Annotated in this window: 52 protein-coding genes and 1 riboswitch (2 of these 53 cut by a window edge); of the genes, 26 read left to right on the forward strand and 26 right to left on the reverse strand. The window is 37.3% G+C overall.

Annotated features, from left to right (window positions below):
- The 3 genes from HNP81_RS02665 to HNP81_RS02675 form a co-directional block, all read right to left on the reverse strand.
- Positions 1-37: the 5' end (the start) of a metallophosphoesterase family protein gene (locus tag HNP81_RS02665; protein WP_182501454.1), read on the reverse strand. The gene continues 1172 nt to the left of window position 1, outside the view; 37 of the gene's 1209 nt are visible here — the first part of the coding sequence; the start codon lies at positions 35-37; its stop codon lies beyond the left edge, outside the window.
- A 258-nt stretch (positions 38-295) separates the two neighbouring features.
- A complete protein-coding gene (locus HNP81_RS02670) occupies positions 296-1549 on the reverse strand; it encodes an ABC transporter permease (RefSeq protein ID WP_182501455.1) in 1254 nt (417 codons plus the stop codon).
- Positions 1542-2441 carry an ABC transporter ATP-binding protein gene (locus tag HNP81_RS02675; protein WP_182501456.1) on the reverse strand — a complete coding sequence of 300 codons (900 nt, stop codon included), beginning with the start codon at positions 2439-2441 and terminating at the stop codon, positions 1542-1544. Before HNP81_RS02675 ends, HNP81_RS02670 begins: the two co-directional genes overlap by 8 nt.
- A gap of 261 nt (positions 2442-2702) precedes the next feature.
- Here HNP81_RS02675 and HNP81_RS02680 point away from each other — a divergent pair, with 261 nt between their 5' ends.
- Both HNP81_RS02680 and HNP81_RS02685 read left to right on the forward strand, forming a co-directional pair.
- Positions 2703-2891, forward strand: a complete 189-nt coding sequence (locus tag HNP81_RS02680; RefSeq protein ID WP_182501457.1) for a YhzD family protein — start codon at positions 2703-2705, stop codon at positions 2889-2891.
- A gap of 166 nt (positions 2892-3057) precedes the next feature.
- Positions 3058-3906: a dimethylarginine dimethylaminohydrolase family protein gene (locus tag HNP81_RS02685; RefSeq protein ID WP_182501458.1), complete on the forward strand. Its 849-nt coding sequence runs from the start codon at positions 3058-3060 to the stop codon at positions 3904-3906.
- Between the two features lie 350 nt (positions 3907-4256).
- On the opposite strand, the gene HNP81_RS02690 is transcribed toward HNP81_RS02685, so the two are convergent.
- Positions 4257-5765: a coproporphyrinogen III oxidase gene (locus tag HNP81_RS02690; protein WP_182501459.1), complete on the reverse strand. Its 1509-nt coding sequence runs from the start codon at positions 5763-5765 to the stop codon at positions 4257-4259.
- Between the two features lie 315 nt (positions 5766-6080).
- Here HNP81_RS02690 and HNP81_RS02695 point away from each other — a divergent pair, with 315 nt between their 5' ends.
- Positions 6081-7763, forward strand: a complete 1683-nt coding sequence (locus HNP81_RS02695; protein WP_182501460.1) for a hypothetical protein — start codon at positions 6081-6083, stop codon at positions 7761-7763.
- A gap of 433 nt (positions 7764-8196) precedes the next feature.
- On the opposite strand, the gene hbs is transcribed toward HNP81_RS02695, so the two are convergent.
- From hbs to HNP81_RS02715, 4 genes are all read right to left on the reverse strand, one after another.
- Complete coding sequence (gene hbs / locus HNP81_RS02700) at positions 8197-8469, reverse strand: non-specific DNA-binding protein Hbs (RefSeq protein ID WP_028393229.1); 273 nt, start codon at positions 8467-8469, stop codon at positions 8197-8199.
- A gap of 238 nt (positions 8470-8707) precedes the next feature.
- Complete coding sequence (locus tag HNP81_RS02705) at positions 8708-9118, reverse strand: VOC family protein (RefSeq protein ID WP_028393230.1); 411 nt, start codon at positions 9116-9118, stop codon at positions 8708-8710.
- Between the two features lie 369 nt (positions 9119-9487).
- Positions 9488-9706: a hypothetical protein gene (locus HNP81_RS02710; protein WP_034302133.1), complete on the reverse strand. Its 219-nt coding sequence runs from the start codon at positions 9704-9706 to the stop codon at positions 9488-9490.
- 112 nt (positions 9707-9818) lie between these two features.
- Positions 9819-10685, reverse strand: coding sequence for a Cof-type HAD-IIB family hydrolase (locus HNP81_RS02715; protein ID WP_182501461.1), 867 nt, complete (start codon positions 10683-10685; stop codon positions 9819-9821).
- Positions 10686-11410: 725 nt separating this feature from the next.
- Between HNP81_RS02715 and HNP81_RS24525 the strand changes: the two genes are divergently transcribed.
- Positions 11411-11614, forward strand: coding sequence for a TIGR03943 family putative permease subunit (locus tag HNP81_RS24525; protein WP_376766709.1), 204 nt, complete (start codon positions 11411-11413; stop codon positions 11612-11614).
- A 121-nt stretch (positions 11615-11735) separates the two neighbouring features.
- Here HNP81_RS24525 and HNP81_RS02720 read toward each other — a convergent pair whose 3' ends face one another.
- Positions 11736-12086 carry a YlbF/YmcA family competence regulator gene (locus HNP81_RS02720; RefSeq protein ID WP_028393234.1) on the reverse strand — a complete coding sequence of 117 codons (351 nt, stop codon included), beginning with the start codon at positions 12084-12086 and terminating at the stop codon, positions 11736-11738.
- Between the two features lie 57 nt (positions 12087-12143).
- The gene (locus tag HNP81_RS02725; RefSeq protein WP_182501462.1) at positions 12144-13277 is read right to left on the reverse strand and encodes a DUF445 domain-containing protein; all 1134 of its coding nucleotides are present in this window, start codon (positions 13275-13277) and stop codon (positions 12144-12146) included.
- Between the two features lie 194 nt (positions 13278-13471).
- Here HNP81_RS02725 and HNP81_RS02730 point away from each other — a divergent pair, with 194 nt between their 5' ends.
- From HNP81_RS02730 to HNP81_RS02765, 8 genes are all read left to right on the forward strand, one after another.
- Positions 13472-14836 (forward strand): YheC/YheD family endospore coat-associated protein, encoded by a 1365-nt coding sequence (locus tag HNP81_RS02730; RefSeq protein ID WP_182501463.1) that lies wholly within the window; start codon positions 13472-13474, stop codon positions 14834-14836.
- A 38-nt stretch (positions 14837-14874) separates the two neighbouring features.
- Complete coding sequence (locus HNP81_RS02735; RefSeq protein ID WP_182501464.1) at positions 14875-15972, forward strand: YheC/YheD family endospore coat-associated protein; 1098 nt, start codon at positions 14875-14877, stop codon at positions 15970-15972.
- Positions 15950-17326 (forward strand): YheC/YheD family endospore coat-associated protein, encoded by a 1377-nt coding sequence (locus tag HNP81_RS02740; RefSeq protein WP_028393237.1) that lies wholly within the window; start codon positions 15950-15952, stop codon positions 17324-17326. The genes HNP81_RS02735 and HNP81_RS02740 overlap by 23 nt, the downstream gene beginning before the upstream one ends.
- A complete protein-coding gene (locus HNP81_RS02745; protein ID WP_182501465.1) occupies positions 17323-18522 on the forward strand; it encodes a YheC/YheD family endospore coat-associated protein in 1200 nt (399 codons plus the stop codon). Before HNP81_RS02740 ends, HNP81_RS02745 begins: the two co-directional genes overlap by 4 nt.
- 57 nt (positions 18523-18579) lie before the next feature.
- A complete protein-coding gene (locus HNP81_RS02750) occupies positions 18580-18789 on the forward strand; it encodes a YheE family protein (protein WP_182501466.1) in 210 nt (69 codons plus the stop codon).
- A gap of 126 nt (positions 18790-18915) precedes the next feature.
- Positions 18916-19101, forward strand: coding sequence for a hypothetical protein (locus HNP81_RS02755; protein WP_028393240.1), 186 nt, complete (start codon positions 18916-18918; stop codon positions 19099-19101).
- Between the two features lie 615 nt (positions 19102-19716).
- Complete coding sequence (locus HNP81_RS02760; RefSeq protein WP_182501467.1) at positions 19717-20610, forward strand: PucR family transcriptional regulator; 894 nt, start codon at positions 19717-19719, stop codon at positions 20608-20610.
- Positions 20611-20726: 116 nt separating this feature from the next.
- Entirely contained in the window at positions 20727-21836 is a 1110-nt protein-coding gene (locus HNP81_RS02765; protein WP_028393241.1) for an oligosaccharide ABC transporter ATP-binding protein MsmX, read from the forward strand.
- A 300-nt stretch (positions 21837-22136) separates the two neighbouring features.
- Here the strand turns inward: HNP81_RS02765 and HNP81_RS02770 are convergent, their stop codons facing one another.
- The 3 genes from HNP81_RS02770 to HNP81_RS24895 all read right to left on the reverse strand — a co-directional run bounded on the left by HNP81_RS02770 (position 22137) and on the right by HNP81_RS24895 (position 24105).
- Complete coding sequence (locus tag HNP81_RS02770) at positions 22137-22601, reverse strand: hypothetical protein (RefSeq protein ID WP_182501468.1); 465 nt, start codon at positions 22599-22601, stop codon at positions 22137-22139.
- Between the two features lie 57 nt (positions 22602-22658).
- On the reverse strand, positions 22659-23690 hold the full coding sequence (locus HNP81_RS02775) for an IS1595 family transposase (protein WP_182501469.1): 1032 nt from the start codon (positions 23688-23690) through the stop codon (positions 22659-22661).
- Between the two features lie 250 nt (positions 23691-23940).
- On the reverse strand, positions 23941-24105 hold the full coding sequence (locus HNP81_RS24895; RefSeq protein ID WP_512698945.1) for a hypothetical protein: 165 nt from the start codon (positions 24103-24105) through the stop codon (positions 23941-23943).
- 394 nt (positions 24106-24499) lie between these two features.
- Here HNP81_RS24895 and HNP81_RS02780 point away from each other — a divergent pair, with 394 nt between their 5' ends.
- Positions 24500-25384 carry a DMT family transporter gene (locus tag HNP81_RS02780; RefSeq protein WP_182501470.1) on the forward strand — a complete coding sequence of 295 codons (885 nt, stop codon included), beginning with the start codon at positions 24500-24502 and terminating at the stop codon, positions 25382-25384.
- 288 nt (positions 25385-25672) lie between these two features.
- Here HNP81_RS02780 and HNP81_RS02785 read toward each other — a convergent pair whose 3' ends face one another.
- From HNP81_RS02785 to HNP81_RS02805, 5 genes are all read right to left on the reverse strand, one after another.
- Entirely contained in the window at positions 25673-27418 is a 1746-nt protein-coding gene (locus tag HNP81_RS02785; protein ID WP_182501471.1) for a CocE/NonD family hydrolase, read from the reverse strand.
- Between the two features lie 256 nt (positions 27419-27674).
- Positions 27675-28358: an ABC transporter permease gene (locus HNP81_RS02790; protein ID WP_028393244.1), complete on the reverse strand. Its 684-nt coding sequence runs from the start codon at positions 28356-28358 to the stop codon at positions 27675-27677.
- A gap of 17 nt (positions 28359-28375) precedes the next feature.
- The gene (locus tag HNP81_RS02795) at positions 28376-29290 is read right to left on the reverse strand and encodes an osmoprotectant ABC transporter substrate-binding protein (protein WP_051405065.1); all 915 of its coding nucleotides are present in this window, start codon (positions 29288-29290) and stop codon (positions 28376-28378) included.
- A gap of 18 nt (positions 29291-29308) precedes the next feature.
- Positions 29309-29962, reverse strand: a complete 654-nt coding sequence (locus HNP81_RS02800; protein WP_182501472.1) for an ABC transporter permease — start codon at positions 29960-29962, stop codon at positions 29309-29311.
- Positions 29963-29981: 19 nt separating this feature from the next.
- A complete protein-coding gene (locus HNP81_RS02805; RefSeq protein WP_182501473.1) occupies positions 29982-31115 on the reverse strand; it encodes a betaine/proline/choline family ABC transporter ATP-binding protein in 1134 nt (377 codons plus the stop codon).
- 262 nt (positions 31116-31377) lie between these two features.
- Between HNP81_RS02805 and HNP81_RS02810 the strand changes: the two genes are divergently transcribed.
- From HNP81_RS02810 to HNP81_RS02825, 4 genes are all read left to right on the forward strand, one after another.
- Positions 31378-31944 carry a GbsR/MarR family transcriptional regulator gene (locus HNP81_RS02810; RefSeq protein WP_051405066.1) on the forward strand — a complete coding sequence of 189 codons (567 nt, stop codon included), beginning with the start codon at positions 31378-31380 and terminating at the stop codon, positions 31942-31944.
- A 421-nt stretch (positions 31945-32365) separates the two neighbouring features.
- The gene (locus HNP81_RS02815) at positions 32366-33259 is read left to right on the forward strand and encodes a beta-keto acid cleavage family enzyme (protein ID WP_182501474.1); all 894 of its coding nucleotides are present in this window, start codon (positions 32366-32368) and stop codon (positions 33257-33259) included.
- Position 33260: 1 nt separating this feature from the next.
- The gene (locus HNP81_RS02820; RefSeq protein ID WP_182501475.1) at positions 33261-34223 is read left to right on the forward strand and encodes an L-carnitine dehydrogenase; all 963 of its coding nucleotides are present in this window, start codon (positions 33261-33263) and stop codon (positions 34221-34223) included.
- 115 nt (positions 34224-34338) lie between these two features.
- On the forward strand, positions 34339-34815 hold the full coding sequence (locus HNP81_RS02825) for a thioesterase family protein (RefSeq protein WP_182501476.1): 477 nt from the start codon (positions 34339-34341) through the stop codon (positions 34813-34815).
- Between the two features lie 451 nt (positions 34816-35266).
- On the opposite strand, the gene HNP81_RS02830 is transcribed toward HNP81_RS02825, so the two are convergent.
- Positions 35267-36157 (reverse strand): glycerophosphodiester phosphodiesterase, encoded by an 891-nt coding sequence (locus tag HNP81_RS02830; RefSeq protein WP_182501477.1) that lies wholly within the window; start codon positions 36155-36157, stop codon positions 35267-35269.
- Positions 36158-36322: 165 nt separating this feature from the next.
- Here HNP81_RS02830 and HNP81_RS02835 point away from each other — a divergent pair, with 165 nt between their 5' ends.
- The 7 genes from HNP81_RS02835 (at position 36323) to HNP81_RS02865 (ending at position 45473) form a co-directional block, all read left to right on the forward strand.
- Positions 36323-37456 carry an ABC transporter ATP-binding protein gene (locus HNP81_RS02835; protein WP_182501478.1) on the forward strand — a complete coding sequence of 378 codons (1134 nt, stop codon included), beginning with the start codon at positions 36323-36325 and terminating at the stop codon, positions 37454-37456.
- Positions 37453-38385 (forward strand): carbohydrate ABC transporter permease, encoded by a 933-nt coding sequence (locus HNP81_RS02840; RefSeq protein ID WP_182501479.1) that lies wholly within the window; start codon positions 37453-37455, stop codon positions 38383-38385. The genes HNP81_RS02835 and HNP81_RS02840 overlap by 4 nt, the downstream gene beginning before the upstream one ends.
- Positions 38382-39194: a carbohydrate ABC transporter permease gene (locus HNP81_RS02845; RefSeq protein ID WP_028393254.1), complete on the forward strand. Its 813-nt coding sequence runs from the start codon at positions 38382-38384 to the stop codon at positions 39192-39194. The genes HNP81_RS02840 and HNP81_RS02845 overlap by 4 nt, the downstream gene beginning before the upstream one ends.
- 108 nt (positions 39195-39302) lie before the next feature.
- A complete protein-coding gene (locus HNP81_RS02850; protein WP_182501480.1) occupies positions 39303-40688 on the forward strand; it encodes an ABC transporter substrate-binding protein in 1386 nt (461 codons plus the stop codon).
- A gap of 1586 nt (positions 40689-42274) precedes the next feature.
- Complete coding sequence (locus HNP81_RS02855) at positions 42275-44008, forward strand: ABC transporter ATP-binding protein (RefSeq protein ID WP_182501481.1); 1734 nt, start codon at positions 42275-42277, stop codon at positions 44006-44008.
- A 488-nt stretch (positions 44009-44496) separates the two neighbouring features.
- Positions 44497-44988: a GNAT family N-acetyltransferase gene (locus HNP81_RS02860; RefSeq protein ID WP_182501482.1), complete on the forward strand. Its 492-nt coding sequence runs from the start codon at positions 44497-44499 to the stop codon at positions 44986-44988.
- A gap of 212 nt (positions 44989-45200) precedes the next feature.
- Positions 45201-45473 (forward strand): alpha/beta-type small acid-soluble spore protein, encoded by a 273-nt coding sequence (locus tag HNP81_RS02865; protein ID WP_028393259.1) that lies wholly within the window; start codon positions 45201-45203, stop codon positions 45471-45473.
- Between the two features lie 94 nt (positions 45474-45567).
- On the opposite strand, the gene HNP81_RS02870 is transcribed toward HNP81_RS02865, so the two are convergent.
- Positions 45568-45810 carry a hypothetical protein gene (locus tag HNP81_RS02870; RefSeq protein WP_182501483.1) on the reverse strand — a complete coding sequence of 81 codons (243 nt, stop codon included), beginning with the start codon at positions 45808-45810 and terminating at the stop codon, positions 45568-45570.
- Between the two features lie 178 nt (positions 45811-45988).
- The gene (gene fumC / locus HNP81_RS02875) at positions 45989-47371 is read right to left on the reverse strand and encodes a class II fumarate hydratase (protein ID WP_028393261.1); all 1383 of its coding nucleotides are present in this window, start codon (positions 47369-47371) and stop codon (positions 45989-45991) included.
- 244 nt (positions 47372-47615) lie between these two features.
- Positions 47616-47728: riboswitch (SAM riboswitch) on the forward strand.
- 80 nt (positions 47729-47808) lie between these two features.
- Here fumC and HNP81_RS02880 point away from each other — a divergent pair.
- Together HNP81_RS02880 and metC are read left to right on the forward strand one after the other, a co-directional pair.
- Positions 47809-48921 carry a methionine biosynthesis PLP-dependent protein gene (locus HNP81_RS02880; RefSeq protein ID WP_182501551.1) on the forward strand — a complete coding sequence of 371 codons (1113 nt, stop codon included), beginning with the start codon at positions 47809-47811 and terminating at the stop codon, positions 48919-48921.
- Entirely contained in the window at positions 48918-50090 is a 1173-nt protein-coding gene (metC, locus tag HNP81_RS02885) for a cystathionine beta-lyase (RefSeq protein ID WP_182501484.1), read from the forward strand. The genes HNP81_RS02880 and metC overlap by 4 nt, the downstream gene beginning before the upstream one ends.
- A 131-nt stretch (positions 50091-50221) precedes the next feature.
- Here the strand turns inward: metC and HNP81_RS02890 are convergent, their stop codons facing one another.
- The 5 genes from HNP81_RS02890 to HNP81_RS02910 all read right to left on the reverse strand — a co-directional run.
- Entirely contained in the window at positions 50222-52075 is a 1854-nt protein-coding gene (locus tag HNP81_RS02890) for an LTA synthase family protein (RefSeq protein WP_246399214.1), read from the reverse strand.
- A gap of 6 nt (positions 52076-52081) precedes the next feature.
- The gene (locus HNP81_RS23700; protein ID WP_182501485.1) at positions 52082-53674 is read right to left on the reverse strand and encodes an aminotransferase class V-fold PLP-dependent enzyme; all 1593 of its coding nucleotides are present in this window, start codon (positions 53672-53674) and stop codon (positions 52082-52084) included.
- 5 nt (positions 53675-53679) lie between these two features.
- Positions 53680-54264, reverse strand: coding sequence for a glycerol-3-phosphate acyltransferase (locus HNP81_RS02900; protein ID WP_182501486.1), 585 nt, complete (start codon positions 54262-54264; stop codon positions 53680-53682).
- Positions 54265-54655: 391 nt separating this feature from the next.
- A complete protein-coding gene (locus HNP81_RS02905) occupies positions 54656-56674 on the reverse strand; it encodes an ABC transporter ATP-binding protein (protein WP_182501487.1) in 2019 nt (672 codons plus the stop codon).
- On the reverse strand, positions 56671-57671 hold the 3' portion of the coding sequence (locus HNP81_RS02910) for an ABC transporter ATP-binding protein (protein WP_182501488.1). It continues 751 nt past the right edge of the window; the window shows 1001 of its 1752 coding nt (coding positions 752-1752); the start codon falls outside the window, past its right edge; it ends in the stop codon at positions 56671-56673. The genes HNP81_RS02905 and HNP81_RS02910 overlap by 4 nt, the downstream gene beginning before the upstream one ends.

The following is a 57671-nucleotide window of genomic DNA, read 5'->3' on the forward strand; positions in this document are numbered from 1 at the left end:
GTAAATCTGCCGCATGTAAAAAAACAACCGGTCTCATATTCATTCCTCAATTCCATATTTGATTCTCTTGTCAAATAGTTTACCCTAATTGTAGCATAAGCAGAACACACTTTCCCATTTTTTCACTCATGGAAAAGTCAAACCCCACATCTACTATCTATTGTTTATATGACGAACCAACATAATAAACAGTGGATAAATTGTGAGGTCAGAAAAAAAAGGGGCAGCACCCCCTATCTACTATTTATTGTTTATATGACAAGAAGACGCTATAAACAGTATATAGAGTATGAGGTCAGACCCTTTTCTTTGATAATTGCAAAGCGTTTTTGATACTTTTTAAAGATTTCGAGCTTCCATACATTAGAACGCCACCGCGATAGATTTTTGCCCCTATCATACCTAGCAAGATAATCGTCACGATTAGTAAACCGATACTTATGGCGATTTCCCAGAAAGGAACATTAAGCATACCAACTCGTAAAAACATAATCATTGGACTGAAAAATGGAATAAATGATGTGATCGTAATATAACTAGCTGAAGGATTGCCCAGTCCAAACATCGCAATTAGGAAGGCAATGACAACAAGCATCGTCATCGGTGAGATCATTTGCTGTACATCTTCTATTTTGCTTACTACAGAGCCAAGACAAGCAGCAAGTGTCGCATACAAAAGATAACCAAGCATAGCAAATATGATCGCGTAAATAATGGTGGAAATATTCGTGTTACCAAAACCAAAAAACGCAAAAAATCCTTCATTCATTTCAGCCAAATTCCGTTTAACCGAGACATAACCTACTCCGAAAAATAAAATCATTTGGGTAAGGCTGAGCAAGGCAACACCTAATATTTTCGCAAACATTTGGGTAATCGGTGGAACACTTGATATTAAGATTTCCATCACTCTTGACGTTTTTTCTGTAGCCACTTCCATCGCAATCATGGTTGCATACATTAACACACCGAAATAAATGACAAACAAAAGCACATAGACAAGCCCCCGAGCTTGATTCAGATCTTCCTCTGATTTTGCATTTTCTACAAGAGCGATTGATTCATAAGCTGGTGGTGTATTCAATTGTACGATTTGTTGGTCCGTTAAGTTTAATTCACTCGCAGTATGCTTGCTTTTCAATTGAGAAAGCGCGTGTAATAAATCATTGCTTATCATCGAATCTGATATTTGATTGGCTTTATACGTTCCTTTTAAGCCATAGGTCACGTCTTTTTCAAGAAGTAAATAGCCGCTAATTTCTTCATCCGTTACCATTTCCTTTGCAGCTGCTTCATCTTTGGAAGCGATCATCGTAATGTCATCGTTAACAGCTTTTACTTCAGCTTTAAAGTCCTCAAATAAATGGTCTCCAGTTTGATCGATGATAGCAACTTTGTCTTGGTCATCACTTCCAAATGCCTTCAAAATATTCGTCATGTTAGAAAGAATAAGAACTAACGCCATCATAATAATTGTAGTTATAATGAAAGATTTCGTTTTTAATTTTGATAAATAGGTATGGGAAAGCACAATCCAAAATTTATTCATAGGCTGCACCTACTTTTTCAATAAAGATATCGGTCAATGACGGTTCTTCCAATTCGAATTTCCGAACAAATCCCCTTGGAACAAGTTCACGAATGATTTTCTCTGCAACATCCTCACCCGTAACCTGTAGAATTCTACCTTCCATCGTTGTCTTGACTTTCGTTACACCAGGATAAGAATCCAAGAAGGATAAATCAAAATCAGCTCGAATCGACACATTCTTTTTTCCAAATGAACGCTTAATTTCTTTAAGATTACCTTCAACTACAGGTGATCCCTTATGCATAATGCAAAGATGTTCACACATTTCTTCAACATGCTCCATTCGATGGCTCGAGAAAACGATCGTCGTACCGCTATCTCGCAAATCGATGACCGCTTCCTTGAGCATCTCTACATTCACTGGATCTAGACCACTAAATGGTTCATCAAGTATAAGCAATTCCGGTTTATGAATCATGGAAGCGATCAACTGAATTTTTTGCTGATTTCCTTTAGAAAGCTCTTCAACACGCTTATCAATATATTCTGGAACCTTAAAACGGCCAAGCCAATACTCAAGTTCCTTTAAAGCATCTGCTTTGTTCATTCCTCTTAATCTTGCTAGATAAACAATTTGTTCCCGCACTTTTAACTTCGGGTATAGTCCACGTTCTTCAGGCAGATAGCCAATTAAAGAGCTGCTCGCATAATCGATCTTCTTCCCATTCCAAACAATTTCTCCTTCTGTTGGATCAAGCAGACCAAGTATCATCCGAAATGTTGTTGTTTTACCAGCCCCATTGCCGCCTAAAAAACCAAACATTTCTTTCTCAGGGATTATGAAATTAAGATTATTGACAGCAGTAAATTCTCCAAACTTTTTTGTTACTCCTTTAATTTGTAAAGCCAACTAATTACCCCCTTTACGTGATACTTCTAGCGGTGGGAATTTATTAAATTCACGACACCTTTTTTCGATTCTTACCCAGAATAATTTAGATGTGTTACATACATTAAGATGGGATAAAACACCATTCCACTATCATCTTAACGAAATTCCTATCCATGTACAATACGTATGCCCTAAAATAAAGTGGTATAAGTGGTATAATATTATGAAAATTGCAAATTAATCACAAATAATTTTCAAGAATATAAAGGAGTGTTTTATATGAGCAATATTTATAAATTGACAGTCTTTGAATCATCAGGGGAAAAATTGTTAGATGAGGCTTTTACAGCTGAAAATGATGACATGGCAAAAGAAATAGGTCAGCGATTATTAATTGAAAAAAACTATGAACAGAAAACACACCGTTGTACTTCATCCGCAGGTAAACTTCTTCTCTTTCACCCTTAAATAAAGGATCATAACAGACCCCTACAACAACTAAATACAGTAATAGATACGTGTATGAAAAACGACATATCCTTCATAGTAAGAGGTGGTGTGTTAACGCCATATTAGTTTACCGTGAAGGAAAAAGGGAAAGAATACAAGAAAAAGTTAAATTAGGAGGAGAAATATGTTCGTAGATCATAACACTGTTAACTACTGTATGAATGAATACAATATTTTAAAAAAAGTAATTGTCTGTGAGCCACAATATATGGAAATCCGTGAAGTGATTAATGAAACTCAAAAGCAATATAAAAATGAAAACATTGATCGAGAGTTGGCTATGCAGCAACATAAGCAATTTATTGAACAATTAGAGGATTTAGATGTAAAAGTATATCAACTTCCCGCCCGTGCAAAGTTTCCTGAACAAGTTTTTACACGTGACATTGGTTTTACTATTGGAAAAACAGTATTTGTAGCAGAAATGGCAAATCATTTGCGACAAGGTGAGGACAAAGTATTAAAATCCTGGCTTGAGGAAGCGGAGGTTCCATTTTACGATTTAACAATGGCGCATATTGAAGGTGGCGATGTATTAATTGATCGAAAATCTATCTACATTGGCGTTAGTTCTCGAACCGATGAAAAGTCTATCGTACAGCTACAAAATCTTCTACCGCATTTTGAAATCATCGCTTTACCGTTTAATAATAAATTTCTACACTTAGATTGTGTATTCAATATCATCTCTGAAACTGAAGCACTATTTTTTCCAGAAGCATTTGCAAAAGAAGAAATTGATTTGCTTCACTCACGGTATGACCTGATTGAAATTAATGATTGTGAACAATTCACTTTAGGGACAAACGTTCTTTCAATTGGCAGAAAAAAAATCATCAGTCTTACCGGCAATAAGGGCGTGAATAATCAACTTCGCACAAGGGGATATGAGGTAATTGAAGTAGATATGTCTGAAATCATTAAATCAGGCGGGTCATTTCGATGCTGTACAATGCCACTTGTACGAGAATAAGTATTTTCCCGATTTGATACATAAATCCTGGAAGCAACGCATATTACATTTTAAGTAAAGGCTGTTTTCACATACTTTGTTGCTTTTCAATCATTTTTACACTAATAACCCGGGTTGATTTCCGTTGCAGGTACTCGCTTTCCGCGGGCGGTCTCAGAAGCCTCCTCAGTGCTTTGCACTTGCGGGGTCTCCCTCAACACGCTTTTCCCGCAGGAGTCTCGCACCTTCCACTACAATCAACATCTGTTCGAATTGGTTTCTTGCTAAAAACAACAATCTTTACGAAAAGAGCCTAAGTAAAAAAAGAACCCTCAGCACCATTTCTGTTATGGTCTAGGGTTCTGCTTCTGTTATTTTTGTACAACCCCAAACAGTTCTTCAAGAATCTCTATTTTCTTCTCCGTATAGTGTTCAAAATTGTCGTTGTATGACTTAGGATCCTTTGGATTTGCAAAATGAGTAATCTTCCCTGTAACTGGGTCAAGGAACTTACTCGCTGCCCCACAGCCAAGCCCAATAATGGTTTGCTGTTCTTCCATGATCATGATATTATACAAACTTTCTTGACCAGGGAAAGAATAACCGACATTTTCAAGGTTGCCGAGAATATTTTTCTGGCGATACAAGTAATATGGCGTGTAACCATGCTTTTCAGCCCAACTCTCGGCCGTTCGCATCATTTTCTCAGCTTCTTTACGTGAAGCTACTTTATATTTTTGCTTATTGCGTGTCATTTCTGAAGCACGTTTGAACGATAACGTATGAACAGTTAGTGATTCTGGCAACAGCTTTTCCGTCTCATCCAAAGTAACCTGAAACTCAGGAAGCTCCTCTCCAGGAAGCCCAATAATTAAATCCATATTAATATTGTTCATGCCCATCTTTCTTGAAAGATGGAATTTCGTAATCGTTTCTTCAACCGTATGATGGCGCCCGATTGCCTTCAGCGTCTCCTGAATATATGATTGCGGATTCACACTAATTCGGTCGATATTCCACTTTTTCAATACTTCTAGCTTTTCTGGTGTAATCGTATCCGGACGCCCTGCTTCAACTGTTATTTCACGAACCTTTTCAACATCTGGGAAACTTGCATACATTTCTTCGTACAGCATATCCATTTCCTCTGCAGTAATACTTGTTGGGGTACCGCCACCATAATAAATTGTGGTGATTTTTACATTATGTTCTTTCATCCAGCGGCCCATTTCTTTAATTTCATAATGAAGACCGCCGAGGAACGAAGTCACAGATCCTTGTCTGCCATTAATCGCATAGGCAGGGAATGTACAATAGGCACATTTAGTTGGGCAAAATGGAATCCCGATATAGATGCTCACTTCTTTTTTCAATTCATATAAGTCCGGAATGGCTGCCAATTGTCGATCGACAATACGCTGCATCAGGTCAATTTTCTCATCAGAAATTAAATAATCTTCACGAAGTTCAGCATGTGCTTGTTCTTTCGGAAGCCCTTGTTGAAGCTTATTATGGAGGAGTTTGGTTGGACGGATTCCAGTTAAGATGCCCCATTTCTGTGTGATACCTGTGACTTGTTGAAGCACATCCAAATACACATGGGAAACAACCCGCTTCACTTGTTTAAACTGCTCTTTATCTGTATTTGCTGGAATTAGATCTTGGGAATAACCAGCTAAATAGCTATTTTCCGTAGTTCTATCTAGTAGCGATGCAGATACGGTAATTTTATCGGTAACTTCATAATGCAAGGTTACTTCAAAATCTGCATCTTTCACGTCACCAAAAACGATTTCCGATTCTTCATAAAATAAGTTCGCAATATTTCGAAGCGGACGTTCAAACCGCTCATCATGTAATCCCTTTATTTCAATTTGCAAAATGATCACCTGTTTAATTTTATTTCGTAAATATCCTTTTCATTTTACAGAATTGGACTAGTTCGGTCAATGTTAACAACAGCCAAAGCAATTTGCTAGCGACTAATCCAGCATTTTTCCAACTAAAAAATTGGAATCCGCCCCCTTCTTGCTGACATTAAATTTTGCGGTCCAAAATAAGTTTTTAACGCTTACAAATTAACTTATAAACCCTCCCTGAGGATCCATTTGGGGGTTTGACTATAAAACTATTAAAGATATAAAATAGATTGGTATTTGTAGTAAAATAGAAGATTGGAAGACAGGGTGAGATACTTGATTGAATTAAAACTGCGTAATATTTTAAGGCAAGTGAAAAGCAAAACCCCCAAAAAAAGATACGAGGCTCTTGACCAGCTTTTTCAATATAAGCATCAGGATGGGCTCGAGGTCCAAATGGATGTTCTTAAGGATATCATAAAAACTGCGGCTTCCAAATTTCCAGAGCGCGTGGATCAATGGGACAACCCTTCCTTTTATTTAATCGATTTTGTCTGCGATTTTCCAATGCCTGAAGTCATAGAGAGCTTGATAAAGTATTTTGACGATTTTGACCTGCAGGCTAAAGAAAGGGTCATTGAATTTTTGCTGTCGACAGAAGATGATGATATTTTTTATTTTCTCGAAGAAAAGATCGTCAAGTTGATGCAGACAGAGGATTTCGTTATTCCAGCTAGGGAGTTAGCATCCTATCCTGTGCTTATTAAAGGAATCCTTGATGCCTCACTTGACAAGCTCCATTCAAACCATTATAAGTTCAAGCTATATGACTTATTATTGTCTCTTAACAAATCCAGCTATGAACAGGGATATAAAAAAGAGACTGTTCTCTCTTTCTTACTCGAAGACTATCAAGCTGTGAAACAGGATTACATAAAATTTAATCCCGAATATTCAACAAAATATGTTTATTCTGCCTGGAAGGACAGCTACTTTGTTGTCCGCAACCAAATGAGGCTATTTATTAGTTTAATGGAATATTATTATACTCCGCAAATTGGCAACGAGCTCGAGATGGCGCTTGATTTCCGTGATCCTTTGATCAAGACAGAAGCCCTCCTTGTATGTATAGCAAAAAACCTTCCTTTTAAGCAAAGTACTTTATTGGAATGTGCAGAGCATATCGAAAGTGCAGAAATGGCATATTGGGAACTGTGTGAAAAGAATTTGGAACATCTTTATCCAATCCCTGAAGGAAAGCAGCCTCATTTGGCCAAAACCAGGCTCTTCTCCACTATTATCAACCTACCTGAGGATGAGGACGGAATAATCCGCTTACCCGATGACATTCAGATAATCGATATAGTGGATACTGAAAATGCTTATGGACAGCCAGTACGCTATTATCTGACGAGTTTCAGAGAGCACGGCTGTGTGTATGCTGCATGGGTAGGCGGCTATGCCCTTGAAGATGGCGATGACACAGCAAATCTATGGGACGGTACATATACCGATTTTGTAGAATTCGATTCGGGTAGCATTGAAGAACATAAGCAGACCTTTTTCAAAAAAAGAGCTGAGGAAAAGCTAGAATATGAAAACAGTGTTTATTATGAAAGCTCGCCAAAGCTCAGCAATGGAGCATGGTTCTATTTAGCCCTACTAATTACCCACTGGATTAGGGCGGCTTTTACCGGATTTGAAGGCTCCCTTCTGCCTTCCATTTTTTTCACCTTAATTGGAGCGGCATTGTTCATTTTCGAATTCACAAAAAATAAGAAGAGAAATATCTTAATTACCGGTCAGCAGCTCATAAAGAAAGATGGATCAAAACAGCATAGTATCGGTTTGCATGAGATCAAGAAAGTAGAATATAACAAGAAGCATGTCATTTTGTATAACAAGAAAAATGAAATTGCCTTTAAGTTCCCGCTCAAATGGGTTCGCTATGAACTTTTTTATCTTCATATGAAAGAGCATACTGCCCATTTGAAGGAAAGGCCATTCATTCAATCATAAAACTAATTGTCAGGGATTCTCTATGGTTACGAAAACCCGTGGGAGTCCCTTTTCTATTATTTTCATTGAAATTCTATGTAAGCGTCTAACAACTTGGGTCGATTAAAACCTAAAGGGCTCTATACAATTCATCAACTATGCTGCCACGTTACTCGAAAAAGAAGATCTTTCATAAGTTGATTTCTTATTAGTAACAGGTATATTCTTGTAAACATCTAACCTGTAGACAGATAGCACCTAATCTCAAAAAACTCACAAAAAGATTTTCCTTTTATTAGCAATCAACCTTAAAAGAATTTCACATCCATCGAAAAAATATTTTCTACCAATTACTATGGAAAAGGTTAGCGTTTTACAAAAAAACTTTTTTAAATAGAAAATACTCTGGAGACTATCTCATCCCCAGAGTATTTTTACACAATTATAAAAAGATTTATTTAACAGCTTCTTTTAATTCTTTACCTGGCTTAAATGCAGGAACTTTAGAAGCAGCAATTTGGATTTCTTCTCCAGTTTGTGGATTTCTACCCGTACGAGCTGCTCGATCGCGTACTTCAAATGTGCCAAATCCAACTAATTGGATTTTCTCTTCTTTAGAAAGTGTAGTTGAGATTGTTTCAATCAATGCATCTACAGCTTTTTTAGCGTCTTCTTTTGTTAATTCTGCTTGTGCTGCTACAGCACTTACTAATTCAGTTTTGTTCATAGTCATACACCTCGTCCTTTAATCTTAAATAGTATGTAGAAATGACACCATAACATATTATCTCTATATCTGTCACCTAGTAAGGCTAAGAAAAAGCAAACAAAATTCCTATAAATATTGATAAGTAGAAAATTACAATGATATTTGAATGTACTCATGTAATTAATTTTAAATATTTATGTTAAATTTTGTTCTCTATTATGATGCCTTGTAGTTCTTTAAAAATCAATTATTAAGCTTAAGCAACTGTACTTTCATCCATATAAAATAACTCCCATTGATGACTGTCTAGATCTTGAAAACTCCTTTGATACATAAACCCATGATCGACCGGATCATTTGAAGCCTTACCACCTGCTGCTAAAGCCTTATCGACAAGCTCATCAACTTTTTCCTTACTTTCAACAGATAGTGCCAAAATAACTTCTGTACTTTTAGTTGCATCAGAAACTTCTTTTTTAATAAAACTTTTAAAATATTCTTCAACTAACAACATGACAAATATATGATCACTGATAACCATACATGTCGCATTTTCATCGGTAAATTGAGCATTAAATTCAAATCCTAGTTGAGTAAAAAAGTCTATAGATTTTTCCAAATCCTTAACAGGTAAATTCACAAAAATTTTCTTTTCTTGGACCCCCATAATCTCTCCCCTCTCCGTTTCATTATTTTGACCTATTTTGATAGACATCGTATTTTTTACCTGAGGTAAATCTTGAGCGGTAGTAGTTTGTCCTATAAGTTTATCCAAAATAAATGGATAATATAAGTCAATAAGTTCTAATATTCCATTTTATTTTAAAAACAGAACTATTTCATCATTATGAATCATCACACTCGGGTTATAAATACTAAGTATATTTAATCATTTTCTAATTCATTAAGAGGTAATTCCCTTAACGATCCCGTCTTATTTTCCTACCCGTTAATACGGAATCAACAACAAAAAACACATGGCGAGTTTCAAAACCATGTGTTTTTATTGATTTGTTAGAATAGACAGATGAAAAAATTAAGATTCGCAGCCTTCACACTGAAAAATTTGTTTTTCAGCGTCTAATACTTTTAATAACTTTCCAATTAACACATCTTCATCCTCAGTGAACTCCAAGTCGACGATTCTTTCGTGGATCAATGTTTTCGCCTGTTCTTCTGTTTCTGCTACTTGGCTAAATTCACCTTTTTTCTGAGTAGAAAGCACTTCGTATTCAAAAAGATATCGTTGTTTCATCCTGTCACTCCTCTTCCCTTATTAATCTTTTATTATAATGATTAATTTCGAAGAAGAAGAATAATCTGCTCAATCATGGATGATATATTTCACCTATTTTACTTGTGGTGGATTATTTCAATAAGTTCATCTTCGTTAAAAATTCAATATCGTACTGTTTTCTAAAAAACTCCCTCAGCATATAGGCCACACCATGTTCATCATTCGTACGAGTTACCCATGCAGCAGCAAGCTTTACCTTATTTGGAGCATTGCCCATCGCAACACCTAGGCCTGATTCAGAAATCATCTCGAAGTCATCTTCATCATCACCAATTGCGACAATTTCATTTCTTTTAACACCTAAATAGTCCGCTAAATAAAGGATTCCATTCCATTTTGAAACACCTTTTGGAACAATCGTCAACCTTTGGTAAGGTTTTGCCATTACTTCCACTTCAGGGAAGAGTTCTTTTAGTAAAATGTGCAAATCAGCGTAATCTTTACGACTTTTAAAAATCACATCGATTTTCACAGGTGAAAATGGCTGTTCTTTTAGCTCTTCGCTTAAAAGATTAACAAAGTGCTGCGAATATACACTAGGCTCATTTTTGTAGATGATCGTTTTTCCTAGCAAATTTTCAGGAAGATTCATGCGATTTCCGATCAATGATTTTTCTCGGATTAATTGTATCTGACATTCTGTTTTTTCAAGCAGCTGAACTATTTCCAGTGTTAATTCTTCACTAATTCTTTTCACAAAAATTGCATTTTCAATTGTTGAACCGACAAAGGCTCCATGATGAGCAATCAGCATTGGATTTATTTTCAATGCTTTTGCTACTTTCTTTGCTGAAAGATAATTTCTTGACGTTACAAGGGCTACATTCACACCTTTTTGATGTACATATTCAATAGCTTCCCTCGTGGATTTATGTAAACGGCCATTCGATTGAAGCAATGTCCCATCAATATTCACGGCTAGTAAGCGATACACCATGTTGACCACCCCTTCTATTCCAATTTATGAAGAAAAAATTAACGGTAGAACATTGGAATAGGAAGAATTTTTCACAATATAAGTAAAACCAAGTTGCATTGAAACGAGGTACATTTATAGGCTAAAAACAGTCCTATTAGATTTGATTTTATAAAAAAACTATCAGCCACCCTTTATAAAAGTTGGCAGGATTGATCCGCTTTTTCATGCGAGGTATCATTCAATGTTTTTTTCAATCAGGAGCTGAATCTGTAATTTGATACTATTCTCTTTTGTAAATTTTTATAAATTGGAATGATTATGATTTATATTTAATGACTATTCATATAATCACAACTCATTAAAACGTAATAATTATGAATTATATCTTATAGCTCATTTTTGCTCCCGTTAATCTTTTTTAAGTCTCAATCTACTAAACTTGCATATCCTATTGATAGGGCTACTAGAATTAAGGTAGTAATTTTATTGTGACCCATTTATTTAAGCTACTAAACGACCGTTCAACCTTCCTATTATTTTACTTTTTTTGTCTTTTTGTTACTTTTCTAGAGTTGGTAAATAATCATGCTCGATAGTTCCGTAGCAATGAACCAACGATCAAACTTGGCGTTAGTTCACAATCAGATACAACTGTTTCAGCTGCTAATCCTAGTGTAAATGACTACAATACTGAATGGACTACAGAAAAACCAGATCCAATTTCAGAAATTGAATATTCAGCCTTGCAAAAGAAATTACTTCACGATCAAATCATTGTTGCACGATTTGGAGTAACCTGTTGGGTTGCCGCCGCAACCGTATACGGTTTTATGGCAAGAGGGGACGTTGCACACTTGCCTCTTGACGAATGGTTACAACTAACTGGTACAATCGAGCAAACGAACTACGACGGTTCTACAATCTCAATAATTAAAATCCACCCATAAAAAAAAATGAAATAAAAAAGGGAGTCGCATAAGCAAGGGTCAAACCCTTATGAGACTCCCTTTTTTTATTTGTTGGATTGGACCCTGATATGAATAGGTTACCGAATTAACAGGGGCAATATTATTGTTGTGGAGAACCGTAAAGATCTTCTAGCGGTTTCATAATAATTTTGTTTAAATCAGCAATTGCCATGCTCATTCGTTGTTCTGCTTCCATCAACTTTGAAATGGTTGAATGTTGTTGGACTAACGCCACTGTTTTTTGCGCTTGCTCGACTTCTTCTGGCGTGATTTCTTGTCCAGTCATTTGCTTTTGTTGTAGGTTCATCTGCAAATTACGGAAGTTCTCGAACATCCCTTTAGCAGATGGATCACTGTTAACTTGATCAAACAGGCTTTTTAACTCCTTATATTCATTGCTCTCACGGATTGCTTTTTCTAAATCATATGCTGAATCATATAGATTACTCATTCCTATTCCCCCATTCTCGAATTTCTCTTATTCACTATACCAAATCGAACTTGAAAATTACATAAAAACAGCAATTAATCCTTGAACGATTCCGATAATACCACCTAATAAAGCACCCAAATATGTAATCATCGATAATTCTTTTTTGGCAATCGATAACACAATTTTTTCAAGATGCTCCATCGGGAATCCTGCAACTTGTTCTTCGACTATTTTTTCGATTTGTAACTTTGCAATTAATGGTGTAAGATGGTTGCTTAAATAGCCAACACCTTGCTCAAAGACAGCTGGGACCATTTTTTCAATAATTAGCTCTTCCACATCATTCGTAATTTCTTTCAGTGGTTTAGTCATCATTTCTTCAATTGCGAGTATTTCTGCCATTTTTTCTAAAAGCAAGGTTTGAATTTTTTCATTTCCTAACATATTCTCTACCTTACTAAACTCCCATTGCTTTACTTTACTCCATTCACCAACCATTAGAACTGTAAAAAGCTCTACCGTTTTCTTCTGCTCAAGGAATTTGATAAGTTCTGGTTGTACCTTATCAACAAGCTTGCCATTTCCCACGAACATTTGAATCATGTTGCCAAACATGCCTCTGTTTTTCAAGAAGTCGTCAACCATGAACTCTAGACGTGCTTTCCCTTCCTCACTGTTAAAGTATTCTTTTCCTTTCTGCATTATGCACGCGGAAAGAGTCGGAATCATTTCTGAAGCTTTTTCTTTGATTTGGGGAGGTAATACTTCATCCAAAGTTTGGTGGCGATGTGCGGTAAGCCAATTATTATATTTATTCAATACAATTTTTTGGGCATATTTCTCCAATTTTTCTCCAGGTTGCTGTACTCCAAATTGAGTTAACATCTCATTCAAACTTTTATCAGTTGATACAACTTTTTTTACTTCTCCTTGCATCCATTCTTTCATATCCTGTTTAAAGGAAGCGTTCATGATCTTATTTTGAATACTGTCAGGAGTAAGTAAATGCTCAACTACCACTTTCCCAAGTTGTGTTGCCAATTCCGCTTGGCGTTTAGGCAATAGACCTGGTGTAAAGGGCAGCCGTCTTCCGAATAAATATACAGCCTTGTACGGATGGAATAGCATCTTAATCGCTAAATAGTTGGTCGAACCACCTATAATGGCACCAATCAAGACCATAAAAATGATGGTTAACAATAAATTCATGAAGATTCTCCTTATATTCGAATATAACTACCCCATCGGGAATGACACCGCTGATGACAGTTTACTGTATCACAAATATTAATAGGCTGCTGTACACATTCTTTATTCTTTGAACATACAATAACCCAGAATAGCAAAATCGCCTAAATTTGGTGGTGGGACTTTTCTAAACTGAGTATAAACGGGGATTGACGATGAAAATATTATACGACAAAGTTTCAATAATTGCAGATAAAAGAACTGCGGGTCGTACTCCCACTATTTATGTCCCTCCATTTCTGTTAAAAAAGTGGCAGATCAAAGACTCCACCCGTATCTCATTAGAAGTAGGATTCAAACAAATAGATGTGTTTGTATGTACCCATCAAGATAGCCTATCACAACTTAAGATTCCTGAAAATGTACTGCAGTTTCTAACTCTACCTAATTGTTCATACTCTGTACAAATAGGTTTCTGCCCAATAAATACGCAGCTTTCAATTGGACCTATACTTGCACTTTTAACCGATCAAAGACTAAGTGAGGAGAATGGGTTTGGAGAACTAGAAATTTTTTTTAGGGAATTGTACAGGTTTTGTTGCATGAATGGGTTTCTTTTTTTCATCATTCCTCTTCAAACACTAGTTGAACCAAAGGAAGTGACAGGATACCTTCCAAATGATGAAGGCTGGGAACGGATGTCCATGCCCGTTCCTGATGTTGTGTATAACCGAATCCATTCAAGAAAACTAGAAAACTCTGAATCATTTAATCGTTTCAAAACATTTTTAACCGATGCTTCCATTCCCTTTTTCAATGGTGGTTTTCTATCTAAATGGGACACTCACACTCTTTTATTAACTGAAGAATCACTAGCCCCATATTTGCCTGAAACGATCCTACTCCAATCCGAAGTAGATTTTGTTACTTTTTTAAAAATTTATAACGAAGTATTTGTAAAGCCCGTGTTTGGAAGTCAAGGTCGTAATATATGTAAGCTATCACGTGTTTCAGAAGGATGGGTCATAGAACATTCAAGTAATAGCAAAGAAACTCATCTCATCGAAACTGAGGAACGACTTTATCGGTTCCTCATGAGAAATACGAAAAAGAGCGCCTATATCGTTCAAAGAGGCATCCCATTACTCGATATTGATGGACATAAAACCGATTTTCGAGTCCTACTGAATAAAAATAAAAAGCAAGAATGGTCGATCACATCCATTGTCGCAAGACTGGGTAACGCTGGACATATTGTATCCAATCTCGCTCAAGGAGGCGAAATGAAAAATGCATCAGCATTTCTCTCCACTGTATTCGAGCGAACAGAAGTAATTCGTATTTATAAAAGCTTATCCAACCTTGCCTTAACCATTGCCAAAACTGTTGACAACAAACGAGATGATTTATTCGGGGAACTTGGCATTGATTTGGCACTTGATTCGGATAATCATCCTTGGATTATTGAAGTGAATTCAAAACCTTCGAAGAAATACCATGTAGACTCTGAGAAAATTCGCCCCTCTGTAAAAAACATCGTTGAATATATGAACAAATTGTATGTAAGTAAAGCGCCTTAACCTCATCTAATCGTTATCATCGGAAAGGAGCGGGAACTATGATTTCCCTAGGGATCATGTTATCCGAGTTATCAAAAGAACAACGTTATAGTACTGAAATTGCAAAAAGAGCGAGTAAAAACAACTTGAAGGTATTTCGATTCAAGTCATCTAGTATTGACATAGCAAACAAAACTTTACAAGGTGAATCGTACAATCCGCAAGCTAACCTTTGGGAGCCTGAAAAGTTTCCTATCCCAACATTTATCTATGATCGCAGCTTTCATGGATTAATAAGAGACGATCAAATTGCACGAAAAAAAATAACTTGGCTAAAAGAGCAGGCTCAATTTCTCGGTCATGGCCTTCCTAGTAAATGGCAAGTTTATAGCGAACTTAAAGATTTGCCGTTGCTTCAAGCCTATTTACCTCAAACCTCTCAGGCGACAGATGCTGAAACCATATGGAATCATCTTCATAAAAATGAACAGATTCTTCTAAAACCGTTATTCGGATCAAGAGGAATCGGCATTTATCTTTTGTCTAAGGTTGAAGACGGTACACTGGTAACGATGACCAAACAGGAAAAAAGATATGAAAGAAACTTCAAATCAAAGCAGCAGCTTCTTAGATGGATTGAATCACTCTTAAAAAAATTCCAATTCCTTATTCAACCTTATTTACCATTATTCAATCTTGAAAACGAACCATTTGATCTGCGCATTCTCCTGCAAAAAGACGCAAACAATCAATGGGTTGAACAAGGCAGAGGCATTCGTCAAGGGAACAAGGGTTGTATCACCTCAAACTTAGCGACAGGCGGTAAAATTATAACCTATGAAAAATTTATCAATCAAATTGACAATCCCCATAAAAAATATATTGAGCTGACCATTGGGCATCTTCTTCGTACACTGCCCGAAGAGCTTGAATCAAGATTTCAGCCGCTTTTTGAGCTAGGTATTGATCTTGGAATTGATCAAAAAAATCGAGTATGGATTCTTGATATCAATTCAAAACCTGGTCGAAAAATTATTGAAACTCTGCAACCAGAAAAGAAAGATGTCCTATATGAAGCTCCAATTGCTTATTGTAAATATCTTTCTGACAACTTAGTGAAAGCAGGTGAATTCAATGAAGAAAATCTATCCATTTGAAATAACTGATATGGTGGGAGATGTTTTTTATTATCCATCTGAGCTAGAAGGAATCGTAAATTTTACTGATAAGGAATCTGTTTGCTTTGGACATCGTTCACATCAAGCTGACATAAGAAGCAACCCCTCCATTAGGCAAACCTTTGCACTTTCACGCTCTCTTGCTGAAGCGTTATACTTTCCAGAAACAGAAACTTCCTTGCATGTGTTCCCTTACCAGAATAGTATTCATATTGGGCCATTAGTCGGCATCTTTTCTGCTGGCTTTGGACCTTTTTTAACGAAACCATTGGGTGAACGCTCTTCATTCTTTTCTAAGCTTTTATCTTTGAATAAAACGACTGGATGCGTCCCTTTCATTTTTGGTGAAAATCATATCAACTGGGAACAAGAAACGATTCGTGGCTATGTGTATCAGGACGATCAATGGGACATTTGTGAATTTCCTTTTCCTAATGTCATCTATGACCGTTTACCTAATCGAAAAACAGAGAATAAAGCTGGTCCAAAAGAAGTGAAACGAAAATTCCAAACCGACTTTTCCATTCCTTGGTATAATCCAGGCTTTTTTAATAAATGGGATGTATATGAACGTTTAATAGATGATGAACGTGCGACTCCCTACCTACCTGTCACCTATCCATTTCAGTCTTTTTCAATTGTTGAAACATTACTTTCTGAACATCGTCAAGTTTATATAAAACCGATTCACGGCAGCCTTGGATTAGGGATACACCAAGTTCTTTATGATAAGCATGATGACATGTATTACTGTCGTTATCGTGATCATGAAAATGAAAACCGATTAAAACGCTTCTCTACCCTGGAATCGATGCTGAAGCATGTATTTAAAAACAAAAGAATTGACCATTTAATCGTACAACAAGGAATATCATTAATACGTAATAACCGCCGTCCAATCGACTTTAGGGTCCATACGAATAAAGACCTTGATGGGGATTGGCAAGTTACTGCAATTGCCGCAAAAATTGCTGGTGAGGGGAGCCTCACAACCCATGTGAAAAATGGTGGTACTATTATGACTCTCGATGAACTATTTGGTGATGATGATACAGTATTTGAAGTGCATCAACAGTTGTCAAAAGCTGCCCTTATCTTAAGTGAGGCCATCGAAGAACATATAGACGGAATCGTTGCGGAAATTGGTTTTGACTTAGGATTAGATAAACAAGGGCAAGTCTGGATGTTTGAAGCCAATTCAAAGCCAGGTCGATCCATTTTTTCGCACCCTAAATTACAAGATTTTGAATTATTAACAAGGAAACTCGCTCTTGACTATGCTGTCTATTTAACCGAGCAATCACTCGCCAGCACTGGCGGCTTACAGAAATGAAATTGTATTATGATTTAACCAATCAATTGTGGAAGCATCGCTCCTCTGGTCAAAAGGCCTATTTTGGTCAAGATCTTAGAGAAATTCCTTTTAGTGAAGAAGTTCCATTGCCCTCCTTTTCCGTACAAACAAAGTTGGAACACGGAAACCGAATTTTGACTGTAGGAATCATGACCTGTCAAAACAAAAAGAACGACTTCGGAATCGCTGGAAACCTACCATTATTTTATGACTTGCATCAAGAGCTTTTAAAGCATGGGATCTTCTCATTTATTTTTACTGCTGAAGATGCTTTAACAAATACCAGACGTGGTCTTGTATATAGTGTTGAATATGGTAAATGGATGAAGGTTTCGGTGCCAAAGCCATGTGTCATTTATAACCGAATTCCCTTCCGTTCATTTGAAGAGACCTCTACATTCCAATCATTACTAAATGACTTTAAAGCTCGTAACATTGCCATTTTCAATCCAGGTTTTTTTCATAAATACGATATGTTTGAAGCGTTAGCTAAAAGTCCAGATCTTAGTAGATTTTTACCTGAAACAATTCTACTGTCTTCATCGCAAGTACTTAAAGATTTTCTTGAACATCATCGCGAAATTTATATAAAACCAGGTAAAGGAAATCGCGGTTACGGCATTGCAGCACTTTCCTTAATAAACACTTCAGAGCTAATTGTAAAAAAAACGAATGGCACGGAAACATACCCTGCTTTCGATCATTTTTGGAAATCCGAAAGTGACAGACTATTACGTAAAAAATATATTGCTCAGCGTGCAATAAAACCGAAAAAAATACGTGGCCATCGCTTCGATTATCGAATCCTTGTTCATTATCAGAATGGAGTCCATCTTGTAACAGGCAAAGCTGTACGGTTGTCTCAATCCCAGGAAGTTACCACCCATATTCCTAAAGGCGGAAAGCTTTATCCATATAATCGATTACAATCAGTAGAACTTGACGAGCAATTTAAAACGATTGCTGAACAATGCGGAATCATCCTTTCCAAAGCATTTGGTTTTTTCGGAGAGTTTTCAATTGATATTGGTGAGGATCTAAATGGGAATCTTTTTATTTATGAAGTGAATACAAAGCCCATGCAATTCGATGAGCCGGAAATTGAAAGAGCCCGTCATAAGCATTTGCGACAAATATTCAGAGAAATCGGTTTACCAAAGCTTCTTCCAAGATAGCAAATCTGAGTGTTCTTCCTTTATAATACTTATAATCTCACCTACGGAGGTATCCATTTGATCACTCATTTCCAGGTGGCACCGTTATATAAAGACCATCAATTGCCCGGATGGACGATTTCATTTTATTATCATAAAAAACAGTATCAAGCCATTTATCATCCAGATGGAAGAATTGAATATTTAAATTCAGAACCCACTCGTGCTGATTTGATACAGCTAACAAGCATGATTCACGACTTAATGATTTTTCACGTTTATGAATAATGCCCTTTTCTTCGGTCAAACTATAGTCAATTGAAAAGCACTATGAACAACTCTGACAAGGAATAGGCAAACTTCTAAATGACTATTCGTTACGAGCTAGGTGCTACCCTATAGGAGGATCCATACATGAAGGAGAAGTTTACATTCCTTAAAGATACTGAGTACGAGGGAAAAGATTCGGCCTATTTTGATGTTGATCGAATTATTAATGAAGGTATGGCAGGTGGGAATGTCTATCAATCAGGAAGCAAGCAAAATATTGAGGAGACACATGATTTTAATGATGAAGATCCCCCAAACGTAAGTAACTAGCAGGAAGCGAAATAGACTGGTCTCATAGCGAGGTCTGTCTTTTTCTTCATAAAGTGAAACTTCAATCAGTAGGGAATTTTCTTAATCCCCTACTGATTGTTAAGGCAGTTATCCCCCACCTACTCATCTAAGCCTTGAAGTGGAGGTTCCTTTTTTCCCGTTAAGCGTCTGCTTTAAAACTTAAGCGATGAAAAAAGTTTAGGTGCTCAAATTGTATAACCTTTTGAAGGTGGCGGTGCGGAGCTGATTTGGCGAAGCACTGCCCCTTTTCCACAGAAAAGAAACTTCTTCAAACGACTTTCCATTCCTCTCTTACTCATGAAAGCGCATTGAATTTTCCTAATAGTTGAAACTTCGTTATAATAAAGTGAAACTTCCATCCGTGAGGGTTTTCACAACCCCCTAATGGTTAGGTCCTATTCTAGTATTTTCGTCTGAGTGACTTACATCCAGAGGGCGAAAACCTTACCATCGAAAACCATAAAGTAAGTTTCACTGCATCTCAAATCGAGAATTCGCTTGCAGTTATCCCTCACCTTATTGTAGGAGTTTTATTACATCCTGTTAAACTGGGATAATGAAAATTCCCAGTAATACAAACAAGAAAGGCAGTCTATGATGTTAGAAAAATTACTTAACAAATTTCCAAATTCGGTTTCTCATAAGCAGGAAGTGTCTAATGTAGAACAATACTTGTGGTTTAGAGATGATACGGGCTTTGAAATCGGGATACCGAAAACAGCCATTACACCTGCAGAAATAAACCTTCTCAGTCTCTTATTTCATACTGATTCATTCGACGGTAGAAATGATACTTTCACCAAACTGTCTTGGAGTGAATTTTTGCTACACAAAAATGGTATATTACCCAAAACACGCTGGGAACATGTGCGTTTCACCCATTTCCACTTTGATCATAATGATTTTTCCTATCGTGATTTTGAACAAGCACTATTGTCATTCGTTTCTTCAAGTGCAGTATTAATTTGGACGGGAGATAATTCTGGTACTTTAATTGAAGGTAACACAGGAGATTGTCTAAAAAAAGAAGAACTAATAGCCATGCTTCAAACACTAGAAAGTGATTTTTATACAAAGATTGAAATTTTCCTAGGCTGTTTTCATTTAGTAGATAATGAATTAGCCTCTCATTATGAAATGGAAAAGAAATACTATCTTAAAACAAAAAAACTTATTCAAAATCAGAAAATGATCGTTCTTGCTGATTTACTTCCTTTTATTTTTCTAAAAGGTATGCAAGAAGACGAAAAAAAATGGTTTATCACTCAATTACTCGGTGAAACATTGCTAGATAAAGAACTAATTGGAACAGTAAAGACGTATATTGAATGTAATTCGAATGCAAGTCTAGCGGCGAAAACACTTTATATTCATCGTAATAGTCTACAATATCGTATTGATAAATTTATCGATAAAACGGGCCTTGATGTACGAGCCTTTAATCATGCATTACCCGCTTATTTGCTTATCTTGTTATCAGAATTTTAAATATATGGCACCTTGCATAAAAACACGCTATCATTTTTGTGCACCCTGTCCATTTCGATTTGAATACGCTTTCAATATAATAGTTTCATAGACAAGAGATTTGGGAGGTTAGTTAAATGGCTGAATTACAATTAGAACATATTTTTAAAATCTATGATAATAAAGTAACCGCAGTAGAAGATTTCAATCTACAAATTGAAGATAAGGAATTTATCGTATTCGTAGGACCTTCCGGTTGTGGTAAATCGACAACATTACGTATGATTGCAGGACTTGAAGAAATATCAAAAGGTGATTTCTACATTGATGGAAAACGTGTGAATGATGTTCCACCTAAAGACCGTGATATCGCGATGGTTTTCCAAAACTATGCATTGTATCCACATATGACTGTATATGATAACATGGCATTTGGGCTAAAACTTCGTAAAATGCCAAAGGCTGAAATTGATCAACGCGTGAAAGAAGCGGCAAAAATTCTCGGCCTTGAAGTATACCTAGACCGTAAACCAAAAGCTCTATCTGGTGGTCAACGTCAACGTGTTGCCCTTGGCCGCGCAATCGTCCGTGATGCAAAAGTATTCTTGATGGATGAACCTTTGTCGAACCTTGACGCGAAGCTTCGTGTGCAAATGCGTGCCGAAATTGCTAAATTGCACAAACGCTTAAACACAACGACGATTTATGTTACCCATGATCAAACTGAAGCAATGACGATGGCTACACGCCTTGTCGTTATGAAAGACGGAATCATTCAACAAGTTGGTGCACCAAAAGATGTGTATGAAAAACCTGAAAATGTTTTTGTAGGCGGTTTCATCGGTTCTCCTGCCATGAACTTCTTAAACGGTAAACTAGAAAATGGTATTGTAAAAATTGGCGATCAATCTATTGCAATTCCTGAAGGCAAAATGAAGCTTCTGCGTGATCAAGGCTATGTCGGAAAAGATATCATTTTAGGAATTCGCCCTGAGGACTTCCACGATGAGCCATTGTTCATCGAATCTTCTCCAGCAACAAAAATCAATGCTCACATTGAAGTATCTGAGTTAATGGGGGCTGAGTTCATGCTTTACTCTTCACTAGGCGGTCAAGACTTCGTTGCACGAGTTGATGCACGTACCATCGTTCAAGCAGGCGATAATTTGGAAATGGCTCTTGATATGAACAAAGCTCATTTCTTCGATGTCGAAACGGAACAACGCATCAGACCAGCCTCTGAGTAAATCAAGTACAAGAAGCAGTCAGATAATACAAGTGTCTCATAAGGGTCTGACCTCGCACTCTAAATCAGTAAGTAGTGTCTCATACACTTATCTTTTACTGTATTTAGTTATTGCGGGGTCTGGCCCTTCTTGGGTTATCTCCTTTTTTATTGAACATAGCTCCATTATCATATGTATCTTTAAATGATGGCTGTGTTAAACTTTAATGTTGATAATTAGATAAAAAAATAAAAGGAATACATAAAATACAAGGTGTTCCAATGTATTTTATGTATTCCTGATAGTTTGTTAACAAATTCTCTACCAGACGCTATAAAATATACCTTGTTCATTATGATTAGGTATATCGTATTCTTCTCGCAAAGCAATTTCCCTACTTTCCATATAAGATATGTAGCGTTCTAAACTTTCAATAATTCCCTTTTTATCATCTTTTAGAATTGGATAATGAGTATAATCCCATTGCTCGATATATTCAGTTTCTATTTCTTCTAAATTAGTTTTACCAGCCTCACTTAGTAGCTCGATAAATTTATCTTGTACATTATCCACTATTTCAATAATAAGTTCACACCAATAAACCTCCATAATCGAGTTATCTGTAATGTGATATGGGGTAATTATCAAACCTTCTACATCTTTAAAACTTTGTAGTATTTTAGGTAATTTTTTAATTTCAACTAAAGTGAAATATAAATCCTCAAAACGCTTATGTCCTCCCACTAACTCCTGTAACTTGACCGAACATTGTTTGCCGAAATTCATTTCTACTCACCTTTTTCATTACTTGTTTTGATTTTAAGTTTTTCAATTATAAAATTTTTATTGTATGTTAAATTTTGACAAACACAGACTGTGGAATGTTTCTGTCATATCAAAAACAAACGATGTCAAAAGAAACTCTTTGATATTGTGTTTTGTGCTCTCGTTACTATGACTATCTACAAATAAAAACCAAGCAAGGTAATTATCAAGATATTTAGTAGCTACCCCTTTAAAACGATTTATCCAATATTTTAAACGTGAATGAAGTCCGTTTACATTTAGGTTATGATATAAACCTTTGATAACGTGTTTCCCATCGTCTGATTTAATGCGGTAGTGTTCTATCCCTTTTTCGTTTGCATACGTTTTATAGGCTCTCCAAGCGTCCGTTACAAGTACATTATCAGGTGTTAGTTTAGAGCCTATCATACCGTCAACTTTGGTTTTTACAACACGCCCCATACAAGCTACCTTTGAAACAGTTGCTTTAGTTCGGTCTCTAGCAACTAGAACACAGACTTGTTCCTTGCTTATCCCTCTGTGCTTAGATTTGCCGCCTCGCTTACGTGGTTTACGTTCACTAATGCCACGTTGACCTTTTTGAGAATACAAAAAATAGGTCTCGTCAACTTCAACGATACCATCAAATTGTTCAAAATCCATTTGTTTAAGAGCCGATAACAACTTATGTCTCCAATAGAATAATGTAACCCAAGTAACTCCCACAATTTCTGCTGATTTTCGCAGGGAATATCCTTTAAACATACATTCAACAAAAGTAATCCATTCATTACCTTTTCGAGTGCGGTAAAGAATTGTATTTGTAGTATCCATAAATGTTTTACGACAAGTCTTGTAGCGATATCGTTGGCAACCATTAACTTTACCGAATCTATTAATATGTTCCGAAGTACAATGAGGGCACTCGAAACCTTCTTTATAACGTACTTCACGCATTTCATCGATTAGGCGACCATCAACAGTTGAGGAAGGTTCAACATAGCGTTTCACCCATTGAAACACTCGTTCTTTATCTGTATATGATAATTTATCGATATGTTTTAATAAATTGCTAAACGCTTTATTCATCTTTGAACCCTCCAATAAGAATGTTTGTTCTTATTATAAACAATTGCTTGAAAGGTATCAATTTTCAACATCAACCTTTAACAGAGCCTAAATGATAAAAACATCCTTGAGCGTCTGCTCTATAGTCCAACGCTGAAAAAGGTTACATAAATTGTATCACCTTATGAAGGTAGATGAGCTCATCTGACTTTGCTAAGCCCCGTCCCCATGTCCTTCATAAAAAAAAGGCGCCGAAGCAACCTTTATGAATTTATTTATTTCGACAGTTTTTACATACTTGAATAATGTTTTTTGTTTCAGTTTTATGAGAGTATAATAACTTTATTCTTTTCCTGCCACATAATGGACAGACCCCTCTCCCTTTTGAAGGGAGTTTACTTAATGTTTTCCCTCGATATCTTTTCGCCATTTTCATCCATCCCTAATTTACAAATTCATCTATCCCTTTATTTAATGATGGAGTACAAAAAACATTGTTGGGGATTTTAATCAATTTTTTTATAAAGTGAAACTTCTATCTATTGGGCTTTTGTTATTAACTATCTCTTTTGTCTCGATCCTCTACCAAAAGATGAAGTGAAGGTACTACCACCAGTAAATACAGGATATAAACGAAAATAATGCTCACTTTAATATGATCAGAAGTATAAGCTACCCATAATTGTCCAACTGAAAAAAGTTGAAAATAAGCTTTAATAATAATCACAATTTTACAAATCAAATCCAACTGGACAATTTTGTATACGGAACTAGCAACTACGTTTATAATAGACCAATGGAATTTTGTTATAGGAACGGTGATGATTTAGATGTTAAAGGCTTACTCTTGGCTCATTGTATGTGTTGTCGTATGGGGAAGTAATTTTGTCTTTGGAAAAATATTAGTTCAAGATTTCTCTCCAACTATGCTAACTATGCTGAGACTATTGTTTATTGTGCTAGTTTTAATTGGCTTATCTTTGTTTAAAAAGGCTTTTATACGCGTGAATAGGGCAGATTTAATTTGGCTTTTTGTTCTCGGGGTTATTGGTGTATTTATTAATCAATGGTCTTTTTTTGTAGGATTACAAACAGCTGATCCAACCACATCTGCATTAATTTTAGCTACTACTCCTATTTTAACTAGCTTTTTAGCCGCTATATTTTTAAAAGAGAGATTAACAATTCGCATGTTAATGGGATCCATTCTTGCAATCATCGGCATTTTTTTTGTTGTAACGAAAGGAATTTTATCAACGATTCACATTGATAATGGTTTACTATGGATCGTTGTAACGATGATTACTTTCGCAATTATGATCATTATGACGAGAGTACTCTCTCAAAGAGTAGACCCTCTTACGATTACTTTATATTCAAATCTTGTAGGATTTATTATATCGATCCCATTTGCTTTTTCATTAGACGATCCTATTCAGATTAGTTTTGAAATATCTGATTGGGCTCTATTAATCGGAACAGCTGTTATTGTGCATGGGATAGCCACACTTATTTGGAATAACAACATTCGACATGTTGATGCTTCAAAGGCCTCGATATTGTCTAATTTAGAGCCTTTTGTCGCCATGGTTACAGGATTCATTTTACTATCCAAACCAATTACAAGTGTAGAATTATTAGGATCCCTATTCATTGTGGGAGGAGTTGTGCTATCAACTTATCAACGGAAAAAGCTAACCAAACAAAGAGGGTGACCATATGGTCACCCTCTTTGTTTGGTTAGAACTCATCCGCTAATCGTTCTTTTTTACAGGTAATTTTTATCTGTGCTTCAAACACTCTTTTACCAGACACCCATAAACAAACATTATCAGCGCAATGGTTACTTTTCGCTACTTCACTATTTACCAATTCCACCTGACTAACAAAAGGCGCAGCCCCCACAAAATGTTAATACAATATAAGCTACGTGTATGAAACACTACATACTGATATAGAGTGCAAAGTCAGACCTTTTTGAGACACCCTCTTTTGATATTATTTTAGTTTTTGTTGCTTGGGATGACCGGTAACAAAATATGTGACGGGTATTCCACATTGTGATATATGGTTTGATTAGCCGTGGTATACTTTGTGCCGTCCAGCGTGGTTGTACCATTGTTAAAATTTACATCGAAGCGTGGAAAGTTACTAGACGAAATCTCCACTCTTATTTGGTGGCCAGGTAGGAACACGTTACTTGTTGCCCATAAGTCTATCTCATATTGTACGACTTCTTCATTTAAAGCTTCTTCCTGCTTCCGTCCATTTCGATACATCGCACGAACAATACCATCTGTTAAATTATACGCTTTTCCATCTGGCATAACGTCGATTAATTTTGCGGTAAAATCAGTGTCCGCTGCATCTGTTTTTGCCCAAAGAATCACTTTAATTGGCCCTGTCACTTCCAGTGCTCGCTCTAAAGGCTCTGATGTATAAACTAATACATCATCTCTTCTTTCAATTTCTCGTTGATCAAGCGGTCCCAACGTGTTAACCCCTGCAAACAAAGTTCCTCCCCCATTCGATGGAACTGGATTTGCAGGATCATACATAAATGTATCGACTGGTTCCTTTTCTGGTTTTTCACAACTTAAAAATCCATCGCCGAAACGAGTATTTGCTCCGCCCCCACTATGTAAATAAAAAGGAGTATATTTTGTTCGAGCTAACGGCCAGTCATTTTCACTACGCCACTTATTAATTCCCATAACAAACAATTTAATCGGTGCTTCTTCAAACAAAGCCGAATTCTTGTCTTTTAACCAATGATCAAACCATCGGATATGTAAATTAGTCAGGTCTTCTTTTTGATCAATCCAATCGCCAGATGCATGAATGCCAAAAGACCTTTCACCTAGTATAGAACTAAATAAACCATGTCCCCATGGACCAATGATTAATCGTTGATCGGAATCCATCATTTCACTCAACTTGGTATAATTTTGAATCGTTGCTTGTAAAAAGTTATCATACCAGCCAGCAATATGATATGCCGGAACTTCGATATTGTGATATTTGTTTGTAATATTCACTCGATCCCATTGATCCTCACTCCATTTATCACCAACAAGATCATAGAAGAAGTCAGCTACACCTAGCTCTTTAAGTGGTGGCCAATCCTGAATCGGCTTGTAAAGATACCATTCTTCTATCCGATTGTAATGTTCCGCCATTTTTGCCATCATCTCAGCATGCTGTTTCGGGTCTTTATATTTTCGATTAATCTGATCTGGTGCTATTGATTCAAGTGCCCATGTTTCTGAAGAACCGACTAAGAACTTCCCACCCGTTTCTACTGTGTTCTCACGCCAGTCATATAACGTCATGGCAGGAGCGATCGCATGTAAATGTGGTGGTCGTTCCGTAGCAGCCAACAACTGCGTAAAGCCGTAATAGGATAAACCAAACATCCCCACTCTTCCATTTGAAAAAGGGAGTTCTGCCGCCCATTCCACAGTGTCATATCCATCTTCCGCTTCGTACAAAAATGGGACAAATTCACCTTCAGATGCAAAGCGTCCTCTGACATCCTGAACAATGACTACATATCCATTCTGCACCATTCGATTTGTATCGAGATACCGGTGCGAATACATAGGCAAATCTTTATTATAAGGCAGTCGGGTCAGCAAAATCGGAAAAGTTCCATCCATATTAGGACGATAAATGTCTGCATATAAAACAGTACCGTCCCGCAACGTACAAGGAACATCTTTCTCTAGTAAAATTTGTACTATAGACACATGAACTCCTCCTCTTTTCTTACTAAGTGCAAATAATAATTTAACTGAAAATCCATCCGAAGATTATTCCAGATGGATTTCTTTTATACCAAACCAAACGTTAAGGCATTATAAAGCCACCATCTAAAATAAAGAAAATCTAGATTTTTACTACAAATCCAACTCCAATTAGGAGTGGAACAAGGCTAGAACTACAGAAATTTTTCGAACCAAAACTATCGATACTGAATCCTCTTTGGTCCAAATAATGGAAATTCTATACTACAGGCTCTTCAACTAGCTTTACGGTACCTTTTCTCTTTTTCATTGGTGATAACTTTCGTTCAATCCAACCCATCACAACATCAGCGATAACAGCCATCAATGCGGTAGGAATTGCACCTGCTAAAATAATTGCTGTCCCATCTGTAGCATTTGTACCCCGTAAAATGATATCCCCTAATCCGCCGGCACCAATGAACGTACCAATGGTGGCAATACCTATTGTAATAACTAACGCAGTTCGTAAGCCTGCCATAATAACTGACAAAGCAAGCGGTAGCTCAACCATTCGTAACACTTGTAACTTGGTCATCCCCATCGCTTTCCCGGACTCTAGTAAAGCATGATCAACATTTTGAATGCCTGTATACGTGTTTTTAATAATTGGTAAAAGAGAATAGAGAAACAGGGCAAACACAACTGTATTCGTTCCAAGTCCCATTACCAACATGAGTACAGCTAACATTGCCAATGCTGGGATCGTTTGAATAATATTTGCTAGCGACATTACCCAGATACTTAACTTATGGTATCGAGCAATTAAGATTCCAACAGGTATTGCGATGAACGCTGCTAAGATAACACCATAAGCAGCCATTAAAAAATGTCGGTAAAATTGTTCCCATACATATCCTGCGTTTTGAGAATAATAATATAAAACCTCCTGTATCGTTTCCATCGATAGTCACCCCCTAATTATTCAAAGTAATTGTGTTCTTCCAAAAAATCTTTTGCAATGATTAATGGTTCCTTCATTTCTCCATCAGCAGCATAGTTCAACTCTTGCATTTTTTCTGTATCAATTGCACCTGCTAGTTTTTGGAGGATGTCTCGAAGACCAGGGTGTTTGTCTAATACATCATTTCTCGCAACGACTGACGTATCATATGGTGGAAAAAAGTACTTATCGTCCTCTAATACTTTTAAATCAAATGCCTTAATACGGCCATCTGTCGTATATGCAAGCACAACATCCATCTTTTTATTCGCTGCAGCTTGATAAACTAAACCAATCTGCATCGGATACGTTTTGCCAAATTCAAATCCATACTCTAAGACGAAACCCTCATAGCCATCTCCTTTTCGTTTCAACCAGGAATTATCTACACCTAACTTCAACTCAGAAGCAAATGCTTTTAAATCTGATACTGTGTTTAAATTTTCTTTTTCAGCCAATTCTCTCGTAACCGTAAATGCATAAGAGTTAGCAAACCCATATGAATCAAACCATGTTTGATCAAATCGTTCTTCAAATTCACGTTGCACAATTTCAAGAGCTTCCTGTGGATCTTTTACCGGCTCCATTCCTAACGCACCTGCTAAGTCTGTCCCTGTATAACGTGTCGCAGTAATATCAACATCCCCGTTCATCATCGCCTTATGTTGGACGATCGATGAACCTAAATTATTGACCATTTCTACGTGGACATCCGTGTAATGTTCAATCATAAGGCGAACAATGTTCCCCATAATCTGTGATTCTGATGTACCCAACGTCCCGACAGCAACCGTATTCTTAGCCGGCCCACTCAAGCCTGGAAGAGAACAACCACTAATGAAAACAGTCAAAGAGACTAATGCAACTAGTAAACTCTTATATATTTTTAACAAGTTTCATGCTCCCCCTTCCTAAACAGCTTCTTTCATTTTTCTAATTCCTTTAGGTGTTACTTTTTCTTCAATACGACCTAAAAGAAGATCAACCAATAAAGCTAAAATAGTAACCGGAACCGCTCCAGCAACAATGAATTCGGCTTGGTATAAGTTAAGTCCACTAAAAATGTAATCACCTAGTCCACCAGCTCCTATATAAGCTGCTAAAGTTGCCCAACCTATTAAATATACAGTGGACAAACGAATACCTGCCATAATAATCGGAATAGCTAATGGCACTTCAACGTAGCGGATACGTTCCCATCCAGTCATACCCATCCCTCGTCCTGCTTCTAGCAAACTTCGTTTAACACCATTGACACCTGTATATGTGTTCCTCAAGATAGGTAAGACTGAATAGAAGAATAAAGCGATAATCGCTGGAACTTTACCAACACCTAGAATTGGAATAAAAAAGGCTAAGATTGCAAAACTCGGAAACGTTTGAATAATGCCTAAAATCCCCATCACAAAGCCTGCACTTTTTGGAAAACGAGTTAGTGCAACCCCAAGTGGAACAGCTACAATGATCCCTAATAGTGCCGCAATTAATGAAATATATAAATGTTCCCAAGTTTTAAATAACATTTCGCCGCCATAATTAGTAAAAAATTCAATAATACGATCCATCACTTCTCCCTCCTTTCAATTATTGTATACTCTCTTCTTCGCCCCAAATAGAATCATAGACAATATCAACAAGACTTGCCCTAGTAACAATCCCAACAAGACGTTGTTTTTGATCAATCACAGGAACATATTTCATCCCTTTTTTCAAGATTTTTCGAATTGTATCACGAACAAGTGTATCTTTATCAACTGTTAGTAATTCTCTTACCAGAACATCACCAACATGTGTCGCTTTTTTACGGGTTTGATCAATAATTTCAACATCAATATACCCTTTAAGTACCTGCTTTTCATCAATCACCAACAAAGCATCTACCCTATGATGCTTCATTATTTGAATGGCTTCAGATAACGTTTTGTCCTCTGTCACAGTAACTGGATTTGGGTTCATTACTTGCCCAACTGTTTGAATATTAGGTCTAGCTTGAACTAACCGTTCCTTCCCAATAAACTCTTCAACAAAATCATTTGCAGGATTTCGTAATATTTCATCAGGAGTACCTACCTGCACCAATTGACCATCTCGTAATATAACAATTTGATCAGCTAATTTAAGGGCTTCGTCCATATCATGAGTAACGAACACAATTGTTTTTCCTAGTTTTTGTTGCAATTTCTTGAACTCTTCCTGTAACGAATCTCTTGTAATAGGATCTAATGCACCAAATGGCTCATCCATTAAAATGAGTGACTGATCAGCTGCTAATGCTCGTAGCACACCAATCCGTTGTTGTTGCCCACCACTTAGTTCATGTGGAAATCGCTCTAAGTATTCTGGTGTCATATCAACAAGCTCTAACAACTCTCTTGCACGTGTACGACGTTTTTCTTCCGGCCATTTCAACAACTTGGGAACAAGTGAAATATTTTCTTGAATAGTCATATGAGGGAATAGTCCGATTTGTTGAATCACATACCCAATTTCTCGTCTAAGTTGTACTGGATCTTTCTCTAAAATGTTTTCCCCATTAATGTAAATGCTTCCTTCAGAAGGTTCGATTAAGCGGTTAATCATTTTCATTGTTGTCGTTTTACCACAGCCACTTGGTCCAATAAAAACAATAAATTCTCCTTTTTTAAACTCTAAGGACAAATTGTTAACTGCCTTTTTTCCTCCCTTATACATTTTTGAAACATGGTCGAATTTCAGCAAATGTAACACACCTCCATTATTTTCCTTACATCAATTTATTTAATGTAAGTACCTAACCGTGAAAAAATTTTAGTAACCTCTTAAGTGTAAAGTAAAGTTTGTAAATTAAAAAGTTTATAAATTTTACAAATTGCACGAAATTTACGTAAATTTATTACTACACAAAGTTTAAGCAATACATTCCTTATAAATGCTCGACAATCGGTTCATTTCCTTCCAAATACTAATTTTCCAGTTTTACTCAAATGTGATACAGTGACATATGCAACTGGCAATTGGAAGGAGGATCCTTGTGGCTGAAAAACATTTTAGTAAAATTAAACATGCGGAAGATCAATTTGTCGAAAAAATCGCGGATAATATGCACACTTTCGGGGTCTCAGCAACAGTTGGTCGAGTGCTTGGCATTATCTATATGAATAGAAAAGCAATGACCCTTGATGAATTATCAGAAGCAACAGGAATGAGTAAAACGCGCATGAGCCAAGTGGTTCGTGAAATGCTAGATCTTAATATTGCGGAAAAAGTCTTTGAAAAAGGCGTCCGTAAAGACCTTTATAATGTTGAGCAAGACTATTACCAAACCTTTGTATCGTTATTCACTTCCAACTGGCAAAAGTCCATAAAAAAAAATAAACTGTTCGAAAAAAAACTAGCAACCGAATTAAAGGCCATTCTCGAGAATGAATCTTTAACGGAAGAAATAGAACTAAAAATCAATGATTTACTTAAAGAAACTAAGGAATGGTTGGATTATTACAATTGGTTAACAAGCTTAGTTGAATTCTTTGATAGCGGGGAAATCTTCAAGTATGTTCCAAAACCATAATTCATTTCTAAAATGAACGAAAAGTTAAATATACTTGTGATCCGAACCCAATTAGTGGTGGATTAATAGCAAACTCAACACTTGTTGCCCATGCTGTCTTAATACGAACTATTTTGAATTTAATAATAAGGTAAGTGAGTTCTGACTCCTTATCTATAAAAGAAAATGGTGAAACACTGGCCATTTTCTTTTTTTTGTACAAGTGCGGATTCGAAAAGGAAGATAAAAAGAGCAGAGTAGTTCTGAGAGCGATTGTCTACGCGTATACAATAATACGTGAGGACTGGACTTGCATAGGACGTGCGAGATTTTAACAGAAGGTCTTTCATGTGTGATGATACAATTCGCAAGCTTTATTACCGCACTATTTGAACAACCTCTACAAGTGAAAGTTTTTAAATAGAAGGACAGGAGGATTAATATGAGGAAAAAAGTAATTGTAACATCCGCAGTAACAGGTGCAGGAGATACAACCAAAAAGAGCTCACATGTTCCAATCACGCCAAAGGAAATTGCAATTGCTGCGATTGAATCAGCAAAAGCTGGAGCAACAATCGCCCATATTCATGTCCGCGATCCAAAAACCGGTGCTCTAAGTCATGACCCGCAACTTTTTCGTGAAGTGGTGGAACGAGTCCGTGAATCCGATACAGATGTCATTCTTAATATTACAGCAGGTGGTGGTGGAGACTGGATTCCTAGCCAAGAAAACCCCGCAGTCGGTGGGCCAGGAACTGATATTCAAACACCTGAGGAACGACATGAACCTGTTGCTACATTATTACCTGAGATTTGCACACTTGACTGTGGTAGCCTTAACTTTGGCGATCAACTTTATATAAGCCCAACTGATTGGCTTCGTAAACAAGCTCGTCTCATTCAGCAAAGTGGTGTTAAGCCAGAATTGGAATGCTTTGATACTGGGCATCTTCGCTTTGCTAAACAATTAATGGATGAAGGTCTTATTGACGGGGACCCTATGTTTCAATTTTGCCTAGGTATCCCATGGGGAGCTGACGCTGATGCCGAAACAATACTATACATGCGAGATAAACTTCCAAAAAATGCTCACTGGTCTGCATTTGGGATCGGACGCTATCAAATGCCAATAGCGATTCAAACCATGCTGCTTGGTGGTAATGTCCGCGTTGGTCTTGAAGACAATCTTTACCTTGATAAAGGGGTATTTGCAACAAATAGCCAGTTAGTAGACAAAGTTGTCACATTCATGGATGGTCTTGGTACAAAGCCGATGACACCACAAGAAGCAAGAATACACCTCAAATTAAATAACCCTCACGGAAAGGCTGAATAATATGGATTCAAAGTTGATCAAACAAGTAACCGTTGTTGGTACTGGAGTTATCGGGAATGGTTGGATTGCTCGTTTTCTTGCTCAAGGATATGACGTAATCGCAACAGATCCAGCAAAATCTGCTGAGTCACGAATGCGAACAGCAATCGATAAAGCTTGGCCAGCTCTTTTGAAAAAAGGGTTAGCTGCCGAAGCTTCAAAAGATCGACTTACATTTGAACCAAATCTTACAAAGGCCGTTTTAAACGCAGATCTCATTCAAGAAAACGCACCAGAACGCATAGAATTAAAACAAACACTAATACAAACGATCGATCAACATGCAAAATCCGATGCGATCATTGCATCAAGTACATCCGGTATTATGCCTAGCACATTACAGGAAAAATGCAAAAAACCTGAACGCGTCATTGTTGCTCATCCGTTCAATCCCGTATATTTAGTGCCACTTGTAGAAATTGTTGGTGGGAAAAAAACTTCCTCTGACGTAATAAATCGGGCAGTGTATTTTTATGAATCAATCAAGATGAAACCTCTTGTTATCTCTAACGAAATCGAAGGTCATGTTGCAGACCGTCTTATGGAAGCAATATGGCGTGAAGCATTACATCTTGTAAATGATGGCATCGCTACAACAGAAGAAGTAGACGCGGCAATTATTTATGGTCCTGGGTTACGCTGGGCATTAATGGGTCCTTTCTTAACGCTGCACCTTGCTGGCGGTGAACAAGGGATGAAACATATGCTCGAGCAATTTGGACCTGCATTAAAACTCCCTTGGACAAAACTCGTTGCACCTGAATTAACGGAGGAGCTAACTAACCAAGTTGTGGCTGGCTGTCAACAACAAACAGCTGGACGTTCAATATCTCAACTTGAACAACGTCGCGATCATTTTCTGATTGAACTCCTTCAACTACTAGAAAAATATTGGCCAGGTGCAAACTTAAGCGGGAGAGTATAAAAAAAATAGAAACTTCTTATCTCTTAACTGGTCAGGAATGGAGCATAACAAGCTTTTTCTGATAATGACTACAACAAAAGCTAACTATCTAATGTCTAATAAAGGAGTATTTGAAATGTCTCAAACCGTAAAACCACTACTAAAAGACATCGTCAGAAATGATTGGATTGACTATAACGGACATATGACCGATTCTGCTTATGCAATTGTATTTAGCATGGCAGTTGATCGTCTAATGATAGAGTTAGGAATCGATGTTGACTTCCGTAATCAATATCACTTTTCAATTTATACATTAGAAACACATCTCTGTTATATAAAAGAGGCACATGAAGGTCAAGGCCTTCATGTCACAATCCAATTGTTAGACTACGACTTAAAACGACTACATGTGTTTTTCGTTATGGTAAATGACAAAGGTGACCGCTTAGCAACAAGTGAGCAAATGTTGATGGGAATGGATATGACCGAAGGGCGCCCTGCCCCATTTCCAATAACTATCAAAAACCGGATTGAAAATATGGCAAACGATTATCAGTTCCACCCCATGCCTAATGAGGCTGGTCGGAAGATTGGGATCCGTAAGAACTAATAAAAAATGCCCTGTATGTGTCTACCAGGGCTTTAGTACTCTTTTTAACGAGGTTATTCTATTTTAGGGTGGATCATCGGAACCCGTTGGACATGGATTCTATCCATTCAACAGTTCCTTTCAACTTTTCACAACAAATCTAATTAAAAAAAGCTTCTTATAGTGCGTGTTCGCAAAGGAAGATAAAGTAAAACTTCACTCAGTGGGGTTTTCTTCATCCCCCACTGAGTGTTAGTCCCGTTCTAGTGTCGAATATCTCCGCTCTGCTACGAACGATAAAGCAACTCGAACCCGATTGGTTCAACTAATCGGGCTTTTACGGGCTCTGTGTTGCGCAGAGGAAGTTCGCAATTTTAACAGAGGAACATTCATGAGCTTTGATGCAATTCGCAAGCTTTTTTATCTGACTATTGTACAACCTCTTATATGGCTTTTACTATGTTGCCTACTTTTATTCATAATTTGTCGGTGTTGGTACCTCTTTGCTTGCCTGGACTAGCTGATCAGCCAAATCAGTAAAAGCACCTGTAATGCCATAGCCAATTAATCTTTTCATATCCTCATGGTTATCAATTGTATACGGATGAATCCACAAGCCAGCCTTTCTAACCGTATGGATGTAGTGTTCATCAATCATTCGATAATTCGGTCCTATCCCACTTGCATACTCTTTCCATTTCTTAATTTGACTATTTGAGACGTTTGCTCTGCCTTTATATTTTATTAATTGTATGAGCGGAATATCTGGATTACTTATATGAATTTTTCGAAGACTTTTTTCACTAAATGATTGAATGATTACTTTACCTTTTGTAGCATTTGACCCAATTAAACCATGCTCAGTTAATAATTTTAGTAATTCTTTTTCCATTCCAGGATACTTAGCAGGATTCTTCGTTTCGATATAGTAATTGGCTGTCTCCCCAAAAGCGTCAAATATTTCCTCCAATGTAGGCACCTTCAAATTTTCGTAAACTGAATCAGCAAACTTTTTATGTTTTTTATTAAACCACGACCCTGCATCAAGTTCTTGAAGTTCTGCGAGTGTATAGGATGATACTTTTCCTTTACCATTTGTTGTCCGATCAACAAAATTATCATGCATCGCAACTAACTTTCCATCTTTCGTCATCTGTAAATCGATTTCCAAATAATCCGCACCTAGCTTTAACGCCAATTCATAAGAGAGAATCGTGTGCTCAGGTGCATAGCCTGATGCTCCGCGATGGCCAATTACAATAAACGAGTTCAAGACAGCTTCGTTTTGTTCTTCATCGGAACTTATTAGTAGAAATACGGCTATGAACAAAATAACCAATACTCCTGTTTTCGTTTTGCGCATTCCACTTTGCCCCTTCTCACCATATTCAGCACTAAATCATTCAATTGTGTTGAATTTTCACAATTATAATCCACATTCTATATTTTACCTATTATTTTCAAAATATTTACACCTTCTTCATATTCTTTTCTTACACTGGTATTTAAAGTGAAGGAGTTGAGATTGTTGAAAAAAGTAGAACTTCTAAACATTTCAAAAACTTATGATCGGAAGCAAGATGTCATCTCGAGTATTAGTGTCACGATTGAACCTGGGGAGTTTTTTGTTCTTGTTGGACCATCTGGTTGTGGTAAGAGTACCATTTTACGAATGATTGCTGGACTTGAGGATATTACTGATGGTGTGATTAAAATCGGTGAAAAAGAAATAAACGATCTTCCTCCTAGCAAACGAGATCTCTCAATGGTCTTTCAAAATTATGCTCTCTATCCACACTTATCGGTTGAAGAGAACATTATCTTTGGTTTACATGTAAAAAAGATATCAAAGTCCGAACGCAAAAAACGGTGCAGTGAAGCCGCTGACATGCTGGGACTAGGGAGTTATTTACAACGAAAGCCTCGCGAACTCTCCGGTGGACAACGACAACGCGTTGCTTTAGCAAGAGCAATTGTCAACCAGTCACCGATTTGTCTTATGGATGAACCATTATCCAATCTAGATGCAAAGCTGCGAGCACATATGCGATCTGAGATTCGGCAGATTCAGCGCCACTTAGGTATTACAATGATCTATGTCACTCATGATCAAGTTGAAGCGATGACAATGGGTGATCGGATGATGATTTTACATAATGGAGAAATTCAACAAATCGGCAAACCGATTGACATCTATAACCGCCCGGCCAATCCTTTTGTCGCTACATTTATTGGCTCACCACCGATGAACCTCGTTTCATGCACAAATAATTGGAAAACTGGAGAAATTAATATTAATAATCACCTAAGGTTTTTTATCAAACCAGAGGATCAACCAGCAGTGAGGAACAGGCAGCTTACCGTGGGCATTCGTCCTGAACATATCTTACATTCTTCTAATAGATTAACCAATACAATTAAAATGCAAGTTCAGGTTATAAACGTAGAAGTGCTTGGAACTGAAACTATTTTCGCCTTTCATTTAGGTGGAAAAGAATGGTTAGCCAAATGGAACGGTCAATGGCGGTTGTCTGTAAATGATATCGTCCCTATCGAAATCGATTATAATTCAATCTGTCTATTCGATAAAAAAACAGGCGGGCTAATAAAGGCGCCGGCGAAAATAGAGCGACATATTATCGAGCAAGAGGTCATGATATGAAACTAGCACTTCATGATACACCAAACCTCTCCCTCAACCCAAAAACAAGTTTGTGGAAGCAGACGCAAAAAGCAAGAGTCGCTTTCTTATATTTACTTCCTTCTATTTTATTGTTTTCTGTATTCATTTTTTATCCGATGTTTAAAACGATTTATTTAAGTTTTTTCCTTACCGATCAGCAAGGTGAAGCAGCCTTGTTCGTTGGCCTTGATAACTATCAGGATTTACTAACCTCACAAAGCTTTCATAAAAGCATTAAAGCTACTTTATTATTTGTTCTTTACACCGTGCCAGCAGGGATTATTATTGCACTATTTCTGGCATTAATGGCCAATGAAAAATTACGAGGAATTGGGTTCTTTCGCGTAATTTATTCATCTACTATGGGAATTTCCGTTGCTGCATCATCTGTTGTCTGGTTATTTTTATTCCATCCGAGCACCGGGATGTTCAATCGTGTCTTAAACCTATTTGGCATTGCGGAGATTCAGTGGCTTCTAGATCCTGATTGGGCTCTATTTTCTGTCTCTGTTTCAACGATTTGGTTAAATCTTGGTTTTTCATTTTTAATCATTCTTGGCGGATTGCAAAATATAGATGAGCATTTATATGAAAGTGCCAGGATTGACGGGGCGAGCTACTGGTATCAATTACGTAGAATCACCATTCCAATGCTTTCGCCTACCCTTTTCTTTATCATTACGATTTCACTAATTAATTCATTCCAAACGTTCGGACAAATCGATATTTTAACAAAAGGCGGACCATCTGAATCCACTAATCTAATTGTGTATAGCATTTATAAAGATGCATTCATAAACTATCAATTTGGTACAGCAAGTGCCCAGGCGGTTGTCCTCTTTATCTGTGTGTTACTATTGACGATTTTGCAATTCAAGCTCGGTGAAAAGAAGGTGCATTATCAATGAATATACGAAACAAACTTTTACTTTACCTTCTTTTGTTCTTTTCTGCTTTCTTGTTGTTTTTTCCGATTCTCTATGCATTCATGATTTCTTTCATGTCAAGCGATGAAATTCTGCACGGTAAGTTTTTTCCAGCGGCCTTCCATTTGGAAAATTACTTAAAAGTCTTTGACCGTCTACCACTTTTGAAATACTTATTGAATAGTTTTATTGTATCTACAAGTGTCATGATTGGGCAGCTCATCGTCTGTTCTATGGCCGCTTATGCGTTCGTATTCATTCAGTTTAAAGGAAGAAACTTCATTTTCTTTCTTTTTATTTCAACAATGATGATTCCTTGGGAAGCAACTATGATTCCTAACTTCATAACCATTTTGAAGCTAGACTGGTTCAATACATATCAAGGACTAACATTTCCATTTTTTGCAGCAGCCTTTGGAACCTTCCTGCTAAGGCAAAACTTCTTAACCATTCCAAAGGAGCTTCATGAAGCTTCACAAATTGCAGGACTGAATACCGTTCAGTTTTTTATCAAAGTAGTTCTTCCTGTCTCAAAAACTAGCTTAGTGACACTTGGAGTCTATTCGTTTTTATCAACTTGGAATCAATATCTTTGGCCCTTGCTAGTTACTACCAATGATTCTGTCAGAACAGTGCAAATTGGGTTAAAACAGCTACAAACACAAGAAACAGCTACCGATTGGGGGGTGGTAATGGCAGGTGTAATCGTTGTAATCATTCCAACCTTACTATTGTTATTCCTCGGGCAAAAGCAATTGCAAAAAGGTCTAACACAAGGTGCATTGAAATAAAGTGAAACTCCATCGGTAGGGGCTTTCTTCATCCCCCACTAGTTGTTTGCCCGGTCAGTCTTTTTACTAAAAAATATACTTAATCCATTAATAGGGAGTGTTTCTAGTATGGCTAAAAAGTTGAAATGGTTCATGATGTTCAGTTCATTTCTCTGTTTATTTTTATTAGGTGCCTGTTCGAATAGTGCGAGTCAAAGTAAGAATAACGAAAATGAAAGTTCTAACAACTCTAGCGAAGACAACACCGAAGAAAGTGGACCTGTTGAAGTGTCGTTCTGGCATGCGATGTCAGGTTCAGGTCAGGAAGCAATTGAAGATGTTGTGAATGACTTTAACGAATCTCAAGATAAATACATTGTAAAGCCTGAGTTCCAAGGCAGCTACGAAGAACTTCTACCAAAATTCCGTAGTGTTGGCGGAACGAAAGATGCTCCTGCCATTGTCCAAACTTATGAAATTGGTACAAAATATATGATTGATAGCGGATATATTGAACCCGTACAGTCTTTTATCGATCGTGACAACTATGACATTAATCAATTGGAGGCAAATATCTTAAACTACTACAAATTGGACGATAAATTATATTCTATGCCTTTTAACTCTTCTACTCCTGTTTTACTGTATAACAAAGAGGCATTTAAAGAGGCTGGACTTGATGCAGAAAACCCGCCAAAAACGTTTAATGAAATTAAAGAAGCGGCAGCTGCACTTACAAAGAAAAATGGGAGCAATACAGAACGTTTTGGTTTTTCTATGCTGACATATGGTTGGTTTTTTGAAGAATTAGTGGCTACCCAAGGCGGTTTATTCGTGAATAACGATAATGGACGCAGTGATCAAGCAACAGAAGCTACCTTTAACAGTGAAGAAGGATTACGGGTATTTAACCTATTAAATGATTTAAATAATGCCGGTCATTTCGGAAACTTCGGAACAAACTGGGATGATATCCGTGCTGCTTTCCAAACTGGCAAAGTTGCTATGTATATGGATTCATCAGCTGGTGTTACAGATACTATAAAAAATGCTCCATTCGATGTCGGTGTTGGCTTCATTCCTTATGCGGATGAAACAGAAAGACAAGGTGTAGTCATTGGCGGCGCTTCTCTTTGGATGTCTAAAGGAATAAGCAAGGCAAACCAAGAAGCGGCTTGGGAGTTTATGAAATACTTACAAACACCTGAAGCTCAAGCAAAATGGCATGTTGCTACAGGATACTTTGCAATCAATCCTGCAGCTTATGACGAACAAATTGTTAAAGACAAATGGGCAGAATCTCCACAATTGAAAGTAACAGTCGATCAGCTCCAAGCAACGATTCCTTCTGTCGCAACCCAAGGAGCACTTATATCCGTTTTCCCGGAAGCAAGGCAGCAAGTCGTTACTGCCTTAGAGAACTTATACCAAGGCGGCAATCCGAAAGAAGAGCTTGATAAAGCAGTAGAAGCAACGAATAAAGCGATTGAGGTAGCAAACAAGACGAAGAAATAATGAACAAATTCATTTTTTCCAAACGTTTTTGCTTGTGAGCTTAGCTATTGTGTTCATAACAGATAAACAATATCTTTTAAGAGAGCTTGGAGAAAATTTTTCTTCAAGCTCTTTTCAAGTTAAATAAATCACATTTCCAGCTATAAAACTAAGATTACGTCTCGGATATATCAGTTGAAAGAATGATTTCCAAAGATTCATAATGTCGCACTATTTTATAGTGTTAACAATATCGATCCGATTATCAATGATGCTTCATTCCTTGTTTAAACATAATAAAGTGAAACTTCAATCAGTAGGGGGTTTCTTCATCCCCTACTGATTGTTAGTCCCGTTCTAGAGTCGCTAATATCTCCGCGTAGCGTAGATAAATACTCGATTTAACGAACTCAGCCTAAATACGCCGCGTCCTGCGGCAACGTCTGAGTGACCCACATCCTGTGGGCGCAAACTTTACTTCTGCTCACGCATCGGTAAGTTTCACTGTATCTCACCAATCGAGCTTTTACTTCAAAAAGTGAGGCGACGATGTAGGAACGTCTCCTAAGATCGCTCACGTCCTGTGAGCAACAGAGACGCCATCACATCTTGTGATAGTCCGACAAGCATAAGATGGAATACGGCGTGGCGTAGTTTGCCACAGAGTATTACAGCTTATGATCTCGAGGGGCGAGGAGCCGCAACTAGATTAGGCAGTTGTCCCCCACCTATGCTTCTTCGAATTCCTCTAAGCCTTGAGTCGGGGCCTTACTGCCCGTTAATGCGGGATACTAAAATTAAATGACGGAATAATTCACTAACTTTTTCTTATTACAAAAATAATATTTATAGAATGTCAGCGGCAATATATGGAGCCCATGTTGATAACAATCTCGCCAGACAAACAATCACTTTGCCAGGGTGCGAATCACAGCGACTTCGGTGAGCATCATTCTAGATTCAGATCTAACGGAGGTGCTATACATTCCTGATGAGCCGACTGCTGGGCTGCATCCAAAGGATACTAAAGGATTGATAAATGTCATGAAACGGCTGAGAGATTTGGGCAATACCATACTCGTTATTAAACAAGATGTTGAATTCATGTGTGAGACTGACCATATTATTGACATGGGAGCCTGGTGCTAGTCATAATGGAGGGACTATAGATGGTGAAAGAAGTTTACTAGAATTATTGGAACAATAGCATCTCATTAAAGGAGCTTTCTTACGAAATGGGCATCTCCCTAATAAGTATCGACGAAACGGGTCAGGCCAGTATTTGAGTATACACAACCTAATCAAACATCTTTTAAAGAACGTATCTGTATTCTTTCCACCCGGCTGTTTTGTAACAGGCATTGGGATCTCTTGATCAGGTACGTCAACGTTTGACTATTGACCTGCTTGCTTTTGGAGGCACACACAATAACGGCTGTAAAAAGATAACAGAAAAATATATCATTAACGTAAATCAATCCCCTCTTGGTCGTATGCAACGCTCCAATAATGTTACGTATTATGACGTTTTCACATTAATACGCAATCTGTTTGCCAATCTACCTAACTCAAAACAAAAAAGATTACACTGACAGGAGTTTTCTACAATGGAACAAAAGCAGAATGGCTTAAAGCCATTTATTTCCCTTATTTTATCAACGAATATCCCAAAGGTTGCCCTCATTACTGGTTTAACTGCAAGTCTTCTAACCACTATTGCTGGTCTTGTCGTACCGTTATTGACTAAGAATTTAGTAGATGGTTTTTCCGTTGCATCTTTAAGCATTCCTATTATGATTGCTATAGGAGCAGCTTTTATCATCCAAGCGATTATTAGCGGGATCTCCATTTATTTATTAAGCTTTGTCGGCCATAAAATTGTCGCAAGGCTACGTGACCGCATGTGGTTAAAATTAATTCGATTGCCAGTAAGCTATTTTGATAAAAACTCAAGTGGTGAAACGGTAAGTCGGGTCGTTAACGATACAAGCGTCGTACGAGATTTAATTTCAAATCATTTCCCACAATTTATCACAGGTATTATTTCTATTATCGGCGCTATCATCATCTTATTTGTCATGGATTGGAAAATGACACTTCTGATGTTAATTTCTGTACCTATTACATTAGTCATTATGATTCCACTCGGTCGAAAAATGGCAAAGATTTCACGTGGTTTACAAGATGAAACAGCCTCATTCACAGGACAAATCCAACAAACACTTAGTGAAATACGTTTAATGAAATCCTCAACCGCTGAACAAAATGAAGAAACAAATGGATTAACAGGCATTGATAAATTACTTGGTTACGGATTAAAGGAAGCTCGCATTTTTGCTTTAATCGGGCCAATCATGTACCTCGTCATTATGGTTGTCATTGTAATGATTATTGGTTATGGCGGTATGCGGGTAGCAAATGGATCGATGTCAACTGGTTCACTTATCGCCTTTTTACTCTATTTATTCCAAATTATTATGCCGATCACCTCCTTTGCGATGTTCTTTACACAATTACAAAAAGCAAAAGGTGCTACAGAGCGAATTATCGAGATTTTAGAACTACCATTGGAGTCTGGGCAAGAGGGCATAGAAATGGATATTACAAATGAGACAATACAAGTTTCAAACGTGTCATTTGCTTATAGTGAGGATGAGCCTGTTCTTGAAAATATCTCACTTGAAGCTCGTCCTGGTGAAATGATAGCTTTTGCCGGACCGAGCGGAAGCGGAAAAACAACGATGTTTGGCTTACTCGAACGATTTTATGAACCTACTACGGGAGAAATACGAATCGGTAACACGCCAATTAATCACTTATCACTTGATTCATGGCGTAGTCAAATTGGGTATGTATCCCAAGAAAGTGCCATGATGGCTGGGTCAATTCGCGATAATTTATGTTATGGTTTGAACGATTCAACACAAATAACTGATGAACGTCTATGGGAAGTAGCCAAAATGGCATACGCCGATCAATTTATTGAAGCTTTCCCGAAAGGATTGGACACAGAAGTTGGCGAGCGTGGTGTAAAACTATCAGGTGGCCAAAGACAACGGATCGCTATCGCCCGTGCTTTTTTACGTGACCCTAAAATTCTCATGATGGATGAAGCAACAGCAAGCTTAGATAGCCAATCAGAAAGTGTTGTCCAACAAGCATTAACACGATTAATGGAAGGACGAACTACATTCGTCATCGCCCATCGATTATCTACAATCGTCGATGCTGATAAAATCATTTTCATCGAAAAAGGACAAGTAACAGGCATCGGAACCCATCATGAATTAACACAATCGCATAAATTATACCGTGAATTCGCTGAGCAGCAATTAGCATAAGATAGGAAAATACTATAATTTTTTGTTAAGATAAAGTGAACCCGCAATCAGTGAGGTTCTGCCCGAACATGCGGGATAAAATGAACATAACAAGAAGGTGTCCCTGAAATGTCTAACCATACACACTATATACAGTTCATTATTGTACTTTCACTCAATTTAACTGTATATGGTGGTTGTGGGGTCTGACTCTTTCGTTATGGGTCACCCTCTTTTGTTTTATTGTTTCTTTTCGGCTATGTTAAAACTCATTATTGATTTTGGCACTATGTTGATTGGAGCGATCCTACGAAAAATGCGAGACCCCACAGGCGCACAGCACCGAGAAGGCTCCCGGACCGCCCGCAGAAAGCGGACGCCTCTCTTTGCATTCACCAGGCAAGTTTAATAGAGCCTTCTTTAATAAATGGAATAAAAATATTTGAAATAATTCTCCCTTTGAATTCTTAATTGAACCTGTTTTAAAAGCTAGAGAGGAGTAATATGTTGTGATTAGACCTATTGAAGTACGTGATGCAAAAAGTTTTATCGAATTAAGTAAAAAAATTGATGACTCTAATTTTATGTTATTTGAACCTGGTGAAAGAAACACAACACTCGAACAACAGTGCAAGTTCATCGAAAGAATATTATCTGAAAAGAAATCAATCATCTTTGTTGCCGAAAGTGAACATAATCTCGTAGGTTTTATCGCAGCATTTGGCGGAAATCTAAAAAGAAATCAACATTCCGCTTATCTCGTGTTAGGTGTCCTTGAAGAATTTCAAGGGCAAGGTTTCGCATCTAAATTATTCAATCAAATATTCGAGTGGGCAAGAAATAATGAAATATCAAGATTAGGATTAACGGTTATTAAAGACAACATCAAAGCATTCAATTTATATCGAAAGATGGGTTTTGTCTTGGAAGGTGAGAAAGTCCATTCGCTGATTATTAATGGAGAACCCGTTAATGAATATTATTTTTATAAGTTGTTGTGATAAACACACCCTTAAATCGAATTATTGCAGTTAACATGAACTACGAATCTAATACTCCCGTTCACCTTGTACCATATTTCATACGTTGCAACAAAATTAGTCATGTATTTATTCAATGGATTTTTCCGATCCAGCAAAAGTATCTTTACTATAAATTTCTGCTGAGTGAACCTTCACTTTATGGGAACCTTAGATATGAGGAGGGATAAAAAATGGCCAGAAATAAAAAAATTTTAGTTCCCGAAGCACGAGAAGGTTTAGATCAACTAAAAGGTCGTATCATGAAAGCAAAGGGATACGATGTGAATATGACTGAACCTGACAATGTAAAATTCGAAATCGCCGAAGAACAAGGAATACCACTAAAAAAAGGATACAATGGCCAACTTACTTCAAAACAAGCAGGGAAAATTGGTGGAACGATTGGTGGCAATATGGTCAAAGAAATGATAAAAATAGCCCAAGAACAAATCATGCGAAAATGAGTAAATCATAAATAAGATAAGGTCTAGTAGAATAAAGTATGCTGTTTCTGACGAATCGACTCTCTCATACCGAAAGCTCGATTCGCTTTTTTATTTATTCCTTAACCAAGATAACTTCATCATGTTGACATTTCAAACATTTCATTAAATGTGGACACTGACCTTTTTTTAATGATTCTGGAAAACCATCATTTTGCTTTAAGATATCTATGTCCATATATGCGCTATACTTATCATCATAGTCCATTGCTTTTCCCATATCCTTCATTTCGGAATCACATTCTGGGCATGCAACATAAATCTTTCGTAGTCCATTGCAAAGCGGACATAATGTCATATTCATTTCCTCCTATTTTCATCGAATCAAAACCAAAGGGTCAAACCACGCACTCATATATACAGAAATAATAAGTGATAATACTCTTGGTACAGAGTATAGAGTACGTGGCTAGACCCCTCTTAATATATCTCTAACTTGGTTGTTTTCATTGTCTCAGCTATGCACTTTTACCTACTTAGTTATTCACCATATTTTGCGGATTTACCCACTCTTCGAATTGTTCTTCGTTTAGGTAACCTAGTTTAAGAGCTGTTTCTTTTAATGTTGAGTTGTTTTTAAATGCAGTTTTTGCAATTTCAGCTGCTTTTTCGTAACCAATATGTGGATTAAGTGCGGTTACAAGCATTAATGAACGTTCAACATTTTCTTTAATTTTTTCTAAGTTTGCTGTAATTCCTACTGCACAGTTATCATTGAATGAGTGAATTCCGTCAGTCAATAGTTTTACCGATTGTAAGAAGTTATAAATGATTACAGGCTTGTATACGTTCAATTCAAAATTTCCTTGGCTTGCAGCGAATGAGATAGCTGTGTCATTTCCGACTACTTGTACCGCAATCATCGTTAATGCTTCACTTTGAGTTGGATTTACTTTACCAGGCATAATTGAACTTCCTGGTTCATTTTCAGGAATTGCGATTTCTGCGATACCACTTCTTGGACCGCTCGCTAACCATCTTACATCGTTTGCGATCTTCATCAAGTCTGCAGCAAGTGCTTTGATGGCACCATGTGCATAGGCAATTTCATCGTGACTTGTTAATGCATGGAATTTATTATCCGAGGTAACAAAATCATATCCAGTATCAGCTGCCATTTGTTGTGCAGAAAGTGCAGCAAATTCTGGTTTAGAGTTAATTCCTGTTCCGACGGCTGTTCCACCAAGTGCCAAATTCAAAATATGCTTGCTGCTCTCCTCAATCATATAAAGTGATTTATCAAGCATCGCTCTCCAGCCGCTGATTTCTTGCCCAAGTGTGATTGGTGTAGCATCTTGTAAATGTGTACGACCGATTTTTACGATATCCGCGAATTCCTGTTCTTTCGCAGCAAATGTATCTCTGAGCACTTTGATCGCAGGAACCAATTTGCTTGCTACTTCAACATACGCCGCTATATGCATCGCAGTTGGGAATGTATCATTTGAGCTTTGCCCTTTGTTCACATCATCGTTTGGATGAAGCTTTTCATCACTGCCATTTTCCTTCAACCATTCGTTTCCTTTGTTTGCGATGACTTCATTTACGTTCATATTACTTTGTGTACCACTACCCGTTTGCCAGACAACGAGTGGGAAATGCTCGTCCAATGTACCTTCAAGAATTTCTCCACATATTTTTACTATGGCATTTTTCTTCATTTCAGATAAATCACCAAGATCAAAATTCACTTTAGCTGCCGCTTGTTTTACATAAGCAAACGCATGAATTAATTCAATCGGCATTTTTTCATAGCCTATTTTGAAGTTGTTACGGCTTCTTTCAGTTTGTGCACCCCAATACTTGTCAGAAGGAACCTTTACTTCCCCCATTGTATCTTTCTCGATTCTGTATTCCATTTCTTCTCCTCCAAATCTCTGTTATAACGCTAATACAGTCCTACTTAGTAGGAATCCCCTTTATTTTGTTAGCGCTTTAGTTTTTAAAAATTCTACATACATTATTATTGTACAAATGTTTTGCATTTAAAAGCAAATAAAAAAAAAGCTGTCCATCGTTTCTTAATACATAAATATGGATTTGCTTTTAATTGACATTAAAGATAAAGTATAGTAAATTCATAATTAACTAAATAATCAGGATTTCTTATCAAGAGAGGTCGAGGGAATGGCCCTGTGACGCCTCAGCAACCAGCAATAATAACATATTGCCAAGGTGCTAATTCCATCAAGCTATTTATGCTTGGTAGATAAGAAGAGACTGCATACTTATGCGCTTATAAAGTCTTCTTCTTAAAGAAGACTTTTTTTATTTTCTAGAAAAGGAGCCGTGAACGATAGTGAAAATTGATACACAATTAGCTCAATTAGGGAATCGAAGTGAAACTGTAACTGGTACAGTAAGTCCTCCTGTATATTTCTCTACTGCATATCGCCATAATGGCATTGGCCAATCAACTGGATATGATTATTCTCGGTCAGGAAACCCAACTCGTCAGCTGCTCGAACAAGCGATAGCTAATCTTGAAGGTGGCGATCAAGGATTTGCTTGCAGCTCTGGAATGGCTGCCATTTTCACAGTTCTTTCCCTTTTCCAGTCTGGTGATGAATGGATTATCAGCAATGATTTATACGGCGGCACCTATCGATTGCTGGAAAAGGATTTTAAAAAATGGGGGTTAACATGTACATATGTTGATACAAATAACATAGCCGAGATTAAAAACAGTATTTCCCCTCAAACAAAAGCGATTTTTCTTGAAACGCCTACGAATCCGCTAATGCAGGAAACAGATATTGATGCAGTGTCAGCTATTGCAAAACAGTACGATGTCTTATTAATCGTGGATAATACATTCTATACACCTCTTCTGCAAAAACCGCTAGAAAACGGCGCCGATATTGTGATTCACAGTGCTACAAAATATTTAGGCGGACATAATGATGTACTTGCCGGACTCATAGTATCAAAAGGTAAAGATCTTTCTGAAGCTCTAGCACATCACCATAATAGTGCAGGTGCAGTACTAAGTCCATTCGATTCATGGCTGTTAATGCGTGGTATGAAGACACTTGCTTTGCGAATGGAAAGACATCAAGAAAACGCACGGAAACTTGCAGATTATCTTTCTACCCATGAATCCATTACAGATGTTCTCTATCCAGGAAAAGGCGGAATGCTTTCTTTCCGAGTAAGCGATGAACAATATGTGAATTCATTTTTGCAAAGCTTGAACCTTATCTCATTTGCTGAAAGCCTTGGCGGAGCGGAAAGTTTTATTACCTACCCTGCCACACAAACACACGGAGACATCCCTGAAGAGATAAGATTCGCAAATGGTATATGTAATAGGCTGCTTCGATTCTCTGTAGGTATTGAAGCATCGGAAGATATTATCCATGATCTAGATCAAGCATTCGCTAAGATGAAAAAGGAGGTTTTAGCATGACAGCCGACCATTTCAGCTTTGAAACATTGCTTCTCCATAATAACCATAAATTTGATTCAAGAAACGGAGCAGTTAGCGTGCCGATTCAGCATGCTTCCACTTTCCATCAATTTGATTGTGACCAGTTTGGGAAATATGATTACAGCCGAAGCGGGAATCCCACTCGCGAAGCGTTAGAAGAGATCATTGCAGGACTAGAAGAAGGTACAAATGGATTTGCCTTCGCATCAGGAATGTCGGCTATTTCTACTGCTTTAATGCTTTTATCAGCTGGCGATCATGTGATCGTATCTGAAGACGTGTATGGCGGAACATTTCGGATGGTCACACAAGTACTTTCCCGCTTTAAAATTGAACATAGCTTTGTTGATATGACTGACATAGCAAATGTGAAGTCAGCCATTCAACCTAATACGAAAGCCATTTATATCGAAACTCCTTCCAATCCCCTTATGAAGGTAACCGATATTCATGGAATCTGTTGTATTGCGAAACAAATTGGTGCATTAACATTTGTTGACAATACATTTCTAACGCCAGCGTTGCAAAAGCCACTAACATTGGGAGCAGATATAGTCCTTCATAGCGCGACTAAATTTTTATCAGGACATAGCGATGTCGTTGCCGGCCTTGCTGTCGTGCGGGATCCAGAAATAGCAGAAAAACTCAGATTTCTGCAAAATTCATTCGGAGCTGTTCTTGGCGTACAAGATGCATGGCTTGTCATGCGAGGTCTGAAAACATTGCATGTTCGAATGGAGCACTCTGTGCAATCCGCTCAAAAAATCGCGACATTCTTGGAATCCCATCCCCTTGTAAAAAGAGTTCATTATCCAGGACTTAACAGCCATCCACAATTTGCTTTGCAAAAGCAACAAGCGAAATCAGCTGGTGCAGTATTTTCTTTTGAATTAGAAAATGAAGATGTGCTACGCTCCTTTGTTTCTAACGTTACTCTACCAGTTTTTGCTGTAAGCCTTGGTGCTGTCGAAACGATTTTATCTTATCCAGCGAAGATGTCACACGCTGCAATGCCTGACTGTGAACGTGAAAAACGAGGCATCACGAAAAGCTTACTTCGTCTTTCAGCGGGCCTTGAAAATCCAGATGACCTGATTAAAGATTTTTCGGAAGCCTTGGAAAAAAGTAAACTGGTACTTACCGTTTAATAAATTTATTCTTGAAGAAGAGTGTCATAAGGGTCTGACCTCTCACTCTAAATCAGTATGGAATGTTTCATAGTATCCTACTATACTGTATTTAGTTGTTGCGAGGCCTGACCCTTGGACACCTTCTTTTTTTAATCTTTTGTACTGGTAAACCGCAATAAATCTCCAAATATAATCTCATCAGACAACCCTAATTCATCATATACAGTTTGCCGATACGGTTCACATGTAGCATTATTCAACTGTTCCCCCGATCCTTTACGATAGCAAACCCCATCTTGGAAAATATACGTATCATTTACAAAACCGCCATCTCTGAAAATCACGGGATGATTTGGAGATCTTGTAAACAAGTTGTGACCAAACGATATTGCATGTTCTGTTTTTATTCCTAAGAGATGTAAAAGAGTTGGCCGAATGTCAATTTCTCCGCCTGGGACTGAAATCGTTTTCCCGCCCTCACCAGGAATATGGATAATCACTGGTACTTGGCGGTATTGAATGTGATTAATTGGCGAATATTCATCACCTAGCATTTGACTTAACGCCACTTCATATTTTTTTGAAATCCCGTAATGATCCCCATATAACACAAAGATTGTGTCTTCATACATTCCATGATCCTTAAGTGTTTGAAATAGCCGCTTAATTGCTTCGTCCTGATAACGAACCGTTGTCACGTACCGATTTACGACATCTTCGTCAGTATTTCCCATTGCAATTAGCTGGTCAGTTTCATCCAACAAAAATGGAAAGTGATTCGTTAATGTAATCAATTTTGCCAGATACGGTTCAGGCATTGTTTTCATAAGCTCCACAGATTGCTCAAAAAAAGGAATATCTTTAATACCATAATTCACCGAATTCTCATCGGTTACCACATAATCTTGCTTGGAAAAAAAGCGATCGTAGCCAAGGTTCTCATACATTTTTTCTCGATTCCAAAAGGATGCGTCATTTCCGTGAAAGGAAGCTGAATAATATTGACCATTCTCTCGCAAGAGACGTTGTAGACTTGTAAACGTATTACCTGGACGTCGAACGAAGACAGACCCTCCAGACAGCGGGTATAGACTCGTATCAATCATAAACTCGGAATCTGATGTTTTCCCTTGTGCAGTCTGATCATAAATTTGATTGAAATAAAAGCTTTCCTTTATCAAGTCATTCAAAAATGGTGTGATTTCTCGATCATTCACTTTTCGATTGATTACAAAGTTTTGTGTAGATTCCATACTGATTAACACAACATTCTTTCCTTTTGCTATTCCGAATAAATCCGTGGTATCATCCTTTTTACTCGCCATGTACTCCTCGATTTTCGCAGTATCGACATGTGTAGCCACTGCACGATCAATAGTAGGACGAAGCCCCATCGCAATGTCATACAGATGATAATTGTAAGGACCGATGCTTTTAACCATCAGTTCTCTGTTAAACGAGGCAGAAAAAAGATATGGAGACCGAAGCCACCCAAGTCCTGCTAATAAAATAAGTAGTAATGTACTGAAGCCAATAAACCGCTTTTTAAATCGGGCACTTATCTCATTCGGTTGGTTGATGATTTTTTTTGTAAAAAGGGCAATGATTAATACATCTACAAATAAGAGTAAATCCCACACTTGCATCAACTCAAACGTACTTGGACCAATTCCCCCGACATTTTTAAATTGAAACAATATAGAAACGGTCACAAAATCTATATAAAAACGGTAATACAGTAAATCTCCATAAAGCAATCCTGTTATGAATAGCATAATCACTAAAAGCCACTTCATATGAAGTCTTTTTGTAAAGTAAATGCTAAATCCGATTAATAAAAGCAGTGAACCGATTGGATTGACAATAAGAAGCAGAGCATCGAACCAAGAATGAATGGCAATATCAAAACCAATAAATGAAACGATAACGGTCTTCAACCACATACATGTACACGCAAATAAAAACAGTAGTTTCGGAGTCACCCTCGTCTCTTTCATCGTCATATTTCATCACACCTTACTAGCAAAGTCTGTTTTCGCAAACGTCAACTCACAAAGCAGAAGACGAATTGATTCTTCATTATGATGACCCATTAACGAAATTTGGAGCCAGTTGCGCTTTAATAAATAGTGGCTTTCATAACTTGTTAGGATGTTTTTACTTTTCAAGAAATCACCTAATGTTTTTGAAGATTGATAAGTTGGTAAATTGATCGTGATAATACCTGGTGAATACATTTCGTTTCCTAAATAGTTATAACCATTTTCCTTTAAAAACTTTCTAATGAATATCGCTTTTGGTTCAATTAAGCTGAAATCTATTTTTTGCAATGCAACATGTAATGCGTTTAATAGATTAGAAGAATGTGTAAATGGGGTACCATCATACTCCTGATACATTCCCATATCTAAATATCTTGGCAGATTATCATTATGACGTAGCTTATCCCGGTGAAAAACAATGACTAAGCCGGGGTAGGATCCTAAAGCCTTACCACTGACAGTTGTGGCCATTAATACATTTTTAAAGGACACAGGGACAACACCAACCGAGCTGCATGCATCAACACATAATTCAGCACCAAACTTCAGACAAAGCTCCTCGATTTTGTTCAAATCATATAAATAGCCGGTTGAGGTTTCACAATGCACGGTCCAGACCCATTTAATGTTTGGATTTTCTCTTAAGCAATGTTCGATCTCGGAAATCGAAATGGGCTTATTCCATTCTTTTTCAATCGTTAAAAATGACAAATTAAAGCGTGAGGCATGGTCAATCAGCCGGTAACCGAATTCCCCATTTGCCAAAATTAAACCAGTCCCTTCGATCTGAGATAGCTGTGCAGCCACTATATCATTCCCTAATGTGCCAGTCCCAACAACAACTTCTGCATACTTAGCGTTTGTCATGTTACAAAGTACGTTCCGTATCTTGTCCATTTGATTCATAAATCCGCTTGAGCGATGTGAGATAGCAGGTAGAGCGATAGCCTTGATTACTTCAGGATGAAGCTGTACCGGACCAGGAAGAAACGAAATTTTGCTAGCTACTTTGGAATTCCTGGCTATGAGTCTTTTGAAAACCTTTGTTGAGTTTTCAAATTGCTCAACTGTCAAATACATCGGCTGAAACTTAGCTTGTTCTGTTCCGACCATTTCACCAAATGCTTGAAATCCCATTCTTTTGTATAAAGGAATTTGCTGTTCAACACCTGATATAAGCGCCATATTATATTTTTTCTCTAAGCAAAAGCTAACTAGCAATTCAACCAATTTATAAAAAACGGGGCTTTTCCTAAATTCATTTTTTACAGTAAGTAGTCTTATTTCACATGGATTCGCATCGCTCGGTAAATAGTCGTCCAAATTCGTCAGTTTTTGATCCAATGAAAATGGTCGATTGGATCGAACAGCGATCATCCCAACGACTTCTTGATTTCTCTTGGCAATTATGTAGGTATTTTGTTTGTCAAAACGATCAATTAATCGCTGTTGTTCGTTTTGATTATGTTGAGGAATTTCTTCCACAAATGTTTGATAATTAAGTTTATAAATTTGCTCGAACTCAGATTGCTCTGAAGCGATTTTATAAACAACTTCCACTATATTCACTCTCCTATGTCGTTCCTAGTTTTCTTCTTCCTGCTGTTCGGTATATGAACGAGTAGGACAATAATCAGCATACACAGAAAGCCTATTGAATAAGTCCATGAATGCCCTGTTGCATAAGCAGTAATCGGAATTGTCATCATTGAGATTAATCCAGGAATTGTAATTCTACGAAACATTACATATCCGATTCCCATAACAATTCCTGTCACCAAAATAGCGACTGGGACAAGATAAAGGGTAACGGCTAAAAAAACGACGACTCCTTTGCCGCCACGAAATTGGAGCTGGATTGGCCAAATGTGTCCGATCAATAAACAAAAAGCACATATTAGCATGACCAATTCACTTTCTTCTATTAGGGTATTAACGATGAACAAAGCCATAAACACCTTTATAGCATCAATGACTACCGTAAAAAAAAAACCTTTTTTTCCTAGTTGCCGTCCTGCGTTTCTTGCACCAGCATTCCCGCTCCCTAGTTTACGGATATCTTTTCCCATCTTCCATTTACTAAAATAATAGGCACCATTTATACAGCCAAAAGCATAAGATAGTGCGATTAATAATATCGGTTGAGTCATCAAACCGCTCCATTCACTGCATTCAATTGGATTCTTTTTCTATCAATCCTGTTTATTTCCATTTTATATGAAAATACTACACAATTAAAGGAAATACAATGGATTCTTTTTAAGTAGCAATTACATGCTATATATGCTGAAAATAAGAAGGTATGACTAAATAGAAATGCTTTTTTTGTTTTAACGCATATCTACAATCTTGCCGCTATTTTATTCAATTTATATTAAGTGAACTTTCATCAGTGAGAGTTTATTTCATCCCCCACCTACGCTTCTTCATCTCCCTAAGCCTTGAGGTGGGGGTTTTACTGCCTGTTAATGATTAAAAAACGGCTCCATACCTATTTAAGAGGAGCCATTTAGCAAAAAACCGTTTATTCGATAATTCTTGTTATCCTGCAACCCCATTCTTCTGGCCTTGCTGTAATTCATACAATTGAAAATACTTTCCTTTCAGAGCAATCAATTCATCATGATTCCCCTTTTCAAAAATGCGTCCTTTATCAAGGACAAGAATTTGATCCGCATTTTTGATCGTTGAGAGCCGATGTGCAATGATGAAGGTTGTTCTACCTTTTTTCAAGACATCCATTCCAGATTGAATAATTGCTTCTGTTTCAGTATCAATACTTGCAGTCGCTTCATCTAAAATGAGGATGGCTGGGTTAAAGGCAAGTGCCCGGGCAAATGAAATGAGCTGACGCTGTCCAGAAGAAAGCGTACTGCCTTTTTCAATCACTGGCTCATCTAATCCTTTCGATAGATGACTTAATACTTTATCGCCGCCAACATCACGTAGTGCTTTTTCAATTGCTTCTCGAGTAATCGCTTCATTTTCAAGGTTTATATTAGAGGCAATTGTGCCTGTGAACAAATAAGGATCTTGAAGCACAATACCCATGTGCTCCCTTAAAGCTTGATGAGGAATTTCTTGAATATTTTTCCCATCTATCATGATCTGTCCTTTATTCGTATCATAGAACCGAAATAGTAAATTCATAATAGAGCTTTTTCCTGATCCAGTATGTCCCACCAAGGCAATGGTTTCCCCTTGCTTCGCTTGGAAAGTAATATTTTTTAACACATATTCATTTTCTTTATAGCCGAATGATACATCCTTAAATTCTACATTTCCTTTGTAACGCGGCATGCTTTCATCCTCAACTGAAATTCCTGGTTCATCCAACAAGCCGAAAGCCCGTTCTCCCGCCACCAAAGCTTGCTCCAGGTTTGCGAACTGATTGACGATTCCTTGTACTGGCTGTAATAAACGATTGATAAAATCTACAACTGCATACAGCATTCCTAAAGAAATGGCGCTTGAAGCGGTCATTGACATCCCACCGAAATACCAGATGAACAGTACTAATGCAATGGTTTTTAATATGCCAATTAAATTGTAACTAGTGAGTGAATTTAAGCTCAACATTTTATTTTGATACGTAAAATGCTCGTGATTCAATTTTTCAAATGATTCTTTTACAGCTTTTCTTTGGTTAAATGCTTGAATGATCGTCATCCCTGAAATGGATTCATTGATCATACCATTAATATCACTGATTCTTGATCGAATGATATGGTTATATTTCGAAGCAAACTTCCGATAAATTATTGTCCAAATCATAAGGATTGGAACAAGAACGAGAGCTGTCATTGCGATTGGTGGATTCAAAATAAATAAGGCAGTGAATACACCGACAATATTAATCGTACTTGAGAAAAAATTCGCCAGTACCGTAACATACAGTTCACGGATTGCTTCTGTATCATTTGTAATCCTTGCAACAACCTTCCCGGCTGGTAAGTTATCAAAATAGCGAATCGGCAGCCTTGACATATGTGTGAACAGGTCATTACGCATCCGTTGGATAATTCGATTTGCTGATTTTTTTAAATAATAGCTTTGGAAAAATTGAAACAACGAGGAGATTAAGACGAGACTGAAATAAAAAACGACGAGCATGAGAATTCTAGCAATCTCCGGTTGATAAAAGGCAAACAAATCTTCTTTTCCTAAAACAGTTGCAGGATATTTCTCAGTTTGCCCATTTTTCGTAACTGTTAAAGTCACCCCATCCAACTTCCGACTACCTTCAAACGGTACATTGTCCTCAACAAAGACAAATTTAGTCCCAACCTGTAGTACCCTGATTTCCTTTCCTCTCGTCTCTTGATTATTAAAATAGTCGTCTCGTTTATACCAATTCCCTTGGTAAAATACGGCGTCTTTACTTTTTTCTGTTTCGTACCACTCCGATTCTATACCAAGAATATGGGAATCTATGATTTTCTTTGCAACGAAAGGTCCTGTTAAATCCGCGGCTACGGAAATAGATAACATGATGAGCGCGCCAATAATTAATTTTTTATATAGAATTGCATACTGGTATAGTTTTTTTACAACTTTCATACATTCACCCCAGTTCCCGCCTCTACTTGTTGACGTTCAAATTGTTCCTTGTACCAACCGTCTAAAGCAAGTAAATCTTCATGCCTACCTTCTTCAATCACCTTACCGTTATCAAGAACAATAATCCATTGGGCATGCACAACAGCAGACAGACGATGGGTTGTGATGATCGTCGTTTTTCCGGTACGATCACTTTGAATATTTTCGATGATGGTTGTTTCTGTTTTCGCATCCACAGCAGACAGTGAATCATCGAGAATCAAAACCTCTGGATCTTTAATCAATGCCCTGGCAATCGAAATCCGTTGTTTTTGCCCGCCTGATAGAGCAACCCCTTTCTCACCAACAAGTGTATCAAGCTTTTCAGGTAGCATTTCAAGGTCTTTCTCAAAATCTGCCAAACGAATAGCCTTCGCTAACTCCTCATCAGTTGCATCCTTCTTGCCAAACAAAATATTATCTTTTACGGATCTTGAAAAAAGAAATTGATCTTGCGGTACATAGCCAATCCAGCTCCGAAGTTCTTCAATCTTTAGCTTATTCAATGGCAAACCGCCAATCGAAAGTACCCCTTCGCCAAGCGGGTATTCCCGTAAAAGTTGTTTAATAAATGTCGTTTTCCCACTTCCTGTTTTACCGACAATGCCTAATGTATGCCCACGTTCAATTGTTACAGATACATTGTCTAGGTTCACTACTTCAGATGAAGGATACATAAAATGGACAGAATCAAATGATAGATTTTCTGGTTGACCAATTATCCTTGCACTAGGATCATTTTTAACATCTACTTCATAGGACATCGTTTCTATGAGTCGATCAAGTGATGCATTCCCACGTTGCATGACATTAATTAGTTCGCCCATCGCAATCATAGGCCAAATTAACATGCCGAGATAAACGTTAAAGGCTACTAGGTTACCCAATGTAATCAGCTGCTGGAACACCATATAAGCGCCATATCCAAGACCAATCAAATAACTAATGCCAATAAGAA

This window comes from Peribacillus huizhouensis, assembly GCF_014138605.1.
In the GTDB taxonomy this organism is placed as follows: Bacteria; Bacillota; Bacilli; order Bacillales; family DSM-1321; genus Peribacillus; species Peribacillus huizhouensis.

Coding starts and splice junctions, on each gene's coding strand:
- fumC (WP_028393261.1), bottom strand. CDS start 47,371: ATGGAATACAGAATCGAGAAAGATACAATGGGGGAAGTAAAGGTTCCT.
- HNP81_RS02815 (WP_182501474.1), top strand. CDS start 32,366: ATGAGGAAAAAAGTAATTGTAACATCCGCAGTAACAGGTGCAGGAGAT.
- HNP81_RS02710 (WP_034302133.1), bottom strand. CDS start 9,706: ATGAAACAACGATATCTTTTTGAATACGAAGTGCTTTCTACTCAGAAA.
- HNP81_RS02775 (WP_182501469.1), bottom strand. CDS start 23,690: ATGAATAAAGCGTTTAGCAATTTATTAAAACATATCGATAAATTATCA.
- HNP81_RS02855 (WP_182501481.1), top strand. CDS start 42,275: ATGGAACAAAAGCAGAATGGCTTAAAGCCATTTATTTCCCTTATTTTA.
- HNP81_RS02870 (WP_182501483.1), bottom strand. CDS start 45,810: ATGACATTATGTCCGCTTTGCAATGGACTACGAAAGATTTATGTTGCA.
- HNP81_RS02830 (WP_182501477.1), bottom strand. CDS start 36,157: ATGCGCAAAACGAAAACAGGAGTATTGGTTATTTTGTTCATAGCCGTA.
- HNP81_RS02865 (WP_028393259.1), top strand. CDS start 45,201: ATGGCCAGAAATAAAAAAATTTTAGTTCCCGAAGCACGAGAAGGTTTA.
- HNP81_RS02825 (WP_182501476.1), top strand. CDS start 34,339: ATGTCTCAAACCGTAAAACCACTACTAAAAGACATCGTCAGAAATGAT.
- HNP81_RS02840 (WP_182501479.1), top strand. CDS start 37,453: ATGAAACTAGCACTTCATGATACACCAAACCTCTCCCTCAACCCAAAA.
- HNP81_RS02745 (WP_182501465.1), top strand. CDS start 17,323: ATGAAATTGTATTATGATTTAACCAATCAATTGTGGAAGCATCGCTCC.
- HNP81_RS02720 (WP_028393234.1), bottom strand. CDS start 12,086: ATGAGTAATCTATATGATTCAGCATATGATTTAGAAAAAGCAATCCGT.
- HNP81_RS24895 (WP_512698945.1), bottom strand. CDS start 24,105: ATGAAAATGGCGAAAAGATATCGAGGGAAAACATTAAGTAAACTCCCT.
- metC (WP_182501484.1), top strand. CDS start 48,918: ATGACAGCCGACCATTTCAGCTTTGAAACATTGCTTCTCCATAATAAC.
- HNP81_RS02730 (WP_182501463.1), top strand. CDS start 13,472: ATGAAAATATTATACGACAAAGTTTCAATAATTGCAGATAAAAGAACT.
- HNP81_RS02715 (WP_182501461.1), bottom strand. CDS start 10,685: ATGGTGTATCGCTTACTAGCCGTGAATATTGATGGGACATTGCTTCAA.
- HNP81_RS02725 (WP_182501462.1), bottom strand. CDS start 13,277: ATGAATTTATTGTTAACCATCATTTTTATGGTCTTGATTGGTGCCATT.
- HNP81_RS02820 (WP_182501475.1), top strand. CDS start 33,261: ATGGATTCAAAGTTGATCAAACAAGTAACCGTTGTTGGTACTGGAGTT.
- HNP81_RS02810 (WP_051405066.1), top strand. CDS start 31,378: ATGCAACTGGCAATTGGAAGGAGGATCCTTGTGGCTGAAAAACATTTT.
- HNP81_RS02770 (WP_182501468.1), bottom strand. CDS start 22,601: ATGAATTTCGGCAAACAATGTTCGGTCAAGTTACAGGAGTTAGTGGGA.
- HNP81_RS02740 (WP_028393237.1), top strand. CDS start 15,950: ATGAAGAAAATCTATCCATTTGAAATAACTGATATGGTGGGAGATGTT.
- HNP81_RS02755 (WP_028393240.1), top strand. CDS start 18,916: ATGAAGGAGAAGTTTACATTCCTTAAAGATACTGAGTACGAGGGAAAA.
- HNP81_RS02780 (WP_182501470.1), top strand. CDS start 24,500: ATGTTAAAGGCTTACTCTTGGCTCATTGTATGTGTTGTCGTATGGGGA.
- HNP81_RS02850 (WP_182501480.1), top strand. CDS start 39,303: ATGGCTAAAAAGTTGAAATGGTTCATGATGTTCAGTTCATTTCTCTGT.
- HNP81_RS02680 (WP_182501457.1), top strand. CDS start 2,703: ATGAGCAATATTTATAAATTGACAGTCTTTGAATCATCAGGGGAAAAA.
- HNP81_RS02800 (WP_182501472.1), bottom strand. CDS start 29,962: ATGGATCGTATTATTGAATTTTTTACTAATTATGGCGGCGAAATGTTA.
- HNP81_RS02670 (WP_182501455.1), bottom strand. CDS start 1,549: ATGAATAAATTTTGGATTGTGCTTTCCCATACCTATTTATCAAAATTA.
- HNP81_RS02765 (WP_028393241.1), top strand. CDS start 20,727: ATGGCTGAATTACAATTAGAACATATTTTTAAAATCTATGATAATAAA.
- HNP81_RS02735 (WP_182501464.1), top strand. CDS start 14,875: ATGATTTCCCTAGGGATCATGTTATCCGAGTTATCAAAAGAACAACGT.
- HNP81_RS02790 (WP_028393244.1), bottom strand. CDS start 28,358: ATGGAAACGATACAGGAGGTTTTATATTATTATTCTCAAAACGCAGGA.
- HNP81_RS02760 (WP_182501467.1), top strand. CDS start 19,717: ATGATGTTAGAAAAATTACTTAACAAATTTCCAAATTCGGTTTCTCAT.
- HNP81_RS02845 (WP_028393254.1), top strand. CDS start 38,382: ATGAATATACGAAACAAACTTTTACTTTACCTTCTTTTGTTCTTTTCT.
- HNP81_RS02905 (WP_182501487.1), bottom strand. CDS start 56,674: ATGAAAGTTGTAAAAAAACTATACCAGTATGCAATTCTATATAAAAAA.
- HNP81_RS02890 (WP_246399214.1), bottom strand. CDS start 52,075: ATGACGATGAAAGAGACGAGGGTGACTCCGAAACTACTGTTTTTATTT.
- hbs (WP_028393229.1), bottom strand. CDS start 8,469: ATGAACAAAACTGAATTAGTAAGTGCTGTAGCAGCACAAGCAGAATTA.
- HNP81_RS02705 (WP_028393230.1), bottom strand. CDS start 9,118: ATGGGGGTCCAAGAAAAGAAAATTTTTGTGAATTTACCTGTTAAGGAT.
- HNP81_RS02900 (WP_182501486.1), bottom strand. CDS start 54,264: ATGACTCAACCGATATTATTAATCGCACTATCTTATGCTTTTGGCTGT.
- HNP81_RS02685 (WP_182501458.1), top strand. CDS start 3,058: ATGTTCGTAGATCATAACACTGTTAACTACTGTATGAATGAATACAAT.